The sequence below is a fragment of the Bosea vaviloviae genome, from assembly GCF_001741865.1.
GTDB lineage: Bacteria > Pseudomonadota > Alphaproteobacteria > Rhizobiales > Beijerinckiaceae > Allobosea > Allobosea vaviloviae.
In genome coordinates this window covers 3,689,313-3,744,694 of the sequence record NZ_CP017147.1, presented here as the reverse complement: position 1 = coordinate 3,744,694, position 55,382 = coordinate 3,689,313, and the positions used below count along the sequence as shown (strand labels likewise).

General features: G+C 65.0%; 56 protein-coding genes, 1 tRNA gene and 1 pseudogene (1 of these 58 only partly in view). 22 read left to right on the top strand and 36 right to left on the bottom strand.

Annotation, left to right across the window (positions count from 1 at the left end; translation table 11 throughout):
- The 6 genes from glpX to BHK69_RS17270 all read right to left on the bottom strand — a co-directional run.
- A protein-coding gene (gene glpX / locus BHK69_RS17295) for a class II fructose-bisphosphatase (RefSeq protein ID WP_069691179.1) crosses the window boundary here: on the bottom strand, window positions 1–942 show its 5' portion. It extends 57 nt beyond the left edge of the window; only the first 942 of its 999 coding nucleotides appear in the window; it begins with the start codon at window positions 940–942; its stop codon lies off the left edge, out of view.
- 71 nt (window positions 943–1,013) lie between these two features.
- Entirely contained in the window at window positions 1,014–2,360 is a 1,347-nt protein-coding gene (locus BHK69_RS17290) for a homoserine dehydrogenase (RefSeq protein ID WP_069691178.1), read from the bottom strand.
- Between the two features lie 61 nt (window positions 2,361–2,421).
- Window positions 2,422–2,877, bottom strand: coding sequence for a GNAT family N-acetyltransferase (locus BHK69_RS17285; RefSeq protein ID WP_244548532.1), 456 nt, complete (start codon window positions 2,875–2,877; stop codon window positions 2,422–2,424).
- 152 nt (window positions 2,878–3,029) lie between these two features.
- Complete coding sequence (locus tag BHK69_RS17280) at window positions 3,030–3,461, bottom strand: hypothetical protein (protein ID WP_069691176.1); 432 nt, start codon at window positions 3,459–3,461, stop codon at window positions 3,030–3,032.
- Window positions 3,462–3,810: 349 nt separating this feature from the next.
- Entirely contained in the window at window positions 3,811–5,031 is a 1,221-nt protein-coding gene (locus BHK69_RS17275) for an LL-diaminopimelate aminotransferase (RefSeq protein WP_069693744.1), read from the bottom strand.
- Between the two features lie 161 nt (window positions 5,032–5,192).
- Entirely contained in the window at window positions 5,193–5,672 is a 480-nt protein-coding gene (locus BHK69_RS17270; protein ID WP_069691175.1) for a hypothetical protein, read from the bottom strand.
- A 120-nt stretch (window positions 5,673–5,792) separates the two neighbouring features.
- On the opposite strand from BHK69_RS17270, the gene BHK69_RS17265 reads away from it, so the two are divergent.
- On the top strand, window positions 5,793–7,628 hold the full coding sequence (locus tag BHK69_RS17265) for a PHA/PHB synthase family protein (RefSeq protein ID WP_083269502.1): 1,836 nt from the start codon (window positions 5,793–5,795) through the stop codon (window positions 7,626–7,628).
- 80 nt (window positions 7,629–7,708) lie between these two features.
- Here BHK69_RS17265 and BHK69_RS17260 read toward each other — a convergent pair whose 3' ends face one another.
- Entirely contained in the window at window positions 7,709–8,560 is an 852-nt protein-coding gene (locus tag BHK69_RS17260) for an arsenate reductase/protein-tyrosine-phosphatase family protein (protein ID WP_244548228.1), read from the bottom strand.
- A 41-nt stretch (window positions 8,561–8,601) separates the two neighbouring features.
- Window positions 8,602–9,120 carry an arsenate reductase ArsC gene (locus tag BHK69_RS17255; RefSeq protein ID WP_069691173.1) on the bottom strand — a complete coding sequence of 173 codons (519 nt, stop codon included), beginning with the start codon at window positions 9,118–9,120 and terminating at the stop codon, window positions 8,602–8,604.
- A gap of 134 nt (window positions 9,121–9,254) precedes the next feature.
- On the opposite strand from BHK69_RS17255, the gene BHK69_RS17250 reads away from it, so the two are divergent.
- From BHK69_RS17250 to BHK69_RS17240, 3 genes are all read left to right on the top strand, one after another.
- Window positions 9,255–10,298, top strand: a complete 1,044-nt coding sequence (locus tag BHK69_RS17250) for an ArsJ-associated glyceraldehyde-3-phosphate dehydrogenase (protein ID WP_069691172.1) — start codon at window positions 9,255–9,257, stop codon at window positions 10,296–10,298.
- Window positions 10,299–10,302: 4 nt separating this feature from the next.
- Window positions 10,303–11,562 carry an organoarsenical effux MFS transporter ArsJ gene (gene arsJ / locus BHK69_RS17245; protein WP_069693742.1) on the top strand — a complete coding sequence of 420 codons (1,260 nt, stop codon included), beginning with the start codon at window positions 10,303–10,305 and terminating at the stop codon, window positions 11,560–11,562.
- Between the two features lie 374 nt (window positions 11,563–11,936).
- The gene (locus BHK69_RS17240) at window positions 11,937–12,725 is read left to right on the top strand and encodes a transporter substrate-binding domain-containing protein (RefSeq protein WP_158516232.1); all 789 of its coding nucleotides are present in this window, start codon (window positions 11,937–11,939) and stop codon (window positions 12,723–12,725) included.
- Between the two features lie 142 nt (window positions 12,726–12,867).
- Here the strand turns inward: BHK69_RS17240 and BHK69_RS17235 are convergent, their stop codons facing one another.
- The gene (locus BHK69_RS17235) at window positions 12,868–14,187 is read right to left on the bottom strand and encodes an OmpP1/FadL family transporter (RefSeq protein ID WP_069691170.1); all 1,320 of its coding nucleotides are present in this window, start codon (window positions 14,185–14,187) and stop codon (window positions 12,868–12,870) included.
- Window positions 14,188–14,619: 432 nt separating this feature from the next.
- On the opposite strand from BHK69_RS17235, the gene BHK69_RS17230 reads away from it, so the two are divergent.
- A complete protein-coding gene (locus BHK69_RS17230) occupies window positions 14,620–15,471 on the top strand; it encodes a fumarylacetoacetate hydrolase family protein (protein WP_069691169.1) in 852 nt (283 codons plus the stop codon).
- Window positions 15,472–15,693: 222 nt separating this feature from the next.
- On the opposite strand, the gene BHK69_RS17225 is transcribed toward BHK69_RS17230, so the two are convergent.
- The 4 genes from BHK69_RS17225 to BHK69_RS17210 all read right to left on the bottom strand — a co-directional run bounded on the left by BHK69_RS17225 (window position 15,694) and on the right by BHK69_RS17210 (window position 19,507).
- Window positions 15,694–16,815, bottom strand: a complete 1,122-nt coding sequence (locus tag BHK69_RS17225; protein ID WP_244548227.1) for a helix-turn-helix transcriptional regulator — start codon at window positions 16,813–16,815, stop codon at window positions 15,694–15,696.
- 117 nt (window positions 16,816–16,932) lie between these two features.
- Window positions 16,933–17,868: an N-acetyl-gamma-glutamyl-phosphate reductase gene (gene argC, locus BHK69_RS17220; RefSeq protein WP_069691167.1), complete on the bottom strand. Its 936-nt coding sequence runs from the start codon at window positions 17,866–17,868 to the stop codon at window positions 16,933–16,935.
- 380 nt (window positions 17,869–18,248) lie between these two features.
- Window positions 18,249–19,205: an agmatinase gene (gene speB / locus BHK69_RS17215; RefSeq protein WP_069691166.1), complete on the bottom strand. Its 957-nt coding sequence runs from the start codon at window positions 19,203–19,205 to the stop codon at window positions 18,249–18,251.
- Window positions 19,206–19,225: 20 nt separating this feature from the next.
- Complete coding sequence (locus BHK69_RS17210; RefSeq protein WP_069691165.1) at window positions 19,226–19,507, bottom strand: hypothetical protein; 282 nt, start codon at window positions 19,505–19,507, stop codon at window positions 19,226–19,228.
- A 195-nt stretch (window positions 19,508–19,702) separates the two neighbouring features.
- On the opposite strand from BHK69_RS17210, the gene BHK69_RS17205 reads away from it, so the two are divergent.
- Window positions 19,703–20,233: a CoA-binding protein gene (locus BHK69_RS17205; protein WP_069693741.1), complete on the top strand. Its 531-nt coding sequence runs from the start codon at window positions 19,703–19,705 to the stop codon at window positions 20,231–20,233.
- Between the two features lie 28 nt (window positions 20,234–20,261).
- On the opposite strand, the gene BHK69_RS17200 is transcribed toward BHK69_RS17205, so the two are convergent.
- Complete coding sequence (locus tag BHK69_RS17200; RefSeq protein WP_069691164.1) at window positions 20,262–20,756, bottom strand: COG3904 family protein; 495 nt, start codon at window positions 20,754–20,756, stop codon at window positions 20,262–20,264.
- Between the two features lie 666 nt (window positions 20,757–21,422).
- Between BHK69_RS17200 and BHK69_RS17195 the strand changes: the two genes are divergently transcribed.
- Window positions 21,423–22,700, top strand: coding sequence for an O-acetylhomoserine aminocarboxypropyltransferase (locus BHK69_RS17195; protein ID WP_069691163.1), 1,278 nt, complete (start codon window positions 21,423–21,425; stop codon window positions 22,698–22,700).
- Between the two features lie 64 nt (window positions 22,701–22,764).
- Here the strand turns inward: BHK69_RS17195 and BHK69_RS17190 are convergent, their stop codons facing one another.
- Complete coding sequence (locus tag BHK69_RS17190) at window positions 22,765–23,865, bottom strand: COX15/CtaA family protein (protein WP_425285520.1); 1,101 nt, start codon at window positions 23,863–23,865, stop codon at window positions 22,765–22,767.
- A gap of 106 nt (window positions 23,866–23,971) precedes the next feature.
- Between BHK69_RS17190 and BHK69_RS17185 the strand changes: the two genes are divergently transcribed.
- Window positions 23,972–24,181: a DUF2842 domain-containing protein gene (locus BHK69_RS17185; protein WP_069691162.1), complete on the top strand. Its 210-nt coding sequence runs from the start codon at window positions 23,972–23,974 to the stop codon at window positions 24,179–24,181.
- 291 nt (window positions 24,182–24,472) lie between these two features.
- Here BHK69_RS17185 and BHK69_RS17180 read toward each other — a convergent pair whose 3' ends face one another.
- The gene (locus tag BHK69_RS17180; protein ID WP_069691161.1) at window positions 24,473–25,525 is read right to left on the bottom strand and encodes a polysaccharide deacetylase family protein; all 1,053 of its coding nucleotides are present in this window, start codon (window positions 25,523–25,525) and stop codon (window positions 24,473–24,475) included.
- A gap of 292 nt (window positions 25,526–25,817) precedes the next feature.
- Here BHK69_RS17180 and BHK69_RS17175 point away from each other — a divergent pair, with 292 nt between their 5' ends.
- Window positions 25,818–27,047, top strand: a complete 1,230-nt coding sequence (locus BHK69_RS17175) for a GNAT family N-acetyltransferase (protein ID WP_069691160.1) — start codon at window positions 25,818–25,820, stop codon at window positions 27,045–27,047.
- Window positions 27,048–27,202: 155 nt separating this feature from the next.
- Here the strand turns inward: BHK69_RS17175 and BHK69_RS17170 are convergent, their stop codons facing one another.
- Complete coding sequence (locus BHK69_RS17170; protein WP_069691159.1) at window positions 27,203–29,368, bottom strand: GumC family protein; 2,166 nt, start codon at window positions 29,366–29,368, stop codon at window positions 27,203–27,205.
- A 180-nt stretch (window positions 29,369–29,548) separates the two neighbouring features.
- On the opposite strand from BHK69_RS17170, the gene BHK69_RS17165 reads away from it, so the two are divergent.
- Window positions 29,549–30,109 (top strand): polysaccharide biosynthesis/export family protein, encoded by a 561-nt coding sequence (locus BHK69_RS17165; RefSeq protein ID WP_069691158.1) that lies wholly within the window; start codon window positions 29,549–29,551, stop codon window positions 30,107–30,109.
- A gap of 19 nt (window positions 30,110–30,128) precedes the next feature.
- Entirely contained in the window at window positions 30,129–31,298 is a 1,170-nt protein-coding gene (locus BHK69_RS17160; RefSeq protein ID WP_069691157.1) for a glycosyltransferase, read from the top strand.
- Here the strand turns inward: BHK69_RS17160 and mdtI are convergent.
- Together mdtI and BHK69_RS17150 are read right to left on the bottom strand one after the other, a co-directional pair.
- Entirely contained in the window at window positions 31,285–31,623 is a 339-nt protein-coding gene (gene mdtI, locus BHK69_RS17155; RefSeq protein ID WP_069691156.1) for a multidrug/spermidine efflux SMR transporter subunit MdtI, read from the bottom strand. The genes BHK69_RS17160 and mdtI overlap by 14 nt on opposite strands.
- Window positions 31,620–31,973 carry a DMT family transporter gene (locus BHK69_RS17150; protein WP_069691155.1) on the bottom strand — a complete coding sequence of 118 codons (354 nt, stop codon included), beginning with the start codon at window positions 31,971–31,973 and terminating at the stop codon, window positions 31,620–31,622. The genes mdtI and BHK69_RS17150 overlap by 4 nt, the downstream gene beginning before the upstream one ends.
- A gap of 518 nt (window positions 31,974–32,491) precedes the next feature.
- On the opposite strand from BHK69_RS17150, the gene BHK69_RS17145 reads away from it, so the two are divergent.
- A complete protein-coding gene (locus tag BHK69_RS17145; protein WP_069691154.1) occupies window positions 32,492–34,045 on the top strand; it encodes an undecaprenyl-phosphate glucose phosphotransferase in 1,554 nt (517 codons plus the stop codon).
- Window positions 34,042–35,283, top strand: a complete 1,242-nt coding sequence (locus BHK69_RS17140; RefSeq protein ID WP_083269500.1) for an O-antigen ligase family protein — start codon at window positions 34,042–34,044, stop codon at window positions 35,281–35,283. The genes BHK69_RS17145 and BHK69_RS17140 overlap by 4 nt, the downstream gene beginning before the upstream one ends.
- Before the next feature lie 5 nt (window positions 35,284–35,288).
- On the opposite strand, the gene BHK69_RS17135 is transcribed toward BHK69_RS17140, so the two are convergent.
- Complete coding sequence (locus BHK69_RS17135; protein WP_069691153.1) at window positions 35,289–36,107, bottom strand: class I SAM-dependent methyltransferase; 819 nt, start codon at window positions 36,105–36,107, stop codon at window positions 35,289–35,291.
- Window positions 36,108–36,313: 206 nt separating this feature from the next.
- On the opposite strand from BHK69_RS17135, the gene BHK69_RS17130 reads away from it, so the two are divergent.
- Window positions 36,314–36,391 (top strand) — tRNA-Pro (locus BHK69_RS17130).
- Between the two features lie 134 nt (window positions 36,392–36,525).
- Here BHK69_RS17130 and BHK69_RS17125 read toward each other — a convergent pair.
- From BHK69_RS17125 to BHK69_RS17100, 6 genes and pseudogenes are all read right to left on the bottom strand, one after another.
- A pseudogene (locus BHK69_RS17125) lies at window positions 36,526–36,834 on the bottom strand (transposase); the annotation flags it as partial.
- Window positions 36,777–37,124, bottom strand: coding sequence for an NAD-dependent epimerase/dehydratase family protein (locus BHK69_RS33160; RefSeq protein WP_244548578.1), 348 nt, complete (start codon window positions 37,122–37,124; stop codon window positions 36,777–36,779). The gene BHK69_RS33160 and the pseudogene BHK69_RS17125, both read right to left, overlap by 58 nt.
- 27 nt (window positions 37,125–37,151) lie before the next feature.
- Window positions 37,152–37,808 (bottom strand): SDR family oxidoreductase, encoded by a 657-nt coding sequence (locus BHK69_RS17115; RefSeq protein ID WP_069691151.1) that lies wholly within the window; start codon window positions 37,806–37,808, stop codon window positions 37,152–37,154.
- A gap of 54 nt (window positions 37,809–37,862) precedes the next feature.
- Window positions 37,863–38,399, bottom strand: coding sequence for a nuclear transport factor 2 family protein (locus tag BHK69_RS17110; RefSeq protein WP_199578918.1), 537 nt, complete (start codon window positions 38,397–38,399; stop codon window positions 37,863–37,865).
- 145 nt (window positions 38,400–38,544) lie between these two features.
- On the bottom strand, window positions 38,545–38,925 hold the full coding sequence (locus BHK69_RS17105; RefSeq protein WP_069691150.1) for a nuclear transport factor 2 family protein: 381 nt from the start codon (window positions 38,923–38,925) through the stop codon (window positions 38,545–38,547).
- Between the two features lie 58 nt (window positions 38,926–38,983).
- Window positions 38,984–40,135, bottom strand: coding sequence for an NADH:flavin oxidoreductase/NADH oxidase (locus BHK69_RS17100; protein ID WP_069691149.1), 1,152 nt, complete (start codon window positions 40,133–40,135; stop codon window positions 38,984–38,986).
- 145 nt (window positions 40,136–40,280) lie between these two features.
- Here BHK69_RS17100 and BHK69_RS17095 point away from each other — a divergent pair, with 145 nt between their 5' ends.
- Window positions 40,281–40,913: a TetR/AcrR family transcriptional regulator gene (locus BHK69_RS17095; RefSeq protein WP_069691148.1), complete on the top strand. Its 633-nt coding sequence runs from the start codon at window positions 40,281–40,283 to the stop codon at window positions 40,911–40,913.
- A 66-nt stretch (window positions 40,914–40,979) separates the two neighbouring features.
- A complete protein-coding gene (locus BHK69_RS17090) occupies window positions 40,980–41,324 on the top strand; it encodes a cupin domain-containing protein (RefSeq protein WP_069691147.1) in 345 nt (114 codons plus the stop codon).
- A 45-nt stretch (window positions 41,325–41,369) separates the two neighbouring features.
- Here BHK69_RS17090 and BHK69_RS17085 read toward each other — a convergent pair whose 3' ends face one another.
- The 5 genes from BHK69_RS17085 to BHK69_RS17065 all read right to left on the bottom strand — a co-directional run bounded on the left by BHK69_RS17085 (window position 41,370) and on the right by BHK69_RS17065 (window position 45,951).
- Complete coding sequence (locus BHK69_RS17085) at window positions 41,370–42,074, bottom strand: ribonuclease activity regulator RraA (protein ID WP_069691146.1); 705 nt, start codon at window positions 42,072–42,074, stop codon at window positions 41,370–41,372.
- Between the two features lie 36 nt (window positions 42,075–42,110).
- On the bottom strand, window positions 42,111–42,896 hold the full coding sequence (locus tag BHK69_RS17080) for an SDR family oxidoreductase (protein ID WP_069691145.1): 786 nt from the start codon (window positions 42,894–42,896) through the stop codon (window positions 42,111–42,113).
- 28 nt (window positions 42,897–42,924) lie between these two features.
- Window positions 42,925–44,169 carry a pyridoxal phosphate-dependent aminotransferase gene (locus BHK69_RS17075; RefSeq protein WP_083269863.1) on the bottom strand — a complete coding sequence of 415 codons (1,245 nt, stop codon included), beginning with the start codon at window positions 44,167–44,169 and terminating at the stop codon, window positions 42,925–42,927.
- Window positions 44,170–44,352: 183 nt separating this feature from the next.
- Window positions 44,353–45,132 carry a 2-amino-5-chloromuconate deaminase CnbZ gene (gene cnbZ / locus BHK69_RS17070; protein ID WP_069691144.1) on the bottom strand — a complete coding sequence of 260 codons (780 nt, stop codon included), beginning with the start codon at window positions 45,130–45,132 and terminating at the stop codon, window positions 44,353–44,355.
- A 30-nt stretch (window positions 45,133–45,162) separates the two neighbouring features.
- A complete protein-coding gene (locus tag BHK69_RS17065) occupies window positions 45,163–45,951 on the bottom strand; it encodes an SDR family NAD(P)-dependent oxidoreductase (RefSeq protein ID WP_069691143.1) in 789 nt (262 codons plus the stop codon).
- Window positions 45,952–46,096: 145 nt separating this feature from the next.
- Here BHK69_RS17065 and BHK69_RS17060 point away from each other — a divergent pair, with 145 nt between their 5' ends.
- Window positions 46,097–47,023 carry a LysR family transcriptional regulator gene (locus BHK69_RS17060; protein WP_069691142.1) on the top strand — a complete coding sequence of 309 codons (927 nt, stop codon included), beginning with the start codon at window positions 46,097–46,099 and terminating at the stop codon, window positions 47,021–47,023.
- 900 nt (window positions 47,024–47,923) lie between these two features.
- Here the strand turns inward: BHK69_RS17060 and BHK69_RS17055 are convergent.
- On the bottom strand, window positions 47,924–48,421 hold the full coding sequence (locus tag BHK69_RS17055; RefSeq protein WP_148663465.1) for a hypothetical protein: 498 nt from the start codon (window positions 48,419–48,421) through the stop codon (window positions 47,924–47,926).
- 701 nt (window positions 48,422–49,122) lie between these two features.
- On the opposite strand from BHK69_RS17055, the gene BHK69_RS17050 reads away from it, so the two are divergent.
- Complete coding sequence (locus tag BHK69_RS17050) at window positions 49,123–49,371, top strand: hypothetical protein (RefSeq protein ID WP_069691140.1); 249 nt, start codon at window positions 49,123–49,125, stop codon at window positions 49,369–49,371.
- Window positions 49,372–49,398: 27 nt separating this feature from the next.
- Here the strand turns inward: BHK69_RS17050 and BHK69_RS17045 are convergent, their stop codons facing one another.
- Window positions 49,399–50,019: an alpha/beta hydrolase gene (locus BHK69_RS17045; RefSeq protein ID WP_148663464.1), complete on the bottom strand. Its 621-nt coding sequence runs from the start codon at window positions 50,017–50,019 to the stop codon at window positions 49,399–49,401.
- A 100-nt stretch (window positions 50,020–50,119) separates the two neighbouring features.
- Window positions 50,120–51,067, bottom strand: a complete 948-nt coding sequence (locus BHK69_RS17040) for a ring-cleaving dioxygenase (RefSeq protein ID WP_069691138.1) — start codon at window positions 51,065–51,067, stop codon at window positions 50,120–50,122.
- A gap of 199 nt (window positions 51,068–51,266) precedes the next feature.
- Here BHK69_RS17040 and BHK69_RS17035 point away from each other — a divergent pair, with 199 nt between their 5' ends.
- Window positions 51,267–51,692, top strand: a complete 426-nt coding sequence (locus tag BHK69_RS17035; RefSeq protein ID WP_069691137.1) for a DoxX family protein — start codon at window positions 51,267–51,269, stop codon at window positions 51,690–51,692.
- 355 nt (window positions 51,693–52,047) lie between these two features.
- Window positions 52,048–52,995, top strand: coding sequence for a LysR family transcriptional regulator (locus BHK69_RS17030; protein ID WP_069691136.1), 948 nt, complete (start codon window positions 52,048–52,050; stop codon window positions 52,993–52,995).
- Window positions 52,996–53,118: 123 nt separating this feature from the next.
- Here the strand turns inward: BHK69_RS17030 and BHK69_RS17025 are convergent, their stop codons facing one another.
- Window positions 53,119–53,625: a YciE/YciF ferroxidase family protein gene (locus BHK69_RS17025; protein WP_069691135.1), complete on the bottom strand. Its 507-nt coding sequence runs from the start codon at window positions 53,623–53,625 to the stop codon at window positions 53,119–53,121.
- A 452-nt stretch (window positions 53,626–54,077) separates the two neighbouring features.
- Here BHK69_RS17025 and BHK69_RS17020 point away from each other — a divergent pair, with 452 nt between their 5' ends.
- A complete protein-coding gene (locus tag BHK69_RS17020; protein ID WP_148663463.1) occupies window positions 54,078–54,287 on the top strand; it encodes a hypothetical protein in 210 nt (69 codons plus the stop codon).
- 64 nt (window positions 54,288–54,351) lie between these two features.
- Here the strand turns inward: BHK69_RS17020 and sugE are convergent, their stop codons facing one another.
- The gene (gene sugE, locus BHK69_RS17015) at window positions 54,352–54,666 is read right to left on the bottom strand and encodes a quaternary ammonium compound efflux SMR transporter SugE (RefSeq protein ID WP_069693736.1); all 315 of its coding nucleotides are present in this window, start codon (window positions 54,664–54,666) and stop codon (window positions 54,352–54,354) included.
- Between the two features lie 245 nt (window positions 54,667–54,911).
- Here sugE and BHK69_RS17010 point away from each other — a divergent pair, with 245 nt between their 5' ends.
- A complete protein-coding gene (locus BHK69_RS17010) occupies window positions 54,912–55,376 on the top strand; it encodes a translation initiation factor 2 (protein WP_199578916.1) in 465 nt (154 codons plus the stop codon).
- Window positions 55,377–55,382: the final 6 nt, after the last annotated feature.

Here is a 55,382-nt window from a genome sequence, read left to right as displayed (position 1 = left end):
GCCGGTGATCGAGCGATAGACGATCGTCTCGGTCTCGATGACGTCCTTGCCGAACCTGACGCCCTTCAGCATGCCGCCATTGGTGACGCCGGTGGCGCAAACGATGGTATCGCCCGAGGCCATCTCCTCCATGCTGTATTTCCGGTTCGGATCGGTGATGCCCATGGTGAGGGCACGGGCGCGCTTCTCCTCGGTGTCGAGGATGAGGCGGCCCTGCATCTGGCCGCCGACGCAGCGCAGCGCGGCTGCCGCCAGCACGCCCTCGGGCGCGCCACCGATGCCGAGATAGAGGTCGATACCGGTCTTCTCCGGCTCGGTGCAGTAGATCACGCCGGCGACGTCGCCATCGGTGATCAGGCGGATCGAGCAGCCGGTCTTGCGAACCTCCTCGATCAGCTTGGCATGGCGCGGGCGGTCCATGATCAGGGTCGAGATCTCGCTCGGCTTGACGCCCTTGGCCTTGGCCAGCGCATAGATGTTGTCGGTCGCGGAAGCGTCGAGATCGACCACGCCGCGGGCATAGCCCGGGCCGATCGCGATCTTGTCCATGTAGACGTCAGGCGCGTTGAGCAGCTTGCCGGCCTCGGCCATCGCCATCACGGCGATGGAATCGGGCATGTCCTTGGCGCAGAGCGTCGTGCCCTCGAGCGGATCGACGGCGATGTGGACCTTGGGGCCCTGCCTGGTGCCGACCTTCTCGCCGATGAAGAGCATCGGCGCCTCGTCGCGCTCGCCCTCGCCGATGACGATCTCACCGTCGATCGGCAGGCGGTTGAGCTCGCGGCGCATGGCGTCGACCGCCGCCTGGTCCGCCGCCTTCTCGTTGCCGTGACCGCGCAGGCGCGCGGCCGAGACGGCGGCGCGCTCGGTGACGCGGACCAGCTCCATCGAGAGATAGCGCTCGATGATCTGGTTCGGGGAAATACGGAGATCTTCGGACATGGATGGCTCCCTTGGGGGCGAATGGCGAATAGCGAGTGGCGAATGGAACTCTACTCGCCACTCACCATTCGCTACTCGCGCTCTATACGGATGACTTGCGGCGGTTCCGCGATATGGCCGTCGGCAGAAACCTTTTCCAACGCCGCCCGGATCGCGGATTCGCTGGTGGCGTAAGTGATGAGCACGACCGGGACCGGCGCGCCGGAACGCCCGGAGGGATCGCGCGCGGCGGCGCTCTCCGAACGGCGCTGGACGATGCTTTCGAGCGAGATGTCGGCTTCCGCCATGCGGGTCGCGATCGCAGCCGCCGCTCCGGGATGGTCGAGCACGGCCAGCCGGACGTAATAGCCGCCCTCATGCCGCTGCATCGGCGCGCGGGTTGGCGTTTCCAACCGCGCCACGGGCAGGCCGAAAGGCAGGCCCGCCGTGCCGCGCGCGACGTCGGCGATATCGGCGACGACGGCCGAGGCTGTCGGGTCGCCGCCGGCGCCGGGACCGACCAGGGTGATCTCGCGGACCGCATCGGCGTCGATGGTGACGGCGTTGGTCACGCCCATCACCTGCGCGATGGCCGAGGATTTCGGCACCATGGTCGGGTGCACGCGCTGTTCGATGCCGGTCTTGGTGCGCTCGGCGACGCCGAGCAGCTTGATCCGGTAGCCGAGCTCGTCGGCCATCTTCAGGTCGAGCGGGGCGATCGAGGAAATGCCTTCGACATGAATCGCTTCGGCGTCGATCTTCGTCCCGAATGCGAGGCTGGTCAGGATGGCGAGCTTATGGGCGGTATCGTAGCCCTCGACATCAAAGGTCGGGTCGGCCTCGGCATAGCCCAGGCGCTGGGCGTCGGCGAGGCAGGCCTCGAAGGTCAGCCCCTCTATCTCCATGCGCGAGAGGATGTAGTTGCAGGTGCCGTTCAGGATGCCATAGAGCCGCGTGACATTGTTGCCCGACAGAGCCTCGCGCAGCGTCTTCACCACCGGGATGCCGCCGGCGGAGGAGGCCTCGAAGGCCAGCGCCACGCCCTGCTCCTCGGCGAGCGTCGCCAGCGCCACGCCATGATGAGCGAGCAGCGCCTTATTGGCCGTGACGACCGATTTGCCGGAGGCGAGCGCGGCCTCGACCGCAGCCTTGGCCGGGCCGTCCGAGCCGCCGACGAGCTCGACCAGGCAATCGATCTCGGAGGATTTCGCCAGCGCGACGGGATCGTCGAACCAGGTCAGGCCGGCAAGATCGACGCCGCGATCCCGGGTCCTGTCGCGCGCCGAGACGGCGGTGACGCGAATGGCGCGGCCGCAGCGGGCGGCGAGCGCATTCTCCTGCCGGCGCAGGATGCGCAGCACGGAGGCGCCGACGGTGCCGAGCCCGGCGAGCCCGATGCGCAATGGCTGGGAAGCGGTCGAGAGGGGCGCATTGATCATAGGCGCGGGGTCGCATGAGGGGAGGCGCGAGTCAACGGCGAGGGTCGGGATCACCGACCATTCACGCCGGCTCGAGCGGTTTGACCATGAAGATGCTCAACGGGTCGTTGGCATAGGAACCGAACGGTCCGCACTGCTTGAAACCGATGCGCCGGTAGAGGCCCAAGGCCTCATGTGACTTGACGCCCGTCTCCAGGAATATCTGCCGGACACCATCCTGCACAGCAGCAGCCTCAATCGCCTGGACGAGCCGGAAACCGACGCCCTGCCCTCTCGAATCGGGATCGACGAACAGGCGCTTCATTTCGGCCGAGCCATCCGGAAGGACGGCATAGCCGCCGCATCCCAACGCCTTGCCATTCGCCCTTGCGACGAAAAAACGAATATTATCCGCCAGCAGCGCGGCCAGGGGCGATCCGACCCGGTTCTGCGATGGATAGAGCGCCGAGGAACGCTCATCCGCCTTCCCGAGGAAATCAACGACGCTCGGCTGATCCGGACTTTCTCGCTGAACCACGATCGTCAAAGGACGTTCTCCTTGGCGTAATTTCCGATCCAACTGGATCGTTCAATGACTCTTGTTTAGACGCGTTTTCTCCGCGCAAACGCTTCGCGTTTGTCGCGAGGGAACCGGTGCCCACTGCGCTTGAAAACGCTCTGGAGAGCCGCTCACTCGAAGCGGCAGACCACCTCGGCTGCAATCCGCTTCACCTTCTTCTCCGCGAAGCTCAGATGGATCCGCAGCAGGTTGTTGCCGAAGGCCGTGGCCTTGATCGTCCGCAGCGCCTCGACCGAAGCTCCGTCCCAGGCCGTCGAGTTCTCGATCATGGGGCGCCAGAACCAGGGCTTCGGCGGCACGATGGTCACGGTTTCCAGAATACGCTCGGCCTGCGCCTGTTCGGTGCCCAGGGGGATATAGCGGGTGACAATCTCGGTGGCGTCCCGGCCGCAATCGCGCGCGATCGTCGCGGCCAGCACATCGGCGACCAGCGGCGAATCCGTCTGGGGCAGTCGCCCGCGCGAATAATCAAAGGTGGCGACGAGGCAGATCAACGCGAACAGGCCGAAGCCGATGCCGATCAGACGGCCTTTGCTGAACATCTCGCGTGCCTCAGTCCAAGTCCGGACGAGAATGTCCGCGACCAAGGGGTTCCCATGTTTGGGCGACGCGGTCCAGTCCTTACGGCCCCTCTGACACCCTCCCCGTCATCCCGGGCGCAGCCACCGGGTCCGGCCTTTGGCCGGCCCAAGGTTAAACCCTGCACAGACCCGGAACTCGAAGCGCGTCATTCTCGGGCTTGCCCCGAGAATCTCGTGACTAGCCAGCTGAAATCAGAGATGGGCGGGTCAAGCCCGACTATGACGCGCTTCGATGGATTCCGGAGCAGCGCCGCTGACGCGGCTTGTCCGGAATGACGGCGCGGGTGGAAGCAGCCGTGAGCTTACGCCCTCACCCCGCCTTCGGCATCTGGATGACGTTGTGCAGGGTCTGGTCCGCCGTCTTGAGGAAACGGCCGACATTGCGGGCCGCCTGGCGGATGCGCTGTTCGTTCTCGACAATGGCGATGCGGACGAAATCGTCGCCATGCTCGCCGAAGCCGATACCCGGCGCGACCGCAACCTCGGCCTTCTCGATCAAGAGCTTCGAGAACTCCAGCGAGCCGAGATGGCGGAACTTCTCCGGAATCGGCACCCAGGCGAACATCGAGGCCTGCGGCACGGGCACATCCCAGCCAGCCTTACTGAAACTCTCGACCAGCGCGTCGCGGCGCTTGCGGTAGATCTCGCGCATCTCGCGGATGCAATCGTCGGGGCCGTTCAGGGCGGCCGCCGCCGCGACCTGGATCGGCGTATAGGCGCCATAGTCGAGATAGGATTTTACGCGTGCGAGCGCAGCCAGCAGCCGCTCATTGCCGACGGCGAAGCCCATGCGCCAGCCCGCCATCGAGAAGGTCTTGGACATCGAGGTGAACTCGACCGTCACATCCATCGCACCCGGCACCTGCAGCATCGAGGGCGGCGGGTTGTTGTCGTCGAAATAGACCTCGGCATAGGCGAGGTCGGAGAGCAGGATCAGCTCGTGCTTCTTCGCGAAGGCGACGAGATCGCGATAGAAATCGAGCGAGGCGGTGAAGGCCGTCGGATTCGCTGGATAGCAGGTGACGAGCGCGATCGGCTTCGGCACCGAGTGGATGATCGCCCGCTCCAGCGCCGGGAAGAACGCCGGCGTCGGCTCGGCCGGCACCGAGCGGATGACGCCGCCCGCCATCAGGAAGCCGAAGGCGTGGATCGGATAGCTCGGATTCGGCACCAGCACGACGTCACCCGGGCCGGTGATGGCCTGCGCCATATTGGCGAAGCCTTCCTTGGAGCCGAGCGTCGCGACGACTTGCGTGTCCGGGTTCAGCTTCACGCCGAAGCGCCGCTCGTAATAATGCGCCTGGGCACGACGCAGGCCGCCGATGCCCTTGGAGGCCGAATAACGGTCGGTGCGCGGCTTGCCGGCGGTCTCGACCAGCTTCTCGATGACGTGCCTTGGGGCCGGCAGGTCGGGATTGCCCATGCCGAGATCGACGATATCGACGCCCTTGGCGCGCTCGGCTGCCTTGATCTTGTTGACCTGTTCGAAAACGTAAGGCGGCAAGCGCTTGATGCGATGAAAATCGGCCATATCGAACAGATCCCTCGCCAGGACGGCGGACTTATGATGCGCGCAAGTCATCATCCTTGCGCCAAGGGTGCTTAGCACCGCATCTTCGGTCAGGGCAGCCCTAAAAACGCAAGAATCAATCGAACGCTCCGGAAAAGCCGGTTTTCCCGGCCGATGCCGACTCAGTTCGTTGGCTGCGCCGCAGCGGGAGCCGGTGCCGGCAAGGCCTTGCCGAGCGAGACGGCCTGGGAACCTGCCGCATCATTGGCCATTCGCCTGGCCTCGAGCTGGCTCTCGATCTGCTTGAACTCGGCGCGCCGCTTGCAAGGGTCGGTCGGCTTCAGATCAGGTACTGGAGCCGTGAAACGGGCGGCCTGCCCCGTCGGCGTATAGGCCGGCGGCGGAGTCGGGCTTGCACATAAAGGATTGACGGCGATCGTCTTGTTGATCGGGATATATGCCGGATCGACAGGGCGGCTCTGCTGCACGAAGCTCTTGGCCTCCTGCGGGGTCGTGGCCATTCCGGCGACTTCGGCGACCGTCTTGACCGCTCCCTCGCCCGCGCAGCCTGCCAGCGACAGGGCAAGCATGGCCGGCCCCAGCAGCATGATCATCGATTTCGTCATGGGCGCAGCGAAGAGCTTGGGCGGATCGAGCAGCATGAGCGGTTCCGGCGCGTTGTCGATTTTTGTTTGTCAATCATATCGGCTACGTCCTTAATGGGACCAAAATGGGGAGTGTTAAGCTGCCCCGCAGAATAAAGCGACGGGAGAAGAAGCGCCATGAATCGGCCGAAGGACGACAAGCCGAGACTGGACGCCGGTTCGCCCGATGCCGCGCCGGAGACCCTAGCGCCCGACTTCGACCAATTCACGCAGAATATGGGCCGCCTGGTCGAGGAATACGGCAAGGTCACCGCCGCCTATCTGAAGCCGATCGAGCGTGGCGAGGCCAATACCGGCCCGACGGAAGAGGTCAGCGAGATGGTCAAGACGCTTGGCCGAGTCGCCGAGCGCTGGGTCAGCGATCCGCGCAAGATCATGGAGGCACAGGCCTCGATCACCGCCGACTTCCTCAACCTGTGGAGCGCCACGCTGAAGCGCGTCAGCGGCGAGGCGGCGGAGCCCGTGGCGCAGCCCGACAAGCGCGACGCGCGCTTCAACGACCCCGACTGGTCGGCGCATCCGATGTTCGATTTCGTCAAGCAGGCCTATCTCATCGGCTCGCGCTGGGCCGAGGACATGGTCGAGCGCACCGAGGACATCGACCCGCATACGCGCGAGAAGGCGCGTTTCTACGTCAAGCAGATCGCCGGCGCGCTCTCGCCCTCGAACTTCGTGGCGACCAATCCGGAATTGCTGCGCGAGACGCTGCGGCAGAACGGCGACAATCTCGTGCGCGGCATGAAGATGCTGGCCGAGGACATCGAGGCCGGCAAGGGCGAGCTCAAGATCCGCCAGTCGGACGCGCATGCCTTCGAGGTCGGCGTCAACATCGCCACCACGCCGGGCAAGGTGATCTTCCGCAACGAGATCATGGAGCTGATCCAGTACGCGCCCGCAACCGAGCAGGTGCTGAAGCGCCCGCTCCTGATCGTGCCGCCCTGGATCAACAAGTTCTACATCCTCGACCTCAACGCCGAGAAGAGCTTCATCCGCTGGTGCGTATCGCAGGGGCTCACCGTTTTCTGCATCTCCTGGGTCAACCCCGACGAGCGCCACGCCAGCAAGGATTTCGAGAGCTATATGCGCGAGGGCGTGTTCGCGGCGCTCGACGCCATCGAACAGGCGACGGGCGAGAAGCGCGTCACCACGATCGGCTATTGCGTCGGCGGCACGCTGCTCGGCGTCTCCTTGGCCTATATGGCGGCAGCAAAAGACAAGCGCATCGACAGCGCCACCTTCTTCACGACGCAGGTGGATTTCTCCAAGGCCGGCGAATTATCCGTCTTCGTCGACGAGGACCAGATTCGCGCGGTCGAGGAGAAGATGGCCAAGAGCGGCTATCTCGACGGCTCGCGCATGGCCGGCGCCTTCAACATGCTGCGGCCCAACGACCTGATCTGGTCCTATGCGATCAACAACTATCTCAAGGGCAAGGCCCCGACCGCCTTCGACCTGCTCTACTGGAACGCCGATTCGACCCGGATGCCGGCCGCCAACCACTCCTTCTACCTGCGCAACTGCTATCTTGAGAACAAGCTCTCAAAGGGCGAGATGCGCATCGGCGGCACGACGCTCGACCTGAAGAAGGTGACGATCCCGATCTATAATCTGGCCGCGCGCGAGGACCATATCGCCCCGGCGCCGTCGGTCTTCCTCGGCTCGCAATGCTTCGGCGGCCCTGTCGATTATGTCGTGGCGGGTTCGGGTCATATCGCCGGCGTGGTCAACCCGCCCGCCAAGGTCAAATATCAGTACTGGACCGGCGGCGCGGCTCTGGGGCGCTACGAGGACTGGATCGCGGCGGCGGCCGAGCATCCCGGCTCCTGGTGGCCGCACTGGTTCGCCTGGATCGAGGCGCAGGCGCCAAAGCGCGTGCCCGCGCGCCAGCCCGGCGACGGCAAGCTCGAGGCGCTCGGCGAGGCCCCGGGAACCTATGTGAAGATGAAGGCTTAGACGGGAATTTGGGGCGGGACGGACGGCTTGCGACCCTCAGCTGAAGTTCAAGATGTCCGCTGCAAAGGCACCTGTCGATATCACGCGGCCTGCTCAAGCGACTTGTCGGTCGCGCCGTCCATTCGGCCGATGGCGGTCAGAACAGGCTCCAGCTCGCGCAGCGGCATCTCCTCGAATGGCAAGTTCACGAAGGCCGTGACGCGAGCGGCCAGGTCGCGATAGCTCTGCAGGAAGGCGGCACGTTTGGCCGCTTGCGGGCCCGCGACCGACGCAGGATCGTCCAGTCCCCAATGCACCCGCATCGGCACGCCAGGGAAGGCTGGGCAGGTCTCTTCGGCCGCGTCATCGCAGACCGTGATGACGAGATCGAGTTCAGGGGCGGCAGGACCAAAGAACTCGTCCCAAGACTTCGAGCGCATCGCCGAGACCTCATAACCGAGGTCGTCAAGCAGGCCGAGAGCCAGCGGATGAGGCATCTCCTGCGGACGGCTACCGGCGGAATAGGCCTGGATCCGCCCGAGCCCTTCTCGGTTCAGCACCGCCTCAGCCATGATCGAGCGGGCCGAATTACCCGTGCAGACCACGAGCACGCGCAAGGGGCGTTCGCTGGCAACAAACTCGCGGCGAGCCGGGACGGATAGCGAAACGGGCGCACATCCCACTGGCCTCTCGCTGCAGCAGGCGTCGGAGAGGAAGGCGAGCAGCGCGTCAGCGCGCGGGGCCTGAGCGGCGAAAATGATGTGGCGGCCTTCCCGCCGCGACGCCAGCAGTCCGACCTGTTCGAGCGCACCCAGATGGGCCGACAGGGTGTTGTGCGCCACGGCCAGCAGCCGACCGATGTCTCCGGCGGCAAGCCCATGCGGGCTGTACCGCATGAGCAGGCGGAAGATCTCCAGCCGCGTCGGCTGCGCCAGCGCGCCGAGCAGCGCCACTGCGTCGGGAGAATCCAGCCTCGATGCGTCAAGTCCTGGCGTCACGCCGCGTCGTCCCTTCTGCCCATGTCCTTCCCGATTGCGTCGAGACGGTGCTGCAGCGCCATGCCTTGCAGCGTTGACAGCGGCAAGCTGGAAAAGATCGAGATCCGATTACTGAGCATGCGGTAGGCGTCCGCGAAGGCAAGCGCCTTCTGCACATCATCTCCTTGGAAGGCAGCAGGATCGGGCAGCGTCCAGAGCGCAGCCAACGGGTTGCCGGGCCAAGCGGGCGGCACCGCGTTGGCTGCGGTCTCGGACAAGGTGAAGACGAAGTCGAGCTCTGGCGAGCCAGCTTGGGCGAACTCGTTCCAGCTCTTGGGATGCAGGCCCGCCATATCGTGATTCAAAGATTTCAGCAGCCGAGCGGCAAATGGGCTGACCTCCGGCTGCGGTTGGCTTCCGGCGCTAAAGACCATGAACTTGTCGCCGGCGAGCCGCCGCATGATGGATTCCGCCATGATCGAGCGGGCGTGGTTGCCCTTGCAGATGAAGAGGACCTTCAGGGGAGCCGTTTCCATGGGGAAATCTCGTTATGTCGGTTACGATCGACATAAATGCTGCCCGAGCGATATGTCGGAGTCAACCGACATATTGACATATAGTCTTCATTCAGGCGATGGACCGTTCAGGATCATCGTAGGGAGCATGGATCATGCGGGTCGGCATCAACGGCATGGGGCGCATCGGGCGCCTGGCCCTGAGGGCAGCTCTCGGCGCCGCCGAGCGCCAGGGCGACGATCCGCGTGCCGGCAATCGACTCGACGTCGTGCATCTCAACGAGATCAAGGGCGGAGCGTTGGCGACGGCCCATTTGCTGGAATTCGACAGCATGCAGGGCCGTTGGCGCGCCGACATAGGCCCAGAGAGCGAGGGCGGAATCCGCATCGGCGAGCGCCGGATGGGTTTCTCGGCTCACGCTGCGCCCGGAGATATCCCTTGGGGCGACCTCGGCGTCGATGTCGTGCTCGAATGTACTGGCAAATTTTTAATGCCTGCTACGATCGAGGGCCATCTGAAGCGCGGTGCCAAGCGCGTCATCGTGGCGGCACCAGTGAAGGACGCGTCGGTCCTCAACGTAGTCATCGGCATCAACGAGCATCTCTACAAGCCCGATTTGCATCCGATCGTGACTGCCGCTTCCTGCACCACCAACTGCCTCGCCCCGGTGGTGAAGGTCGTTCATGAGAACCTGCGTATCCGCCACGGCCAGATCACCACGATCCACGACCCGACGAACACGAACGTTGTCGTCGATGCACCGCACAAGGATCTGCGCCGCGCCCGCTCCGCCATGCTCTCGCTCCAGCCGACGACGACCGGCAGCGCCACCGCGATCGCGCTGATCTATCCTGAGCTCAAGGGAAAGCTCGACGGCCACGCCGTTCGTGCGCCGGTGCTCAACGCCTCACTGACCGATTGCGTCTTCGAACTGGAGCGCCCGACGACGGCCGCTGAGGTCAACGAGCTGTTCAAGGCTGCTGCGAAGGGGCCGCTCGCCGGCATCCTGGGCTTCGAGGCGCGGCCGCTGGTCTCGATCGACTATCAGCGCGACACGCGCTCCTCGATCATCGACGGTCTGTCGACGCTCGTCACCGACGGGACGATGTTGAAGGTGTATGCCTGGTACGACAACGAGATGGGCTATGCCTGCCGCATGGTCGATCTCGCCTGCCACCTCGAACAGGTCGGGATCTGAGGTCGTGCAGAATCCGAGCGCGGGCCAAGGCTCGCGCAACTACACCATCGTCACAGCGGCCTATTGGGGCTTTACCCTGACCGACGGCGCGTTGCGGATGCTCGTGCTGCTGCACTTCTTCCGGCTTGGCTATTCGCCGTTCATGCTGGCCTTCCTGTTCCTTCTCTACGAGGCGGCCGGTATCGCCGCCAACCTGATCGGCGGCTGGCTTGCTGCGCGGTATGGCATCACCCGCATGCTGACGGTCGGGCTGACGACACAAATATTCGGCTTCCTGCTGCTTTCGGCGCTATCGCCGGACTGGACAGCTGCAGCCTCCGTGGCCTGGGTCGTCCTCGCACAAGGCATCTGTGGCGTTGCCAAGGACTTGACCAAGACAGCCTCGAAATCGGCGATCAAGATCGCGGAAGCGGCAGCGAAGGCCGAGGACGCAGAGGGCCGGCTGTTTCGCTGGGTGGCCTGGTTCACCGGCTCGAAGAACGCAATGAAGGGCATCGGCTTCTTCCTCGGCGGGTTACTTCTGGAGGCGCTGGGGTTCAGGGGTGCGCTATGGGCGATGGCCGCCATGCTCGCGCTGATCCTGCTGGGCGTGGTCACGTCGTTGCCGGCGATGATGGGCAAGGCCAAGGCCAGCAGGAGCGCCCGCGAGCTGTTCGCCAAGAACCGAGGCGTCAACCTGCTGGCGATCGCGCGCGTCGCATTGTTCGGAGCGCGGGACGTCTGGTTCGTCGTGGGTGTGCCGGTCTTCCTCTACGCCTCGGGCTGGACCTTCACCATGGTCGGCACCTTTCTGGCGATCTGGACCATTGGCTATGGACTGGTTCAGGCGGCCGCGCCCGCCTTAGTCCGGCGCAGCGCCGACGGACTGTCCTCCGAGGTCCTCGCCGCACGGCTCTGGTCGCTGGCGCTGGCGGCCGTCCCCTTCGCTATCGCCGGGCTCCTCGCAAGCGACTCGGGCTTGCGGCCCGACCTAGTCCTGGTCGTGGGCCTCAGCCTGTTCGGATTCGCCTTCGCGGTGAACTCGTCGGTCCACTCCTACCTGATCCTGGCCTATGCCGGATCGGAGAAATCGGCCGAGGATGTCGGTTTCTACTATGCGGCCAACGCGCTCGGGCGTTTCACAGGCACATTGCTGTCGGGGCTGCTCTATCAGGCAGGAGGGCTATACGCCTGCCTCATCGGATCCAGCTTGATGCTGGCGGCCTGCTTCGCCGCGACGCTAGCACTGCCTCTCCACCCCGAACGCATCGAGCGGGAAGGCTGAACCATACTCCAAGGCGCCAAAGCGCGCGCCCGCACGCCAGCCCGGCGACGGCAAGCTCAAGGCGCTGGCGGATGCGTTGCGGACATCTGGGCTCGCGCCAGCCTGCTCTCGAACTGGCCCGGAATACGCGCCGTGTTTCGCGGGCTGGCTAGAGCAATGTCCGATCCAATTGGATCGTTCAATTGCTCCATGTCATTGTTTTAATGCGTCTTCTTCACGCGAACCGGTATCCGCTTCGTTCGAAAACGCTTGAGGTGTTTTCGCCGGCGCATTTCGCTTTTCGCCGGAGCGGATAAGGTTGTGACCACGATACCCTAACGCTTAACAATGGGCCGAGGTTTTACATGCCGGGGTTTCTCATGCCGAGGTTTCCTATGCGCTATGCCCTGCTGACGCTCATTGCGGTCTTGCTCGCCTGTCCGGTGCAGGCTGCCGACCCAGTGCTGGCGCCGAGCGGTACGCTGCGCGTTGGATATATCGGTACGAACGTCGCGCAGGCTCGCCTCGACCCGGCAACCGGCACAATTTCGGGTGTGATCGCCGACATCACGCGCGAACTGGGCCGCCGGGCGGACGTGCCGGTCAGCATCGCGCCCCTCCCGACGGCCGCCGCCGTGCTTGAGGCGGTCAGAAGCGGCCAGGTCGACATCGGATTTGTCGCTCCGAACCCGGCGCGCACTGGCATTGTGCTCTACTCCCGGACATACATGCTGGTGCAGCAAAGCGCGCTTGTGAGTGCAGATTCCCCGCTCCGGTCCGTGAAGGAGCTTGACCGCCCCACTCAGGTGATCGGGGTGAACACCGATGACAGTGTCGGCGTGTGGCTGAAAGGGCGGCTGATCGCAGCGAAGGTGCGAGAGACGCCCGACTATACCTTGCGAGACGCTGTCCAGTGGCTTCGGAACGGGGAGGTGATTGCCTTCGCGGGTGGGCGACAGCGGCTCTCCAGCGCGACGCAGGGCGTTCCCGGCCTACGAATGCTCGACGACAATTTTTACGGTGTGCCGCAAGCCGTAGCCGTACCGATCGATCATCAGGATCGGCTTCAGTTGGTCAACGCGGCCCTCAGTGAGATGCGCTCAAGCGGTTTTCTGGCGGGCTCCGTCGCGCGCAGCGGCATCGACGGTCTTGCGGTTGCTCCAGCCGATCCGCAGGAACCGTGACCATAGGTGGCCGCCGCTATGACCGCGGCCAATCCGCGAAGAGCCTTCACAGCCCCGCGCTCGCCCCAGGCTCACAAACAAAAAGCTCACAAACAAAAAAGCCGGCCCGAAGGCCGGCTTTTCCTTTGTGCGGAAGCTCCGCTCAGTTCTTGCGAACGACCGGGCGCACCGGGACCGTCTCGGCCGGGTTATCCCAGCGATAGGTCAGGCCGACCGAGGCGATGTGGATCGAGGGCTTGGCCTCGGCGGTGTAGAACACGGCGGCCTGCTGCGGATGGCTGCCGTTGTAGTTCACGCTCGCCTTCTTCACATCGATATAGGTGTAGCCGAGATCGAGCTTGAGCTTGTCGTTGAACTGATAGCTCAAGCCGGCGGAGAGCCAGAGGCGATCATTATCGGCGATGAAGATCGTGCGGTTGCGGTCGTTCACGGCCGAGAGCTCGTAGCCGACACCGGCGCGCAGCGTCAGCGCGCTGCTGTACTTGTATTCCGCGCCCAGCGAGAAATACCAGGCATCGTCATATTGGAAGTTCAGGCTGGTGACCGGCGCGCCGTTCAGCTGGCTCACGATCGGAATGTTGCGGAAGCGGCTCCAATTCGTCCATTCCACGCCGGCATGGACCTGCCACTGATCATTGATCACCTGCGACACGCCCAACACGACCGAATCGGGCAGGTTGAGATTCGCCTTGACCGGAATGACCGCGAGCGGCGTGCGGAACGTGCCTTCAAGCGTCTGGCGCACCTCGGAGCGATAGGCCAGGCCGATCGCGGTCCCTTGGAACGGCGTCAAGGTGATACCGAAGCGATAGCCGAAATCGATCGTATCGCCCTCGATGATCACCGGCGCCGCCGTCGGCCCGACGCCCGAGGCCTGCTTCAGCGCGGCGTTGAAATACTGGACCTGCACCGCGGCGCCAACCGAGATCCAGTCGTTCACCTGATAGCCGATGGTCGGCGAGACGTTGATCGTCTGCACCTTGGCCGAGCGGCCATAGACCTGTCCGGCATTGACCTGCTGGTCGGGCTTGGAGCGCAGGCCATAGGGCGCGCCGGTGGTCACGCCGAGCCAGAAGCGGTCGGTGAGCTGCCAGGCGCTGTAAGAGGCGGGGATGAAGGCGCCGTCGCCGCCGAGATTGCCGGTGCCGTTCTGGATCGGGTTCAGCGGGCCGAGCGGCGAACCCAGGCGCGTGGCCGCGGTCGGCTGATAGTCGGCATTCGCGTTGAGATAGGTGAAGTTCCAGTTGCTGTTGCGGCCGGGGAACATGGTGATCGTGGCCGGGTTCCAGGCCATCGACCCCATGCCGATGCCGCCCGAGGCGGCGCCGGCATAGGCCATGCCGAGCCCTTCGGCGCTCTGGCCGCTGCGGATGGCGAAGGAGCTGGCGGAGGCGGAGCCGGCCGCGAGAAGAGCAGCTGCCGAAACGGTTGCCGCGGCGATGAGGCGAACGGTGCTCTTCATCCTAATCCATCCCTTTGATTGCATTCTTTCGAGGTCGAAGCGCCTCGCTGACACCACCATGACGCGAGGCCGGTTTCGCCGCAATCCCGCCGCAAGCGCCCTGAAAACGCCGCAACTTCGCTTGTTTCCGAAGCGGCAGGCCGAAAAATCGCTAAAAACCTGCCGATTTCTCGCATCGTCGCGAAACGGCACGGGCAAAACGATCGTTTACATGCGAACTATCGTCGATTTCGACGCACCCGGCTAAAATCCATGCAAGGCAGCCCGATTGCCGGGCATGTTGCTTTCGCGGGATACGTTGCATCGGCGCAACAATCTCATGGCTATCCAGACGCAGCCGCGTCATGCGCGGGAACTCACTTGTCATTGCGCGCCCCATCCGCTCAGGTGCGCGCCACCCGAATTAGATCGATTGAAACAGGGGGAAACACCATGAAACTGCTGCGATACGGCGCTTTTGGCCAGGAAAAGCCGGCTCTTCTCGACGCCAAGGGAGGCTTGCGCGACCTCTCCAGCGTCATTCCGGATCTCGCCGGCAAGACGCTCGGCTCGGCCTCACTCGCCAAGCTCAAGGCGCTCGATCCCGAATCGCTGCCGCTCGTCCAGGGTTCGCCGCGAATCGGCGCCTGCGTCGGCGACGTGCATAATTTCATCGCCGTCGGCCTCAACTTCGCCGATCACGCCGCCGAGACCGGCGCCGCGATCCCCAAGGAGCCGATCCTGTTCAACAAGGCGCCGAACTGCATCGTCGGCCCCTATGACGACGTGATGATCCCGAAGGCCTCGGTGAAGACCGATTGGGAGGTCGAGCTCGCCATCGTCATCGGCGACGGCGGCTCCTATATCGACGAAAAGGACGCCATGGCCGCGATCGCCGGCTTCTGCGTCTGCAACGACGTCTCGGAGCGCGAGTTCCAGGCCGAGCGCGGCGGGCAATGGGCCAAGGGCAAGGGCTGCCCGACCTTCGGACCGCTCGGCCCCTGGCTGGTGACGCCAGACGAGATCACTGAGGTGCAAAATCTCGGCATGTGGCTCGAGGTCGATGGCGAGCGCGTCCAGAACGGTTCGACCAAGACGATGATCTTCGGCGCCGCCTATCTGGTGCATTACATCAGCCAGTTCATGCGCCTGGATGCCGGCGACGTCATCACCACCGGTACGCCTCCCGGCGTCGGCCTCGGCTTCAAGCCGCCGCGCTTCCTGAAGGGCGGCGAGGTCGTCACGCTCGGCATCGACGGGCTGGGTACGCAGAAGCAGAACTTCGTGCCGTTCAAGGCTGCCTGAGAGCTTTAAAAAAAAGCGCCACCATGACCGCTTGACCCGGTCATGGTGGCGTAAGCTTCAACCGGCGAACGGCCCTCATTCTGCCATGAGCGCTCACCGGAAGCGGTCCGCCGGAGTGACGGCGCCCCGAACTGCAGCCAACCGGCCGCATATGTTTCCAGAGATTTCACGCCGCCGCGATCCGCGCACCCCCCAAATGGGGGCATCCTGCCACATCGGCAGTCAGCCGAGCTTCGCCGCGCCCTGAAGCATGCCGACGAGATCCGACTGGCGGTGAACCCCGGTCTTGGCGAGGACGCGCTTGAGCGTCGTACGCGCGGTGCCCTCCGTCACGCCCAGTCGCTGCGCCGCCTGCCGGGGCGCATGCCCGGCGGCGATCATCGCCGCGAGCTTCGCCTCCGCCGGCGTCAGGTCGAACAGCCCCTCGATGAGATCAGCGCCCGGAACGCGATGGGGCAGCACCGGCGTCGCGACCAGGATCGCGCTCGCCAGGGTGAACACGTCGCGCGCCCGGCCTGTCACAGGCGAGAGATGCACGACGATGGGCGGGTGCCCCTGCCCCGCCGGGATCGCGATCGAACGCACCGCCGCGTCATGAGCCTGATAGGCGAGCGCCGCCATGGCCGTCTCCAGCATGCGGTCGGCGGCGGCATCGACGATCCCGAGCCGCGCCGGCCGGTCGCGGAAGACCGTCGGCATCAGCGCGGTCAGCAGGCTGTTGGCGCTGAGAATGCGCCCGCCCGGTCCCAGCACGGCGCCAGGCAAACCCATCATTTCGAGCGCCTGGGCGGCAGCCCTCGCCCGCTCCAGCCCGAGACGCCGCGCCAGCAGGCCGGCGCGGGCGAAATGCGGCCGCAACCGGTTGAGCGAGGCGACCGCCTCGGGCTCCACCGTGCCTTCGTCGAAGCCGCGCTCGCAATGGACGACGATCACATCACCCGAGGGACAGGCGATCGCCGTCGCCACGGCCGAGCCATAGCCCGAAGGGATCAGCATCTCCTGATAGAGCGGCTCGGTGGCGATCTCCTCAGTCGTGAACACATCCGTGTCGGTGATGAAGCCCGCATGCCGGTTGGCGAGAAGCCGCAAACTGCGCTGGTTCACCGGCACGGGCAGGCGCAGCATGATGTCGTTATAGGTATTCTCGAAGGCCGCGCTCGACGCCGTCAGGCGCGCCTCTGCGTTCAGTATCGTGCCGAACAGCGCCTCGCGACAGCCGGCGAGTTCGGCCGTCGCCCGCAAGACCTCCGGCCATCCCTCCGAGACGATGGCCGCCTCATAGATACGGTCGATCAGTTGGTTTTCGTCGATGAGTTGGCTTTCCTGGGACGCGACCGTCGGCAAGAGCTCATCCTTTCGCCGCGCCTTCGCGGCGCGCATCTGCCCTTATGCTACGACGCGCCGCGAAAACTGCCTTGTGCTGGAACAAGCGCCCCTTCACGTTTCCGTGAAGGCCGGATGTCAGCCCTCAGCGAGCCCCAGCATCAGCCGGATGTTCTGCACCGCCGCACCCGACGCGCCCTTGCCCAGATTGTCGAGGTTGGCAACCAGCACCGCCTGCCCCAGTGCGTCATCGCCGAAGACGCGCAGTTCGAGCCGGTTGGTGTCGTTGAGCGATTCCGGCTCCAGCTTGCCACCGGCCTGAGCGCTCGGCACGACGCTGACATAGGTCGAGCCGGCATAGTGCGCGGTCAGCGCGGCCTCGAGCGCGGCGGTCGTCGGCTTGCCCGGCAGCATGTCGAGATGCAGCGGGATCGAGACTAGCATGCCCTGCCGGAAATTCCCGACCGAGGGCACGAAGATCGGCCGCCGCGTCAGGCGCGAATAGAGCTGCAATTCCGGCAGATGCTTGTGATGCAGGCCAAGCCCGTAGAGCTCGAAGGCCGGAGCGGCGCCGGCTTCATGGGCCTCGATCATGCTCTTGCCGCCGCCGGAATAGCCCGACACCGCATTGACCGTAATGGGGTGATCCTGCGCCAGCAGGCCGGCATCGACCAGCGGCCGCAACAGCGCGATCGCACCGGTCGGATAGCAGCCGGGATTGGAGACGCGGTTGGCGTTGGCGATCTTCTCGGCATGGCCGGGCGCCATCTCGGCGAAGCCATAGACCCAGTCCGGCGCGACGCGATGGGCCGTCGCCGCATCGACGATCTTGGGCGCGTCGCTGCCGAGTTCGTCAGCGAGCGCGACCGATTCCCTGGCCGCATCATCGGGCAGGCAGAGCACGACGAGATCGACGCCCGCCATCATCTCCTTGCGCGCGGCGGGATCCTTGCGCTTGTCGGCAGCGATGCTCTTGACCACGACCTCGGGCAGGGCCGCGAGCCTGTCGCGGATGCCGAGCCCCGTGGTGCCGGCCTCGCCGTCGATGAAGATGGATTTCAGGTTCTGGCTCATCTGGACCCCCGATGGGTGCGAAAGCAGGTTGCTTCGTCGGCTTCAGACATAAAAAAACCGCGCTCATGGCGCGGTCACGGACAATCGGACTAGCAGCCGAGCGTCATCGCGGTCGCGCAGGGGCGGCCATGGTCGGGCGACGTCGGATCAGGTTCGTGATCATACGGAGGGATATGATGGAGGGAGGCTGCGGTGTCAATCACGACGCAGGCCAACGCTCCATCGTCATGGTCGGGCTTGTCCCGACCATCCACGCCTTCCTTTGTCGATCTCGACGTCCAAGACGTGGATGCTCGGCACAAGGCCGAGCATGACGAGAGGGCCTATCTCAATGATTTGAATCGGTTGCACTGCCGCGCTGCCAAACCGATTCAACCACCTCACCCCATCTTCTTCAGCGCCAGCGCTTGGATGTAATGCTGCGCCACGGCCGCGCCGGCGATCGCGGTCGCGTCGGCATGGTCATAGGGAGGCGAGACCTCGACCACGTCCATGCCGCGGAAATCGAGGTCGCGGATGCCCCAGACCATGCCCAGCCCCTGCGCCGAGGAGAGCCCGCCCGCCACCGGCGTGCCGGTGCCCGGCGCGAAGGCGGGGTCGAGCCCGTCAATGTCGAAGGTGAGATAGGCCGGGCCGTGCCCCACCCGCTGCCTGATGCGCGCAACGACGCCGTCCACGCCGAGCGCCTGCGCGGCATAGCCGTCGATGACCGCGATGCCGCAATCGCGCGGCGCGACCGTGCGGATGCCGATCTGGATCGAGCGCTCGACATCGATCAGCCCCTCGCGCACCGCCTCCAGCACGAAGGTGCCGTGGCTGATCGCGCCGATGCCGTCATCCCAGGTGTCCTGATGCGCATCGAACTGCACCAGAGCGAGCTTGCCATGGCGGGCGACATGGGCGCGCAGCAGCGGCAAGGTGATGAAATGGTCGCCGCCGAGCGTGACGAGATGGGCGCCGCTGGCGATGATCTTGGCGGCCCCCTCCTCGATCGCCTTGGCGCAGCCCTGGAGATCGCTGCGCGGCAGCAGGCAATCGCCGTAATCGACAGCTGAAAGATGCTCGAACGGGTCGATGCGCGAGGGATATTGCGCATCACCGTCAAAGATCGCGCTGACGCGGCGCAGGGCTTGCGGGCCGAAGCGCGTGCCCGGCCGGTTCGAGACGGCAAGGTCGAAAGGCACGCCCCAGATCACCAGGTCGCAGCCGGTGAAATCCTTGCTGTAGCGGCGGCGCATGAAGGAGAGCGCCCCGGCATAGGTCGGGTCATGCGCGGCCCCGCGCCTGTCGCCCGTGAAGGCGTGGTCGATCGTCGGGGTGTCGGCGGGTTCGGTCATGTCAGCGATCTCGAAAGGGCTCAGCGGCGCGGGCCGGCAAGCCAGACATAGAGGCACCAGGGCAGGATCAGCGCGAGCGCGGACAGCACCAGCCGCAGCGTCGTCCAGGCGATGGGATAGTCCAGCGCCCGGCCATTGAGCTCCGGCACGCCATGGATCATCCCAAGCGCGATGGCCGGCGCCAGAACAATCACCAGCGCGCTGCCAATGCGCCGGCCACGCGATGCGTCCTCGCGCGACAGCGCCAGCAGAGCGGGCACAGCGATCATGCCGAAAGCGATCAGGACGAGCAGGACGCGCATGGAGTTCCGGAGCGGCGGGTCGAGTTCTGGAATCTAGCACGGCGGACCCGCGGCTCCAGCCGCTGCGGCAGTGCTGCACAGCCGAATCTGTCGTTTCCAAGGGATTTTCTCGTGGAAGAGCCGCTCGCGCTTCGAGATCGACGCTCCGCCAGCGCAGGTGTAGAACCGCGCTTGCCCACCTGCTGGATCCTCTTCATGACTCACGACGCCTACCCCGACAGCCTGATCCGCGACATCCTCAAGAGCGTAAAGCGCATCGCGCTGGTCGGAGCCTCCGGCAACGAGGCGCGGCCGAGCTGGATCGTGACGAAATACCTGCTCGATCGCGATTATGACGTCATCCCCGTCAATCCCGGCCTCGCCGGACAGACGCTGCTCGGCAAGACCGTCTATGGCTCGCTGAAAGACATCCCCGGCGCGATCGACATGGTCGAGATCTTCCGCAATTCGGAAGCCGCCGGACCGATCACCGACGAGGCTCTGACGCTCGATCCTCTGCCCAAGGTCATCTGGATGCAGCTTTCGGTGCGCAATGACGAGGCCGCCGCGCGGGCCGAGGCGAAGGGCGTCACCGTGATCATGAATCGCTGCCCCAAGATCGAATATGGCCGGCTCTCCGGCGAGATCGGCTGGCAGGGCATCAATTCGCGGATACTCTCCTCGAAGAAGCCGGTGCTCGCCGGCAAGGGTTTTCAGAAGCTGACGATCCACCGGCCGGGGACGTGACGGGATCGAGCGGGTCGAGCGTCGGCGCTCAGGGCGCTGACAAGCTCGTCGCGATACGCAGCGTCAGCGCCGTCTGCCCGTTCGGGCGGTAGAAGGTGTCGAGCGCCGCCTTGTCCATCAGCTCGGCGGCGCGCGGCGTGCCCATCTGCGCATAATAGGCGCGCACGCGCTCGCTACCTTTGTCACTGAACGTCTTGCCCCCGATGCGCCCACCGTCGCGGTGGACAGGATGGAAGCCCAACCCGTTGCGGGCGGTCATGCCCTCGGTCACATTGCCGCCATTGACGTAATGGCGGCGCACGCCAGCGACGAAGACATAGGTGCAGGCGCTGGCGCAGTTGGCACTGTCGGCGTCGACCACCGTCGCAATGCCGGCCTTGCGTACCATCCGGCCGATCGCCATGGCAGGATCGATCTTGCCGCCGCCGCTCGACAGATAGAGCACGCGGATCGGCTGGGAGCGCGGCTTGTCGAGAAAAGCCTTGAAGATCGTCTCGTCGCCGACCACGAACGGACCGCTCAACGTGGCAACCGAGCCGCTCTCCGAAAGCCAGATCGCCCGAGCGGGGCTTGTGAGAACGAAAAAACTGGCGAGGAGACCCGCTGCCGCGATTGCACACCGACCAGCCATCGCCATCACCCCATAACCTTGCGCTGCACAAATTCGGCCGGCTCGTCCGGACTGTCAACGCCGTGCCCGAGGCGGAATCAGGAGGCTTGGCCTGTGTGCGAACATGCGCGCTTTTATCCCAGCCACTATGATTGCGAACAAGCCGATCGCGGGCGGCCTTCTTGACCAGAGCGTTTTCGAGCGAAGTGGACACCGGCTCGCGTGAAGAAAACGCGTTAAAACAAGGATCTAGAGCATTTCCTCGTTTCGGAGAAGCGCGAAAATTCTCTCGACGGAGCGGTCGTCTGCCAGGCAGCCACGACACGCCACCGGAGGAGCTCGTGTTGAACGAACGAACCACCACCTGCTGCATCGGCGGCGGCGGCCCGGCCGGGATGATGCTCGGCTTCCTGCTGGTGCGGGAGGGCGCGCATCGTCCGCCTCGGCATCAGGCCGGAGCGTATCGGGCCACAGCTCGCAGCCCGCCCTTGAGCACCCGGCCTCTGAATTGACGCCGTCGAGGCCGTTCTTTAAAACGAACGCGCCGTCTCGAATTCAGAAGTCTTCAGGGAGCACGCCATGACCGACCGCGCACCGGGTTTCCACACGCTTGCCATCCATGCGGGCGCGGCCCCTGACGCAGCCACCGGCGCGCGCGCCACGCCGATCTACCAGACCACCAGCTTCGTCTTCGACGATGTCGATCACGCTGCCTCGCTCTTCGGCTTGCAGGCCTTCGGCAATATCTACAGCCGCATCGGCAACCCGACCAATGCGGTGCTGGAGGAGCGCGTGGCCGCGCTCGAAGGCGGCACGGCGGCACTCGCCGTTGCCTCGGGCCACGCCGCCGAGTTCCTGACCTTCCACGCGCTGCTGCAGCCGGGCGACGAGTTCGTCGCCGCCAAGAAGCTCTATGGCGGCTCGATCAACCAGTTCAACCACTCCTACAAGAACTTCGGCTGGGGCGTGATCTGGGCCGATTCCGACGATCTTGAGAGCTTTGCCGCCGCAGTGACACCCAAGACCAAGGCGATCTTCATCGAATCGATAGCCAATCCCGGCGGCGTCGTGGTCGACATCGCCGGCATCGCGGCCATCGCCAAAAAGCACAACATCCCGCTCATCGTCGACAACACGATGGCGAGCCCCTATCTGATCCGCCCCTTCGAGCATGGCGCCGACATCGTCGTGCACTCCGCCACCAAGTTCCTGGGCGGGCACGGTAATTCCGTCGGCGGCATCATCGTCGATGGCGGCTCGTTCAACTGGGTCGGCGACGACCGCTACCCGATGCTGTCCAAGCCCAGACCTGAATATAACGGCATGGTGCTGGGCGAGACCTTCGGCAATTTCGCCTTCGCCATCGCGACCCGCGTGCTCGGCCTGCGCGACATGGGTCCGGCGCTCTCGCCGTTCAACGCCTTCCTGATCCTGACCGGCATCGAGACCCTGCCGCTGCGCATGCAGCGCCATTGCGAGAACGCTCTGGCCGTCGCCAAACATCTGTCGAGCCATCCGGCGGTGGAATGGGTCAGCTATGCCAGCCTGCCCGGCAATCAATATTACGAGCTCGCCCAGCGCTATTCGCCCAAGGGCGGCGGCGCGGTCATGACCATCGGCCTCAAGGGCGGCTACGAGGCCGGCGTCAAGCTGGTCACGGACCTCAAGCTGTTCTCGCATCTCGCCAATATCGGCGACACCCGCTCGCTGGTGATCCACCCGGCCTCGACCACCCATCGCCAGCTCACCGACGCGCAGAAGACGGCCTCGGGCGCCGGACCGGAGGTGGTGCGGCTCTCGATCGGACTGGAGGATGTCGTCGATCTGATCGACGATCTCGATCAGGCGCTGGGCTGAGTCTCGGCAGTCGGGAATAGGCAGTCGGCAGTCGGTTTCCAGCCCCTTCCCCACTGCCCACTGCCTACTGCCTACTGCCTACTGCCGCCCCCTCCGTCCGCGTCAGATGCACCACGCCCATGGCGAGCACGGTGAAGCCGAGCGCCTGATGCGCGAGCCCCGCCCATAACGGCACGACCAGCAGCAAGGTCACGATGCCGAGCGCCGACTGCGCCAGGACGAGGCCCGAGATCGCGGTCGCGCGCTTGGCCGCGCCCGAGCCCGGCATGACGCGGCGCAGCCAGAGCATGTGCCAGAGCGCGACCGCGAGCAGGAGATAGGCGCCGAGGCGGTGGTTGAACTGCACCAGAGCGACATTGTCGACGAAGTTTTCCCAGAACGGGTTCTGCGCGAACAGCATCGAGGCCGGCGGCACGAGCGCGCCGTCCATCAATGGCCAGGTGTTGAGGGTGAAGCCCGCGCGCGCGCCCGCCACAAGCCCGCCGAGCGCGATCTGCAGGAAGAGCAGCGCCAGGAGTAGCCAGGCGACGGCCCGTCCCCGCCTCGGCTCGATGCGCCGCGGCGGTGTCAGTGAGGTCGCGAAGGCGATGACCGAGGCGAAGAACAGCCCGGCGAAAGTGAGATGAAGCGTCAGTTTCACCGGCGCGACGGCGACCATGCCGGGCTCTAACCCCGAGGCCACCATGATCCAGCCGATCGCGCCCTGCAGGCCCAGCAGCAGGCCCATGCCGAAGAGGGTCAGCGTCCGCCGCCAGGGCAGCAGGCGGCGCAGCGCCACGACCAGGAAACCGGCGAGATAGACCAGGCCGATGAAGCGGCCGAGCTGGCGATGGCCCCATTCCCACCAATAGATGAACTTGAACTCAGCCAGCGCCATGCCGGCATTGAGAAGCTGGTATTGCGGGCTGGCGCGATATTTCTCGAACTCGGCCGCCCAGGCGGCCTCCGAGAGCGGCGGCAGCGCGCCGGTGATCGGCTTCCATTCGGTGATCGAGAGGCCCGAGCCCGTCAACCGCGTCGCGCCGCCGACGATGACCATGACGAAGACGAGCGCGGCCACGATCCAGAGCCAGCGGCGGATGCCGGCATGGCTTGTGCTGCTGCGGGTCTGCGAAACGGGCTGGTCCAGGGCGATCGTCACGGAAGCTGCGCCTTCGCTCGTCAATGCCGCGCTTCACAATCCGGCGCGCGGGTGACAGATAGACCCGCAAGATAGACCCGACAACGCCCGCATTGCCGCAGCCGACGGCTTGCAGGGCCGGAGACGAAGCATGACCCAGAGCCACCGCAAACTGATCGGCACCGTCGCGATCCTCGCCTTCGTCTGCATCTACGCGCTCGTCGCCATGGCGCTGGCGCAGGGCCGCATCACCGAGGCGCCGAAGCTGGTGCAGACGATCGCCTATATCGCGCTCGGCCTCGCCTGGGTCCTGCCGCTGCTGCCGCTGATCCGCTGGATGGAGCGCAAGGACGAGAGGTGAAGGGCGCAGAGAACCCCTCTCCTGTAAGGAGGGCGGCAGGGGTGAGGGTGTGCCGCTGATTGTTGGAGCGAGGCTGTGCCGCAGCGCGTTTTCCCTTCTCCCCTCGGGGGAGAAGGTGGCAGCGCGTAGCACTGACGGATGAGGGAAGTCTTGTTCCGGCTCGCTTCCTTCCCTCATCCGACCCGGCTTCGCCGGCCCACCTTCTCCCACCCATCTCGGGCTTGCCCGAGATGGGCAGCCTAAGTGTCAAAGTCGGCAACAGCCGACTTTGATGGGGAGAAGGGAAGCGAGCTACCCCACATTCACCCGCCGCCCCCGGTTCCACAGCAGGAAGGGCAACCCCGAGAGCAGCGCCCGCACCGCCTCCTCGCTCTGGTGATGACCGTTGAGCGAGACGCGGGGCAAGGCGTGGAGATGGCGCGCATGCGCATCGAAGAGATGGCCCGGCCGCGTCGTCACGGCGCTGGCGAACCCCGCCTTCGCCGTCATCTTGAACTCGCGGGGTCCTGCCGAGGTCGGGTCTCCCACGGGATAGGCGAAGTGATGGATCGGAATGCCGAGCTCCGCCTCCAGCCGCGCCTTGCTCTCGACGATCTCGCTAAGGGCGATCCCGGTCTCGTGTTTCGCCAGCATCGGGTGACTGAGCGTATGGGCGCCGATCGTCACGCCGGGCGCGCCCGAGACGGCGCGCAGCGTCTCCCAGGGCAGGCATTCGCGCTCGACAAGTGCTGCCGGGTCGATGCCGGCCTGTTGCGTCAGGGCGGAAATCACAGCGAGCAGAATCGATTCCGGCTGTTTGCGCAGCCGCCAATAGAGCGCGGTGAAGGCCTGCAGCTTCTCGGTATCGGTTTCGGTGCGGGCAGCAAAGCCGCCATCGGGCAGCTCCACCGCGACGCGCGGCAGGGCGCGGATCGCCTCCTCCAGCTCGAGCCACCAGAGCCGCGCGCTGCGGTCGGCGAAGCCCGGCGTCACGAACAATGTCCAGGGCGCCTCATGCTTCGCCAGCACCGGCCAGGCATGGTCGAGATTGTCGCGATAGCCGTCATCGAAGGTCAGCGCGACGAAGAAGCGGCTCTGCCTGTTGCTGGTCAGGCGCGCCACCGCCTCGTCGAGCGAGACGAGGTCATAGCCTTCGGCCCTGATCAGCGTCAGGGTCAGGTCGAGAAACGCCGGCGTGATCTCCAGCAGGCGGTTGGGCTGGAATCCCGCCGTGGAAGCCGGCCGGACATGGTGCAAGGTCAGGATCACGCCCGCGCCTTGCGCAAGGCCCCTGCCCCAGCGGTCGGCACGGGTCAGCGCGATCGCCTTGAACACGGCCGAGAAGGCTTTGTGGCGCAGAGTCATCGCTTATCCCTAGAGCTTTTCCGCGTTTCTCCTCGCGGAAATGCCCTACCTCCTTGTTTTATCGCATTGTCTTTACGCGAACCGGTGTCCACTTGGCTCGAAAATGCTCTCATCTAAGAGTGAGAGCAGGATCGATTGCGAAAAACCGGTACCCACTTTTTCGCATCCTGCTCTAGCAACCGCTCGGTAACGCTGTTCACCGATCTCGCGGCCGGCTCACGCGAGCTTGACCGGTCTGTTCACAATAGCGGGTTAAAAGGGCGCATCATTTGCCCGCAGAGGCCGCCTGAGCATGTCCGCACTCGCCGAACGCCCTTCGGCCTTGTCCCTCACCGAGAACCGCAGCGCGCTCAGTGCCCGGCCCTGGCGCTCGCTCGCGATTGCCTCCGACATCGTCGCGATCGAAGCCGATTGGCGCGCGCTGGAGATGCATGCGCTGGTGACGCCCTATCAGGCCTATGGCTGGGTGCAGCCCTTCACCGAGACGGTCGGCGCGGCCCATGGCATGGATTTCCGCTATGCCGTGCTGCGCGATGCGCTCGCCCAGGCCATCGCGATCCTGCCGCTGGTCATCACGCGCCGCAACGGCATCCGCTTCGCCGAATTCATCGGCGGCAAGCACGCCAACTATCATATGGGCCTCTACGCGCCCGATTTCGCCGCAGCCCTCGATGCCGGGACGACGCATCGGATGCTCGACGAGATCGGGGCGGCGATAGGCGGGCTCGACGCTTTCGTCTTCGTCAACCAGCCGACCCTGTGGCAGGGCATAGCGAACCCGACGGCCCTGCTCGCGGCCGGGCCGAGCCCGAGCGGCGCCTATAAGCTCGCGCTCACGCCGGGCGATTCCGACGGTGCGCTGCGGCGCGCCATGAGCAGCCACGCGCATAAGAAGCTCAAGAACAAGCGCAACCGCTTCGCCAGCTTCGGCGCGTCGCGACTGGTCAAGGCGCAAAGCGAGGCCGAGATCAACAGCGTCATCCACGCCTTCCTGATCCAGAAGGCCGCGCGCTTCAGGGCCATGGGCGTGCCCGATCCTTTTGCCGATCCGGCGATGCGCTCCTTCCTGCAGCGCGCCGCCGCAACGGGAGGCGCGGTCGCGCCGGCGCTCGAACTCTACTCGCTCGATGTCGAGGGCCATTCGGTCGCGACCTATGTCGGCGCGGTGCAGGGCCAGCGCTTCTCCGGGATGGCGACCTCTTTCGACATGGACAGCGAGATCGCCAAGACCAGCCCCGGCGAGATCCTGCTGGTCGATCTGATCAAGCTGAAAGGCAATGCCGGCATCAGCGTCTTCGATCTCGGTGTCGGCGAGGCGCGCTACAAAACGACGATCTGCGATGATCGCGACGAGCTGGTCGACACCTTCCTGCCGCTCACAGTGAAGGGACGCGCCTTCGCCGGCGTGGCTCGGGCCAAGCGCGCGCTCAAGCGCCGGGTCAAGAGTTCGCCTGTGCTGCTGAAACTGGCGCAACGCGCCTCCGGCTGGCTGAACCGAGGTCGCAGCGCGAGCGAGGAATAGGCCCTCGGAGATTGTCGTCGAGGTTCGAAACCACGCCGTCATGGTCGGGCTTGACCCGATCATCTCTTGAACCAGCACAATCTGGTCATGCGTTTCTCGGGGCAAGCCCGAGAATGACTCTCTACGATGGATCCCTGATCCGAGATGCGTAAACCTCAGGCCGGCTCCTCGTCGTGCTGGCGCGTCATCGCCATCGCGCCGGCGAAGTTCACGGGCGCATCGAGCACGAGCGCGACCGGCGCCTTCGTCAGATCCGAGAGGCGATAGGCCGCCTCGACCGCGTGGCCGTTGCCGACCTGGCCGGCCATGACGAGCCCGCCCTGGGCGCGCCCGGCGATCGGCGCCAGAACGGCGCTGTCGTCGCTTGAGGCTGCCGCCACCAGCACCCAGTCATAGGTCTCGCAGAGCGCATCCAGCGCGACCTCGACAAGGTCGGGCGCCGCCAGAACCGCGTCACGGCCGGCATGGCCGGGTCCGATGCGGTGCAGCCGCGAGCCCTCGGCGCGCGTGATGATATCGGAGAACAATGCCTCGCCGGCGAGCAGTTCCGAGAAGCCGGGCCGGCTGAGATCCTCGTCGACGACAAGATCGATGATGATGCAGCGGCAGCGCTGGGACAAAAGCTCGGCCAGGTCGCGCGCCGTCGTCGCGCCGTCGCCGCCGCCATCCAGCACCACGACCATGGGAGCCATGCCGCGCGGCGGCTCGTCGATCCGCTCGGCGAGATCGGCCAGCGTCTCTTCCGGTCGCTCAAGGTCGAGCGTGATCTGGCCGAGCCGGCCGGTATGAGTGAGCAGCCCCGCGACGCGCTCGCGGCGCGGGTCGGTGCGAGCGGTCGCGCCGCCGCCCACCCAACCCGGAGCGCGCTGCGGCTTGCCGGACGGCGCACCGGCCTGCCCGTTGAGCAATTCGCGCGAGGCGACTGCGGCCAGCGCGATCATGAAGGTCGCCAGCGTCGCCACGACCATGGTCGGGATCTTCTTGGGGAAGGACGGCTCGGTCGGCTCGACGGCGCGCGAGATGATGCGGGCATCGGCCGGGGCGGCGTTCTGGGTGTCGCGCGCCATCGCCTCGCGGTAGCGCTGCATATACTGCTCGAGCTGGTCGCGCAGCGTGCGGGCCTCGCGCTCCAGGGCGCGCAACTGCACCTCGCTGTCATTGGCGCTTGAGACGTTCTTCTTCTGGCCATCGAGGGCGGCGGTGAAGCTCTCGACACGCTGGCCGGCGATCTTGGCCTCGTTCTCCAGGGTGCGCACCGCGCGCTCCGAGGCAGCACGGAGCTGGCCCTCGAGATCGGCGAGCTGAGCGTTCAACTCCTTGATCCGCGGATGCTCGGAGAGAAGGTTGCGCGATTCGAGCGCGATCTGGGCACGCAGGTTGACGCGCTGCTCGATCAGGCGGCGCACCAGTTCGTTATTGGCGACATCGGGGATTTCGAAGGTGCGGCCCTGCTTGATCGCGTCGCGGATCAGGCCGGCCTTGGCCTGCGCCTCGGCCTGCTGGCTGCGGGCGGCAGAAAGCTGAGCCGAGAGGTCGGTGAGCTGCTGGGAGGTGATCGTGGTGTTGTTGGCGCCGACCAGCAGGCCATTTCGCGAGCGGTATTCCTCGACCTTGGCCTCGGCCTCGGCGAGGCGCTTGCGCAAGGGATCGATCGTGGTCGAGAGCCAGGAGGAGGCGCTGCGCGCCGTGTCCTGCTTCGCCGCCTCCTGCGTCTCCAGATAAGTGCTGGCGATGGTGTTGGCGCCCTTGGCCGCGAGCTCGGGATCACGCGAGGTGAACTCGACCGAGACGATGCGCGAGCGACCGACGGGATAGACCAGCAAGCGGTCATAATATTTCTCGAGGACACGCTCCTCCGGCGAACGATCGGCCGGATGGCCGCCGATTCCGATCATCACGCCGATCTTCTTCAGCGCGCTCAGCGCGCCTGCGCCCGCATCGAACTCGGAATTGCCGACGAGGCCGATGCGCTTGATCGCCTCACGCGCCAAGTCACGCGACATGATGACCTGGACCTGGCTCTGCACGCCTTCGCTGTCGAATTGCTGGCCCGAGCTTTCGCCGGCGCTCTGCCCCGGCCGCGTATAGAAGCTGTCGCGGTTCTCCAGAAGGATGCGCGCCTCGCCGGTGTAGCGTGCGGGGACGAGATTGACCGCAACGAAGGACAGGCCGAGCGCCGCCACCGTCGGAGCGATGACCCAGAATTTGCGACGCTTGATCGCCGTCCACAGCGCCGCCAGATCGAGCATGTCGCCGCGCGCCTCGCCGGCATCACGTCCATAGCTCTCGGTTCGCGCTTGGCTCTCGGTCTGAGCTGTCATGACGCTTCCCTTCACGGATACTTCGCGGCGCTCCGGAGAGAACGCGACCACCATCAAAGCCCAGTAAGGTTAGTGTCGAGTTAAAGCCCGGAACGGACAGCCAAACCTTGTTCATCATCAGGCTTTCTTAACCATATCGGCCTAGTCCTGATTTCAGTTTCCGCATGGGTATCGCTCGTGATGAGTCGCCATCTCGCCCCTCTCGCTCTGGCTATCGCAATGACCGCGACCGCTTGCGCACCGCGCTATGTCGATGCCGATTACGCCGTCGCCCAGCCGAGCGGCCCCTATCGGCTGGCCAGCGGCGACCGCCTGCGCATCATCGTCTTCGGGCAGGACAATCTCTCGAACATCTACGCAGTCGACGGCGCAGGCCGCATCTCGATGCCGCTGATCGACACGATCGACGCGCAAGGGCACACCACCCAGCAGTTGGAAAAGGCGATCGAGGGCCGGCTGCGACGCGGCTATCTGCGTGAGCCCAAGGTTTCGGTCGAGGTCGACACCTACCGCCCGTTCTTTGTCCTGGGCGAAGTCACCAGTTCCGGCCAATTTCCTTACGTCAACGGCATGACGGTGCAGACGGCGGTCGCAATCGCCGGCGGCTTCACGCCGCGCGGTCAGCGCTCCTCGGCCGAGGTGACGCGACAGGTCGACGGCCAATTGGTGACCGCGACGGTGCCGATCACCTACGCCGTGCAGCCGGGCGATACGATCGTCATCAAGGAACGCTGGTTCTGATCCGTCCGAGGCGCTTCCGATGACGGACAACACGCTGGCGCAGCCGCTGCGCATTCTCCATGTCTTCCGCGCGCCGCTCGGCGGCCTGTTCCGGCATGTGCTCGATCTTGCTCGCGGCCAGGTCGAGCGCGGCCACCATGTCGGCATCTTCTGCGACGCCACCACGGGCGGCACCCGCGCCGACGAGGTCTTCCGCGAGCTTTCGCCCCAGCTTTCGCTCGGCGTGACCCGCGTGCCGATGTCGCGCTATCCGAGCCTGACCGACGCGAAGGCGCAGATGAGCGAGGTCTCGGTCCGCAAGGCGTTGAGGCCCGATATCGTCCATTGCCACGGCTCGAAGGGCGGGGTGTATGGGCGCATTCCCGCCCTGTTCAGCCCGGGCCGGAGCTATGCCACGGCCTATACGCCCCATGGCGGCAGCTTCAACTACAAGCCTGGCGGGACCGAGCATAAGATCTACATGGCCGTCGAGCGCTTGCTCGAAGGCGCGACCGACATGTTCCTGTTCGAGAGCCGCTTCATCGCCGGGCGCTTCGAGGCTTATGTCGGGCACATGCCGCGAACCGACCACCGCATCGTGCTGAACGGCATCTCCGAGGCCGAGTTCGAGCCGATCGACCATTCCCAGGCGACGTTCGACCTGCTCTATCTCGGCGAGTTGCGCTCGGCCAAGGGCGTCGACACGCTGATCGACGCGCTCACTTTGCTGAAGAGCCGGGACGCGCTGACGCCGCGTATCCTGATCGTCGGCTCGGGGCCAGACGAGGCCGAGCTGCGCAAGATGACGATCGATCGAGGCATCGCGGAACAATGCGTCTTCGAGCCGCCGGGACCGATCCGCAGGGCGCTCTCGAAGGCCCGCGTGATGGTGATCCCGTCGCGGGCGGAATCGCTGCCCTATGTCATCCTGGAGGCGGCGGCTGCGGCCCAGCCCTTGATCTCGACCGATGTCGGCGGCATCAACGAAATCTACGGCCCGCGCCACAGGCATCGGTTGATCAAGACCAACGATCCCGTGATCCTCACGGAGGCCATTCGTTCGATCCTGGCGACACCCGACGCCGAGCGCCAGGCACAAGCCGCCGACCTCGCCGAGCATGTCCGCCAGAATTTCCGCCTCGACGCCATGACCGACGGCGTGATCGCCGCCTATCGCGACGCGATTGCCGCCCGCGTCACAGCAGCTTGAGCGCCACGACGCCGGCGATGACGAGCGCGATCCCGGCCCAACCTGAAGGCCGGATGCGCTGGCCAAAGGCGAGCATGCCGACGATCGCGGTGATCACCAGCCCCGCCCCACCCCAGACGGCATAGGCGACGGACAGATCCATGCCCTTTATCGCCTGAGCCAAGGCAGCGAAGGCCCCGACCACGAGCAGGATGCCGACGCCGCCGGTGAGCCAGCGTTTCATACCGTCGGAGAGCTTGAGCAGATACGTGCCGGAGACTTCGAGCAGGACCGCCAGCACCAGCCAGGCGATGGCCAGGCCTTGCGGCAGAAGGGGCGTGGTCATGCCAGCCTCCCCTCACGCTCCTCCGCCTCGCCGCCGACGCCGCGCTCGAGCAGCACGATGCCGGCGATGATGGCGCAAAGCGCCACGATCCGCGTCGGCGTGAGATGCTCGCCGAAGAGCAGATGGCCGGCAGCCGCGATGCCGACGATGCCGAGCCCCTCCCAGACCGCATAGGCGACGGCCAACGGAATGACGCGCAGCGCCACGCTGAGCAGGGTGAAGGACAGGCCGATCAGGATGAGCGGCAGGAGGGTGACCATGAACGGCGCCGAGACGACCGACTTCAACGCGGCCGTCGCGACGATCTCGACGGCGATCGCCGCGAGCAGAACCAACCAATGAAAAGACATGTTGCACACGGGCGAAGCCGGCGCTGGACGTCGCGGGGGCGACGCAAGGCAGCTAGGCAAAAGTTCGAGTTTTGAAAGACGGCATCAGGATTGAAAGCCTTCAGCGGGAACACCGCGAAAGCAGCACAGCGGCATCTCGAAAACAGCCAAAAGCCATTTTCATAACCCGCCCAGAAATGTGCTTCTCAGACACTCATCGCAGTCAGATATGCCCGCAACGTTGCTTTTTGTCAACTTGAAACAACTTTTATGCAGCAAAACGCATCAAAAACGACAGCCAAGAAGCTGGATTAATACCTTGATCGGCCAAGCGAAAATCAGCCTTTTCGATTTCGCGTTTTTGCGAGGCTCAGAACCGCCGGAACGGAGTTCACCGACGCGGCGTTTCCCGCCAATTTCCTTGCGAATCCTCCGCAAGAACGACGGGTCCGATTAAGCCTTCCGTGAACATTTTCCGTTAGATGCAGGGTAAGAAGACCGGAAGCCTTGGCTTGCCGGCCGGATCGGGATGGCATGTCATGGGCGCTTTCGATGTTCGCGATCTGATCAAGGTCGACGCGGCCGCGGCTGCGACATCCGAGGCGTTCGGCCCGTCCAAGAGCGGCGCGACGCGCGCCTTCCACCCGCTGGCCGAGCGCATCGCCGCGATGCCGGTCAAGCCGACGCTCTCACCCGTGATGATCGAGGGCTTCGTCCGGCTCTTCGACGTGCTGGCCGTCGTCGGCGTGGGTGGGCTGGTCTACTGGCTCTATGTGGCGGGGAATATCGACAACACCCTGCCCTATCAGGTCACGATTCCGGCGCTGGCGATCGGAGCGCTCGCCTCCTTTCAGGCGCTGCAGCTCTACCATGTCGGCGCGCTCAGAAATTTCGTCGCCATGGCGGTCAGGCTGGTGACCGGTTGGACGACCTTGTTCATGATCGCGCTGGCAACCTTCTTCTTCCTCAAGATCGGCGACCAGGTCTCACGCATCTGGCTGGTCGGGTTCTATGCGGGCGGCCTTGCCGCGCTGCTCGGCGAGCGGCTGGTCGTGACGCTGAGCGTGCGCCAGCTCACGCGCTCGGGCCGGCTGGAGCGGCGCACGGCGATCGTCGGCGGCGGCGAGGCGGGCGAGGCCTTGATCCACGCGCTGGAAGCGCAGCGCGACACCGGCTTGCGCGTCTGCGGCGTCTTCGACGACCGCAATGACGACCGTTCGCCTGATCTCGTCGCCGGCTACCCCAAGCTCGGCACGATCGACGATCTCGTCGAGTTCGCGCGCCGCACCAAGCTCGACCTGGTGATCTTCACCCTGCCGATCTCGGCCGAGGCGCGGCTGCTCACCATGCTGCGCAAGCTCTGGGTGCTGCCGATCGACATCCGCCTCTCCGCGCATATGTCCAAGCTCCGGTTCCGGCCACGCTCCTATTCCTATATCGGCGCCGTGCCCGTGCTCGACGTGTTCGACCGGCCGATCGCCGACTGGGACATCGTCGTCAAATTCGTCTTCGACAAGATCGTCGGCACGCTCGCCTTGATCGCGCTCGCGCCGCTGATGCTCGCGACCGCAATCGCGATCAAGCTCGATTCGAAGGGGCCGATCCTGTTCAAGCAGAAGCGCTACGGCTTCAACAACGAGTTGATCGAAGTCCTCAAATTCCGCTCGCTCTACCATGAGATGAGCGATTTTGCCGCCGCCAAGCAGGTCACCAAGGACGATCCGCGCGTCACCCGCGTCGGCCGTTTCATCCGCAAGACCTCGATCGACGAGTTGCCGCAGCTCCTCAACGTCGTCCTGAAGGGCGATCTCTCGCTGGTGGGGCCGCGCCCGCATGCGATCCACGCCACCGCCTCGAACCGCGCCTATGAGCAGGTCGTCGACGGCTACTTCGCCCGCCACAAGGTCAAGCCCGGCATCACCGGCTGGGCCCAGGTCAATGGCTGGCGCGGCGAGACCGACACCGAAGACAAGATCCAGCGCCGCGTCGAGCACGATCTCTATTACATCGAGAACTGGTCGGTGCTGCTCGACCTCTACATCCTGGTGAAGACGCCGCTCTCGCTGCTGACCAAGAACGAGAACGCCTATTGAGCGCGCTCGCGGAAAGGGACGGGCCTGATGCCGGCCGTCGCGGCGGCCTGAGGATCTCCTATGCCGCGATCAAGCGCGGCGTGCTCTGGCTCCTGACGGCGTCGAGCGGATTCGCGCTGATCGAGCCATCGCCCTACGAATTGATCTTCCTGCTGGCGGTGTTCGTCTTCGTACTGACCGGAATCCGCTTCTCGCAAAAGCTGGTCCCGCTTTTGTGCCTGCTGTTGCTCTACAATATCGGCGGCGCCTTCTCCCTCATTCCCTGGATGGACGAGCCGGCCTCGGTCCGCTTCACGGCGGTCTCGGTTTATCTGATGATCACCGCGATCTTCCTGGCCGCGATCATGGCCGACGATACCATCGCCCGGCTGGAGACGCTGCGGCGCGGCTACGTCTTCGCCGCCTGGTGCGCCGGGCTTGCGGGGACTCTCGGCTACTTCAACATAGCAGGGCTGGGCGACGCCTTCACGCTTTATGGCCGCGCCTCGGGCACGTTCAAGGACCCAAACGTGCTCGGCCCCTTCCTCGTGGTGCCGATCATCTTTGCCCTGCAGCATATCCTGATAGGCCGGCTCGGGCTGATGCGCGGCCTGGTCGTGATGAGCCTGCCGCTGGCGGCGCTGTTTCTGACATTTTCGCGCGGCGCCTGGGGCAACCTCGTGGCGTCTGCCCTGCTGATGGTGCTTTTGACCTTCTTGACCTCGCCCAGCGCTTCGCGGCGCATGCGCATCGTCTTCTTGACGGCGGCCGCGCTCGTCCTGGTGGTGATGGCGTTGCTGATCGCGCTCTCGTTCGAGAACATTCGCAGCGTCTTCGAGGTCCGCGCCAGCCTGGACCAGAGCTATGACCAGGGCGTCACCGGACGTTTCGGCAACCAGCTGCGTTCGATCCCGCTCCTGCTCGGCGAGCCCAACGGCTTCGGGCCGCTGCGCTTCCGCTGGTTCTTCCCGGAGGACCCGCACAACGTCTACATCAACGCCTTCGCCTCCTATGGCTGGCTCGGTGGCTGCGCCTGGCTCGCCCTGATGGCCGCGACTTGCCATGTCGGCTGGGCGCTCGTCTTCAAGCGCACCCCCTGGCAGAACCACGCTATCGTGCTCTGGTCCGTGCTGTTCATCACGATCCTGCAGGGCGTGCAGATCGACACAGACCACTGGCGTCACGTCTATCTGATGCTCGGGCTGATCTGGGGGCTGGCCGCGCTGCCGACGCCGAGCACGAGCGTAGCGCGAGCGTAGCGAGGCTAAACCCGGTCCTTGCGCACCACGACATAGGCGTAGGTCGTCACGAAATCCCAGCCGGTCTTCGCCGCCAGCGCGTTGAAGACATGGTCGGCCTGCTTCAGCCCGGGCATGCGGTCGAAATAGCCGTGCCCCCAGAAGCGCTGGATATGGACGTCGCTGAAGCCGGCGCGATTCAGCATCGGCCCGAGCTGGCGCCTGCTGCCGCGGCACCAGTCGTAGAAGGCCGGAAATTTCGGATCGCCGCCGCCATCACGCCGCGCCGGATAGAGCGCATGCACTATCGCGCGTGAGAGCTTCTCGGGCAGGATGTGGTTGATCGCGAAGACCGGCGCCCACAGCGTCGGGAAGAAGGCGAGCGCGACGCCGCCCGGCGCCAGCAGGTCATGGATGTTGGTCCAGGCGCGCTCGACGTCATCAACATGCTCGAAGACCATGCGCGAGACCATGAGGTCATAGCCGCCGCGCGTGACGTCCGGTTCGGAGAGATCGCCGGCGATGTCGAATCGCGCCGTCCTGAGACCGGCCGGCGTCAGCGCCAACTCGCCCGCATCGATGTCGTTGACGATGAGGTCGATGCCGTGGCGCGCCGCCTGGGCGGTCGAGAACAGCGGATCACGCCCGCCGCCGATCTCGCAGACCCGGCGCAGGCCGAACTGGCTGGAGAGATCGAGAATCGTCGATTCGTAATGGTCCCAGGCCCATTGCGAATGCCAGTCCGGGGCGAGATCGCGGAAGAAGGTCTCGATCGAGCCCAGTGGCTTCGCAAGAGCCGGCACGGAGACCTTGCTCCGCTCCACTATGGCAGTCGCCAGTGACATGGTCATCTCCGCCTGCGGGACCCCCGTCCCACGGATACGATGCGGAAACAGGCCCCGGCCCGCAACCGAAGCCTTAATCGAAGGTTAACGACACGCGGCCGGCCATGTGCCGCTTCGGGGCGCTCGAACGCTCCTTTCACGGAGTCACCGACAATGTGTCGAAGCGCATTGCATCCGCGAGAACCCGCTACTATAAGCCGAGCCGTCGGAGCGTAGCGCAGCCCGGTTAGCGCACTTGTCTGGGGGACAAGGGGTCGGAGGTTCGAATCCTCTCGCTCCGACCATTTTTCTTTATTGTCGATGATGGCTCGACCGGGCACCGCCTTGCGCGGCCGGCCAGTTCGCCTCCCCGGCGAGCAATCCCCGAGCTTAGCGGCAGAGAGACCGGCAGGATTGCGCTAGTGTCGCGTCCCAGTGATTATGACTCGTTGAGCGAGGGTGTTGGATAGGATTTAGCCATCTTCAGGCGGGCCTGATCTGTAGAGAACATCCAGCGGATTCGCTCGCCGCTTGCGGTTCGGCGGCGTTGCCAAGCCCGCACCTCGGTTTCGAGCTTGGTGCGGCTTTCGATGCGGCGGTCGATGCATTGGCGCCGCATGATGCCGATCTCGATCTCGACCATGTTGAGCCAACTGGCGTGCCTGGGGGTGTAGTGGAACTCCAGACGTGTCAGGATCCGACGTGCTTCGGCGGCCGGGAAGGTAAGGTCGGCGTGCCACGCGCCCGGGCGAGTCGGGCGGCGGCCAGCGGATAGTCGTGATCGACGCGGTAGAAAGCCTCGCGCGAACCAGCCGCCCGCAAGGTCGTACCGAGCGCGCAGACGACAGCATCCGCAGTCCACCAGAGCGCCTCTTCGGGCAAGACCTCGAAATCGACAACCGGCGCGAGCAGCTTAGAATGCTCGGGCAACGCACGCCGAACCGGGGCGATCACCTGATCGATCCGGTCATCGGCCAACGCCAGTCGCAAGACATGGCTGCCAACCAGGCCGCTTGCGCCCACCACGAGCAGTCTCATGCCGGTCCACCTTCCATCCAATCTGCCTTATCGGCGCGCGAGCCGCTCGATCGCCTTGCCGATCGGGGTCTCGCCGGCCGTCAGCTCGATGATGATCCGACTAACCGTCGGCTGCTCGATGATCTGGACGAGCGTTGCGGCGACATCATCGCGGGGGACATCGCCATAGGGAATAGCCAAATCGGCGCTGACCTTGCCGGTGCCGGGACCATCGGACAGCGTTCCCGGCCGCACGATCACCCAATCGAGATCCGTCGCGACCAGATGCGCGTCGGCGAGCCTCTTGACGCGGATATAGTTCTCGAAACCCTCCGAGCGCTTCTCGTCGCGCAAGGCGTCGGGGAACGCTGAAACAAGCAGGAACCTCGTAATGCCGGCGATCTGCGCCGCCGCGACCGCGAGTTCCAGCCCGCGACCATCGATCGCGTTGGTCACGTCCATGCCGACGCCGCCGGCGCCGGCCGAGAAGACGACGACGTCATTGCCCTTCATCAACCCCGCGAGTTCGTCCGCTATCAGCTTCGTCAGGTCACCGGCGACGGGTGTCGCGCCGAGCCCGGCGAGCTCGCTCGCCTGTTCGGGCTTGCGATGCAGGGCGACCGGGTGGTGGCCGCGCTGCGCCAATTGGCGGGATAGGCGACGCGCAACCTTACCGGCCGCTCCGATGATGAAGACCTTGGCCATGGCTCTCTCCTTGGTTTTCTCAGCCCGATGCCGGGCCGGCTTCTTCGGGCTCGCTCAGGCGTTTGGATGAGTGTGGTAGATCTTACTGACCACGGTCCATTTGCCGTCGACCTTCAGCATGTTGAAGAAGTCGGTGAAGCGGTAGCCGGAGATGTTGTCGGTATCGATGCGGGCGCTGGCGGCCGTGCCGACGATGTCGATGCGGACGACGGCCGCTTTGGCCTCGGGCGATGGCCGGAAGGCGCTGTCGATCGTATCGAACAATCCCTGTATCGGGCCACCGGCAAGCTTGCCGTCCTCGATACCGAAGATCGTCGCCTTGTCACTGAAAGCCGGCTTCATCACGGCGCTGTCGGCCTTCTTGCCGCCGTCGTTGTACTGGCTCAGCACCGCGACGATGGCGTTGTACTCGTCGACATAGGTCGGATCGGCAATGTCATGGTTCCGTTCGTGTGCTGTTTTCTCGGATGCTCCCGGGTGGGGAAGTTGTTGGCCGACCGAAGTTGTCGATGATGCAGTTGCGACTCCGGTCATCAGTGCACCGACAGACACAATGATCCTGCGGCGGTTCATCTCGGTGAAGGCGTCCATGGCAGGCTCCAAGGTAGACACGGCGGAGCGCAGCGCTCGGTTGCGTCTGCACCAGGCTCCGGAGGGCGGAAATGGACGGCCGAAATTGGCCGCAACTGCGGTGACGGACTATGGCCGCCACCGGCAGTTTCTAAGTTTACTTGGCTTAAGGGCGTTGGTGGGTGTGGTAGATCTTGCTGACGATGGTCCAGTCGCCATCGACTTTCAGCAGGTGGAAGAAGTCCGTGAAGCAGAAGCCCGAGGCGTCGTTGGTATCGACGCGCGCGCTGGCGGCCGTTCCGATGATGTCGACGCGGGCGATCACGGCGCGAGCTTCGGGCGAAGCCTTGAAGGCGGTGTCGATGCCGTCAAAGAGGCTCGAGATCGGGCCGCCCGAGAGCTTGCCGTTCTCGACGCCGAACATGGTGGCCACCTCAGCGAAGGCGGGCTTCATGATGGCGCTGGAGGCTTGGGCCACGCCGTCATTGTATTTGTTCAGGGCAGCGGTGATGAGGGCGTAGTCGTCTACATAGGTAGGTTTCGACATGATTTATGTCCTTTTCTGGGATGACCCCGGCTCTGCGCCGGTGGTGGAGTAAGAAGATTCAGGCGGCGGTTTGCGCCGGAGCCCAGGGGCCAAGCGCAGCAAGGCGCTTGGCTCGGTGATCGAGCCACCAGCCCAGTTGCGGGGGCCAACCTGCGAAGGGCTCCTCGGGTTTGGCAGCGCCAAGCGCCTGCTCGGCGCGGAAGGCGAAACCCGGATCGTTGAGCGCGGCATGGCCCAGGGCCACGATGTCGGCGTGGCCGTTGGCGATCACCGCCTCGGCCTGGCGGGGATCGACGATCAGGCCTACCGCCATGGTCTTGATGTCCGCGCCCTGGCGCACGCGTGCGGCGAAGGGCGTCTGGAACCCATAGCCATTCGGATAGTCGAAGACCCCGAACCCGCCCGAGGAGTTGTCGATCACGTCGACGCCGGCCTTGGCCAGTTCGCGGGAGAAGACGACGGAATCCTCAACGGTCCAGCCGTCGCGGCTGCCGTCCACCGCCGAGATACGGACGAAAAGAGGACGGTTCTGCGGCCAGATCGCGCGTAGCTCGCGGGCGATCTCGAGTGGCAGACGCATCCGGTTTTCAAGGCTGCCGCCATAGGCGTCCCTACGCTTATTGGTCAGGGGCGACAGGAAGGCGTTCAGCAGGAAGCCGTGTGCACAATGAAGCTCCAGGACCTCGAAGCCGGCCTGCAGGGCGCGTTCGGCCGCGTTGGCGAAGTCACGCTTCACCTTGGCGATGCCGTCGTCATCCAGTGCGACTGGCGTCGGCCACCCTTCGGCCGCTGGGCGTGCAGTCGGGGAAACGGTCTGCCACCTTTTCTCGCCCGCGATCAGCGGGGTGTCGAGAACAGGCGTGTTGCCGTGCCAGGGACGCAGCAGCGAGGCCTTGGGTCCGGCATGGCCGATCTGGATGCCGGGAACCGCACCCTTGGCCTTGAGAAAGGCTGCGATGCGCGACAGTCCGGGAATGTGGGCGTCGTCCCACAGGCCGAGATCGCCATGGGTAATGCGGGCCTCGGGCGAGACCCCAGTGGCCTCGACCATCACGAGGCCGAACCCGCCCAGTGCGAACCGGCCATAGTGGACGACGTGGTAGTCGTCGGCGAAGCCGTCGGTCGCCTGGTACTGGCACATGGGAGAGACCGCGACGCGGTTGCGCAGGGTCGTACCCCGCAGTGTCAGAAGATCGAACAAATGGGTCATTGTGGCTCTCATACCCGGACGCCTTGCCATGTCGGCTTCGGCAATCCATGTTTGTAGTGAACATTACAGAGCGCAGTATCTGTAGCGGTTACTACAGACTGTCAACCCCCCTTGCGCCCGATCAGGGAGACAAAACGGACCGCCAATGCCGCAACACACGACGATCACGCCCCATCGGAGCAAAGGAAAACCGCGCACGTTCGACCGGGACGCGGCGCTTAACCGTGCCTTGGGAGTGTTCTGGCGACGGGGCTATGAGCCCGCGACGATCGCCGAACTCTGCGCGGCCATGGAGATCAATCCGCCCAGCCTCTATGCGGCCTTCGGCAACAAGGCCCAGTTGTTCATGGAGGCCGTCCAGCATTACGAGCGCGTCTACTGGGACGCCACATGGCAACGCATGGAGGACGGGCCGGACGTGTACGTGGCGATGGCTGGCTTCTTCCGAGAGGCCGCCGGAATCCTGACCTCGCAGGAGGCGCCTTGCGGATGCCTCGTCATCCTGGCCGCGACAAACGTCTCGGCTGAGGGGCAGGAAGTGAACGATGCGCTTCGGACTCTGCGTAGGGAAGGCAGGGACTGCTTTCTTACCCGCGTCAGGCGGGCCGTTGCCGATGGACAATTGCCCACCGATACGGATGTGGAAGGCCTGGCGGCAGCGCTCAACACGATGCTGGAAGGCATGTCGCTCCAGGCGCGCGATGGCGCCAACCACAAAGAGCTCGACCGCGTCGCTGAAATCGCCATGGCGATGCTGCCCGGCCGGAACCAGCCATAACGGACAGCGCAACGGCGCCGACGACGAAAAGCGGCTTTTCCTGATGGAACCGACAAGGATAAGGACATGGCGAAATTCCTCGCACTGGGCATCGAGGGCGTCGAGCCGGAGGAGTACGGCCCCGATGAGGGCAGCGTGGTCTCCGGCGCTCCCCGTTTCAGATCATGGACACGGGACGAGGCCGACGGGGGCCTCTCTTGCGGGATCTGGGAGGCGACACCTGGCAAGTGGCGCTTCGAGAACCCGCATTGGGAGTATTGCCGCATCCTGTCCGGCGTCTCGGTCGTGACCGAGGACGGGGGTGAACCCCATATCGTCCGGACCGGCGACAGCTTCGTCTTGCGCGCCGGCTTCAAGGGGGCCTGGGACGTCATCGAAACGACCCGCAAGGACTATGTGATCCGGACTTGAGGCAGCATGGCGGGCGGCGACCGGCGCCACCCCTCGTGCGACGTCTCAGCTCTTGGCCTTGCTGGCCTCGTAGCGGGCCTTGTTCTCGGCGTTGGGCGGATAGAGCCCCGGCAGAGCGGCGCCGGCCTCAATCTCCTGCATGATCCAGGCTTCCAGACGCTCCTGTTCGGGGGCGGCTTCGAGCACGGCGTCGATCAGAGCGGCGGGGATCAGGACCGCGCCATCGTCATCGACAACGATGATGTCGTCGGGATAGACGGCGACGCCGCCACAGGCGATCGGCTCCTGCCAGTTGACGAAGGTCAGCCCCGCGACCGACGGCGGCGCGGCTGCGCCCTGGCACCAGACCGGCAGGCCGGTGCCGAGCACGCCGGCGACATCGCGCACGACGCCGTCGGTGATCAGCGCGGCCACGCCCTTCTTGGCCATGCGCGCGCAGAGGATGTCGCCGAAGATGCCTGCATCGGTGACGCCCATGGCGTCGACCACGGCGATGCAGCCATCCGGCATCGCCTCGATCGCGGCGCGGGTCGATCTCGGCGAAGACCAGGATTCGGGCGTGGCGAGATCCTCGCGGGCCGGCACGAAGCGCAAGGTGAAGGCACGCCCGACGAGGCGCGGCTGGCCTGGCTTCAGCGGCTTCGTTCCGCGCAGCCAGACATTGCGCAAGCCCTTCTTGAGCAGGATCGTCGTCAGGGTTGCCGTCGTCACCTTGGACAGGATTTCGACGATGTTCGCATCGGTGGTCATCGGAAGTTCTCGCTGCTGAAGGATGGGAAGGAAGGATCAGATGCTGGCGATTAGGCCGCCGTCGACGCGGATGACGCTGCCGGTCAGGTAGGCGGCGCGTTCGCTGGCCAGGAAAGCGACGACATCGCCATACTCCTCCGGCCGGCCATAGCGGCCGAGCGCAATCGCGCCGGTGCTCTCCGCAGCGACGGCTTCGACGCTGCGGTTCTCGCGCTTGGCCTTCTGCTCATCGAGGAAGCTGATGCGCGACGTCGCGATCCGGCCGGGCAGCACGATATTGGCGGTGACGCCGTCGGCGCCGACCTCCCGCGCCAGCGTCTTCGACCAGCCGACAAGCGACAGCCGCAAGGCGTTCGAGATACCGAGATTGGGGATGGGCGCCACAACGCCCGAGGAGGTCGAAGTGATGATCCGGCCCCAGTTGCGCTCGCGCATGCTGGGCAGGACCCGGTCGGTCAGCGCGATCACCGAAAGCACCATCGCCTGGAAATGCTTGGCCCAGAGTTCGCTCGGTTGGCCGGAGGCGGGGGTCGGCGGCGGGCCGCCGGTGTTGTTGACGAGGATGTCGACAGGGCCGAGTTCGGCCTCGATGGTAGCGATACGGTCCTCAATGATTGAGAGATCGGCCAGATCCCAGGCCAGCGTCAGGGCCGTGCCACCCTCAGCCTCGATCGCAGTGGCCGTGCGCTCGAGCGCCGCCGGGTCGATGTCGCCGAGCGCGACACGCACGCCCTCCCGCGCCAGCGCCGTCGCGATCGCGCCGCCGAGTCCGCCGCCAGCGCCCAGCACCAGCGCTGTCTTCCCCTTGATGCCGAGATCCATCGGTCTTCTCCTGTATTTGCGATCAGCTTCAGCCGAGCCGGCTGCAGGCATCGGCGATGCGCTCGCAGGCGGAGCTCAGGCGCTCGGTGGCCGTGGCGAAGGAGATTCGAAAGAACGGGGCGAGCCCGAAAGCCGAGCCTGGCACGACAGCGACATTGGCCTCCTCGAGCAGGAAGGTGGCAAAGTCGACATCCGTCTCGATCTTTCGCCCATCCGGTCGCATGCGGCCGATCAGGCCAGCGCAGGACGGAAACAGGTAGAATGCACCGTCCGGTGCGCGGCAGCTCAGGCCCGGGATACCGTTGAAGGCCGCGAGGCAAAGGTCGCGCCGCTGCTGGAACACCGCATTGCGCTCGGCCAGGAAGTCGAGCGGGCCGCTGAGGGCCGCGACGGCGGCGGCCTGCGACACCGAGCTCGGATTGGTCGTGCTCTGCGACTGGATCGTCGCCATGGCCTTGATCAGCCTGGTCGGACCACCGGCATAGCCGATGCGCCAGCCGGTCATCGCATAGGCCTTCGAGACGCCGTTGCAGGTCAGCACGCGGTCGAACAGGGCCAGCTCGACGGCGGCGATGGTGGCGAATTCCCAGCCGTCATAGCGGAGGTGCTCGTACATATCGTCGGTGAGCACCATCACCTGCGGATGGTCGAGCAGGACGTCGGCGAGCGCGCGCAGCTCGGCGGCGGAATAGCCAGAACCGGTCGGGTTGCTCGGCGAATTCAGCACCAGCCATTTCGTGCGTGGGGTGATCGCCGAACGCAGCGCCTCGGAGGTCAGCTTGAAACCGTCGGCCTCGCCGCAAGCCACCGTGACAGGCTTGCCGCCGGCAAGCCGGACCATGTCGGGATAGGAGACCCAGTACGGCGCCGGGATGATGACCTCGTCGCCCTCGTCTAGCGTGGCGCAGAGCGCGTTGTAGAGGACCTGCTTGCCGCCGGTGCCGACGCTGATTTGCGACGGCTCGTAGCGCAGGCCGTTCTCGCGCTCGAATTTGGCGACGATCGCGCGCTTCAGCTCGGGCGTCCCGTCGACATCGGTGTATTTGGTCTGCCCGGCGTCAATCGCGGCCTTGGCCGCCTCCTTGACGTGGGCGGGCGTGTCGAAATCCGGCTCGCCCTGCGAAAGGCCGATCACGTCCTTGCCCTGGCGTCGCAGTTCGTTGGCGAGTTGCGTGATCGCGATGGTGGGAGACGGCTGGACCGCCGACATGCGCCGCGCGAGCCGAACGCCCAGCCCTGGTGCGGTTGGGAATGTTGCAGTGGCGCCGTGCATCGTACCGCCCTCCATCAGCGTGCGCGCCATACCGTCAGCCAGATCGGCTCGGCGCCACATGTCTCATTTGCTGACAGCATGCGCCCTTTCGGGCGAAAGGGAATACGGGTTTCAGTGCTTTCGAAAGATAGAAAAACTATCAGCTTTGGCATAGCGCAGCGCAGCCCGCCGCTCTCACCGCCCCTAGCGATTGGGCAGGCTGAGCTCCTGCCGGATCGCGCGCGCCTCAAGCTCGACCTCGCCACCGGCGATCGGGGGGCGCGCTCGATAGACCAGTACGCCACGGCGGATCGGCTCGCCGAGTGCACCGAGCAGGGCAGCCCCCCACAGCTCAGGGATCTCGTGCGCATGGAAGAGCGCGATGCGCGTGGTCTCGCTCCACGAGTGCCCGAGCTTTGCCAGCGTCGCTCCGACCGTGTCGATGGTGAAGCGGGTGCGCCGCTGCATCGCTGCGGGACTTGTATCGCCCTCGGCGATGATCTTGCCGTCCGCCCCGATATCGGCCTGGCCGGACAACAGGAAGGTGGCCGCCTTCGCGGTTGTGGGCACCGTGTAGCTGAAGGCGCACATCGCCGTCGCCCCAGGCGGATGCAAATCCAGCGCGATGTTCGAGCGGCAGACGCAGCTATAGTCGCCAAAGAGCAGGCCCCATTCGTGCAGCTTCGCGAGGTAGGGCACGTTGAAGCTCGACCAGTTGTCGAAGGTCAGCGGTTCTGGCACCCGCAGCTCGATCCCGCCGAAGGCCTGGACCGGCCGGCCGACACTCTTCAGATGGCTTGCGATGAAATCATAGGCCTGCTCGAGCGGCACCCAGTTCTGGAGCTCCGCGCGTACCACCTCATATCCCTGATCGGGAAGGATGCCGGAGCAATAGGCCACGCCGCTCGGCAGAATGGCGTAGTTGCCGGCGCTGTTGGCGAGCAGCCCGTCGGAACGGGTGGTGATCTGTGGCGAGTCGGCCATGGCGACCTCCTTGATGATGTCCTGGGCGGCCTAGAACTCGTCGAGCGCTGGCGGGTCGAACCAGTTGGTCAGCGACAGGCCGCCATCGACGACGAAAGCCGAGCCGGTGACATAGGCGGACAGGCGGTTCGACAGGACTGCGAGCGCCATCGGCGCGAGATCCTCGCTGCGTCCGAGCCGCCCAAGCGGAATATGCCGGGTCAGCGAGGGATCGGCCACGAATCCTCCAGCTGCGATTGCACCCGGCACCAGTGCGTTGACCCTGATGCCGAAGCGGCCCAGCGTCTTGGCAAGTTCCTTGACCAACATGGCCAGCGCCGCCTTCGACGTACTGTAGTGGGGCAGATTGCGCGGCGTCGCGGCATGCAGCGAGGTCAGCAGCAGGAACGAGCCCGGCTTGCGCTCCGCGATCAACGAGCGCGCGATCTCGCGGGCAAGGTGAAAGCCTGCGTCCACGTTCACGGCGCGCATGTATTCCCAGGTATCATCCGACACAGCCAGCGCGTGATCCGTCTCGCGCCGCGGCGGCGCGGCGCTATGGACGAAATGGCTGACGGTTCCGAGCGTACTGCGGGCACGGGCGAGCAGCGCATCGCAGCCCTCGCGGACGGCGAGGTCACCAACCCACGGCACGGCGAGCTCCGGCCGGATCGAGCCCGCGATCGCAGCCTCGACTTTATCCTCACTCAGATCGGCGAACACGGTGCGTACGCCTTCCGCGACCAAGGCCTGCGCGATGGCGCGGCCAATGCCGTTACCGGCGCCGGTCACGAGCGCCGTGTCCTGCTTAGGATCGAAAGGGCGATCGAAAACGCTCATATTGCTATACCCTGATCGAGGAGCTGCGCCACGACGCCCAATCGACGAAATCGTCACCCGCGGCACTGCAGCACATGATCATTGACGCCGGCGCGGTGCGAGGGAATATGTGTTTTCCTACCTTCGACATTCAGGGAAACTGATAGTGGAGACGCGCTTTCTCCAAACCTTCCTGAGTGTCGTGCAGACCGGTTCGCTCTCCGAGGCGGCAAGGCGGCTCAACATCACGCCATCGGCGGTCATCCAGCGGATCAAAGCGTTGGAAGACGAGATCGGACGGCCGCTCATCCAGCGTTCCGGCCATACGATGCAGCCGACACCGGCTGGAGCTGCCATCCTCGCTGAGGTCGAGCACATGCTCGCTGTTGCCGACGACATCAAGGCTGCCGCCGCTTCCGACCTTGAAACCGGCTTGCTACGCGTCGGCGTGATCAACTCCGCCCTGACCGGCCTGCTCCCCGACCTGCTCGTGCAGTTGCGGCAGAACCGGCCCGGGATCGAACTCTACATCCTGCCGGGGATGTCCGGCGACCTCTATTCCTGCATCATCGACGGTGAGCTCGACGCGGCAATCATGGTGCAGCCTCACTTCGCGCTCCCCAAGGCCCTGGACTGGCTCCTGTTGCGCCAGGAGGAGCTGCTGGTCATCACGCCGCTGAGCGTTACCGAGACCGACTCGCGCGCGATCCTGAAGCACCAGCCCTTCATCCGCTATGATCGCAACCACTGGGGCGGTCGCATCGTCGATCTGCACCTGCGCAAGCTGAAGATCCGGCCGCGCGAGCAATATGAACTCGATTCGCTCGAGGCGATCACGGTCCTGGTCAGCCGCGGCCTCGGCGTTTCGCTCATCCCGGACTGGCTACCACCCTGGCCAGAAGGCGCCAATGTGCGCCGGATCAAGGCGAGCGGAGCACCGACACGCGATGTCGGTATCCTCTGGTCGCGAAGCTCGAAGCGGCTGCCGCTGATCCGCGCCTTTGTCGCCGAAGCGGTCAGTGCCATCCGGCTAAAACAGAGCCTGCACAGGCCTTCCGCGCGGGAAGAGGCGCTACCGGCACGATCATGGTGATTGGGCGAGCCGGTTCTAGGTGCGCAAAAAGGGCTTGATCTTTGAGCTGCGATTAGACGGCCACCTCGGTGGCACGCGGTATTTGGCCTGCTAACGCCAAGAGCTCCAGTCTAGCTTGGAGGCAGTCCTGTCCATTCCTTTGGGATCGCGGAATACGGAGTGTCCTGATGCCTCGGCGGCCGTCCCCTCCGATGCCGATGCGTCCCTCGAAATCCGTCGCTTTCACTCCGCCGCCGACATCATCCATGCGTTGGCACGGCATCACCACGCAATATGGGCTTTCGCAGTCGCATTTCTCTGACTGAGGACGGATGGCGCTACTGCGCCCGGTGCTTACTGGCGGTGGCTTGCCGGAACCCGTCTTTCGGCTGCCCGGCCTTGCAGCGGGCCGCCTTCGACGATCCGGCCACTAATGACCAGCTATTGGACACTGAACGAACGCATCGCATATAAGGTTCGAATCCTCTCGCTCCGACCATTTTTCTTTATTGTCGATGATGGCTCGACCGGGCACCGCCTTGCGCGCCGCCGGCCAGTTCGCCTCCCCGGCGAGCAATCCCCGAGCTTAGCGACAGAGAGACCGGCAGGATTGCGCTAGGCGCTTGTGCTACTCCGGCTCGCTCATCCTAGCTCTGAAACGCACCGTCATTCCGGGGCGCGCCACAGACCTGAGCCTGCCTCATGAACACGAAGCTGCTCCAGTTCGTCATGCTCGCCCTCGTGGCGAGCATCCACATCTTGAACACAGGCCTCGACAAACGAAGACGTGGATGGTCGGGACAAGCCCGACCATGACGGATGACGCGGTGTTCATCGGGGCTGGGCGCTACGCCTCGCGTAGTCCCGGAATGATGCAGTGGTTCAGAAGGCACCGGGAAACGACTAAACGCAGCCGGTCCCCTACGGCATAATGACGTTGACCTTGCGCTCGGCCTGGGCGCTCAGGGAGGCTGGCGTGCTGGCGAACTCGGGCACGATCTTGAATTTCGGCATCGCCCTGCCGGAGAATTCGGTCAGGAGCTTGATGCGTTCGCGATCCCGGCTCGACACCAGCCGCGTTCCCTGCAGATCGTCGAAATCCGCCAATCGCCGCATGCTCCTGCCGCCGGCGTAGACCAGCACCTTGTTCGACAGGACGACGATATCGCCCCGGCGCAAGGTCGGATCGGTGAGGTACCAGTCGGGATTGCTGACGGGGTCGATCGAGACCTGCAGAAACCGCTTGGAATCGCCGTCGTCGTCCATCGAGACACGCGGGATCTTCGGTTTCGATGTCGGCTTCTTCGTCGGCCGGATCGTCATCTCCAGCGGCGCGATCTCTTGCCGCTGCGGAACCGGAGCGCCGAACAGCATTTCGAGCAAGCCGGCCTGTGCCTGCGACGCCGTGAGTGCAGACAAGGCCACAACCATGCCAATCAACTGAGACCGAGCACGCAACTGCATTGAACGGACACCAAGGTTGCTTGAGTATGGGACGCTTCACCTAGCGCCTGCTTGAACAGGCGAGGTAATCACTCATACCGAACTTGCTCAGCCGGCGCCAGCCGTCTCGGCGTGATTGGTTAAACTAAATGCATATTTCACAGTACCTCTTGAGCAAATGCTCGCGGAATAGACAAACGCCGAGCCTTCAACCTCAGATTTCCGGCGCTATCATGCATATTCCGCCTCCCGTGCCCCGAGGCGCGCCAACCGGCTATGGCCCCCTTTCAGCGGCCCCCAGTGGCAAACCTGCTTGCCCGGCGCCCCCGGCCGGCAAGTTATCCACATGCCCGGCTAATCTTCCTTGCAATCGCCCCAGCTCTACCCCAACGTCAGCTTTGTCGCGTTGCCGGTGATGTACTCATGCATGCTTTCTCGCGTTCGGTGGAAAATCAGGTCTCGAGCCAGAGCGCCATCCTGCTGCGGGCGCTTGTCGTGATCGTCTTCGCCACGATCATCATCCTGCCATTGCTCGATTGATCGCCCAGCGGCTTATCGCCCGGTGCCTTATCGCCCAGCGCCTTGGCCGAACAGGCGGATAATCCCGGCTCGTATCCGCCCCATTTCACGCGTAGGCTGCCTTGTGACGGACGTGGCGTGACATAGGGGAAGAAACAATGGCAGGGGAAGATCGCGGACCACGCGAAGATCGCGGACCACGCGCCTGGCACGACGTGCACAGCGTTCAGGAAGCGCCGCGCGAGAAGCAGAAATCGAGCGGGCGGATCGCGGCCGAGGAAGCCGCCTCCCGCAAGAAGATCGAGACGCTGCGCGCGCTCAGGCTGGCGAAGCAGGCGGCCGAGCCGCCCGCTCCTCCCGTCGTGAAGGCCAAGCCCACCAAACGCAAGGCCGTAGCCGAGGCGTAAGCACCCACCCTGGATTAGGTTTGAGATTCAAGCCTGATCCAGCCAACCACGCAGCAGGCCGACATCGCCTTGCGACAGGCCATGGCCTGTCGGCAGGATGCGGTGGTCGACTAGCCCTCCGCCTGCGGACAAGGTTTGCGCCAGACGCTCCGCATCCTGCGCTGGAATGATCGGATCGAGCGCACCCGACAGGATCAGAACGCGCTTGCCGGCGAGATCGGCCTTGGGCGGCAGCCGGAAGGGCGACATCGCGCGCAGCAGCGCAGCTCCGGCCAGAACCTCCGGACGCAGCAGCAACAGGCTGGCGGCGATATTGGCGCCATTGGAGAAGCCGAGCGCGACCGGCGCCGGCAGATCGTAGCGCTTGCGGGATTCCGCGACGAAATCCGCCAGCTCATGCGTGCGCGCGGTAAGGTCGGCCTCGTCGAAGACGCCTTCCGCCAGGCGCCGGAAGAAGCGCGGCATCGCCCCTTCCAAAACCTTGCCGCGCGGCGAGAGCAGGCTCACACCCGGCGCGACCATGCGCCCGAGCGGCAGCAGGTCGCGCTCATTGCCACCTGTGCCATGGAGCAGCAGCAGCGGCGGGCGCGATGCCTCAGCGCCCGGCTCGAAGACGTGAATGAAATCCGTGGTCGCGACAGCGTCCATCATGGTTCTCCTGTTCATAGGCGACATGGCTTGGGCGACATGGCTCGGGCGGCTTGGCACGCCCCTGCCCGGCTCGAAAGCCAGGCAGGGCGGCGCGATCTCAGCCGAGTTCCGGCAGCAGCGCCTCGATGCGCGCCCGCTGCGCCTCGAGCCCGGCAGGGAGCTTCAGTGCCTGGCCGAGCGTCGCCGCCGGCTCGTCGACGGCAAAGCCCGGCGCATCGGTCGCGATCTCGAAGAGAACGCGACCGGGCTCGCGGAAGTAGACGGAGCGGAAATAGTTCCGGTCCCTCTGCTCGGTGGCGCGGATGCCATGGTTCTCCGCGAGACGGCGCACCATGTCCTCCTGCGCTGCATCGTCTGCGGCGCGGAAGGCGACATGGTGGACCGAGCCTGCGCCCTGCCGGGCCGGCAGGAAGCCGCCTGCGACCCGCAGATCGACGATGGTGCCAAGTCCCGCAATACGAAGGGCCGCGCCCTCCGCCCGGTAGCGGATCAGCGTGTCCTCGCGCCCGATCTCCTTGAACCCGAGCACGTCGCCCAGGATCGCAGCGGTGGGCGCAGCGTCTTCGAGCAGCAGGCTGACGCTATGGAAACCGCGGATCGCATTCTCGGCTGGAACATCGCCGCCGTCCCAGGCCGCCTCACGCTCGATACCCGGCAGACCGACCAGCGCCAGCCGCATCCCATCGGGATCGCGGAACGCCAGCACGCTCTCGCCGAAGCGCTTCACCGGCACATCATGGGGCACAGCGTGTTCGATGAAGCGATGCGCCCAATAGCCGATCGCACCTTCGGGAACCCGAAACACCGTCTCCTGCGTCTCACCGACGCCGAGCCGGCCGGGCGCGGCATGCTCCCAGGGGAAGAATGTCAGGATCGTGCCGGGCGCCCCGGCGACATCGCCGTAATAGAGGTGATAGGTGCCGGGATCGTCGAAATTGACGGTCTTCTTGACCAGACGCAGGCCGAGCACCCGACCATAGAAGTCGAGATTGCGGCGCGCCGGACCGGAAATCGCGGTGACGTGGTGGATGCCGTTGATCTGCATGATGACAACTCCTCCCAAACCGGGCTGAAGGAGCAGGTGCTCCGTTGCCTCCAAAGATTGGTCGGGCGAGCTCAAAGCGCCAGAGCGCATACATTGCGTTGGTGCAATGTCGATCTTGGTATCTCACAATTTGCATTGCGTCTCGGTCAGATCAGTCTTTCGGACAGAGGCCAGCCCGGCCCCATCGGAGATTGCCCCCATGATCGACAACCGCTTCGCTCCCTATGGCGCTCTCGGCCTGCGCGTCGCGCTCGGCCTGATGTTCATCGCTCACGCCTATCTCAAGCTCGTGATCTTCACTCCCGCAGGCTTCGCCGGCTTCCTCGGCCAGGTCGGCCTGCCCGCCGTCCTCGCCTGGCCGATCATTCTGGCCGAGCTTCTCGGCGGCCTCGCCATCCTCACCGGCTTCTATGGTCGCTATGTCTCGATCCTGCTGCTGCCGGTCCTGCTCGGCGCCCTGATGGTCCATGCCCCCAATGGCTGGGTCTTCAACGCCCCCAATGGCGGCTGGGAATATCCCGCCTTCCTGGCGCTGGCCGCGCTGGCCCATGGCCTGATCGGCGATGGCGGGCTGGCCCTGAAGCCCGCCCGCCTGAGCTGGAACGGCGCGACCGCCTCGGCCTGAGCGGCGTTCAAGGCTTCTACCCCACACTCCTTCGCCGTCATCCCAGAGGTTGTTATGGACTATGGGGATGATTTGACGCTGGCGCTTTTGCGCGAATGCCAGAAGTTCGAGGACGCAAACCTTCCGGTTTGCTACGAAGAACGACGCCGCAGTCGCGCAAAAGCGCCGCGCCCTGCGGGTGAGGTCAAAACGACGGAGCTGCAGCGTCGCATCGCTTGCCGATACCAACGGTATCGCCTGCGCAATGCTCCTCCCATCTCCGTCGTTTTGACCTCATCAAATCGTCCCCATAGTCCATAACAACCTCTAGCCCCGTCGCCTTGATGGCGGCGAAGCCATGGCGGAGAGTGCGTGCATGAACACGACCGCGAAGACCACAACCGCGAAGACCTTGGCCTGGGACGACTTTCGACTGATCAAGGCGATCGCGGATACGCGCGCGCTACCGGCCGCCGCCACAGTGCTCGGATTGAACCATTCGACGGTGTTCCGCCGGCTCGGGCAGATCGAGGAGGCACTCGGCCTCAAGCTGTTCGAGCGCCATCGCAGCGGCTATGTCGCGACGCCCGCCGGCGACGAGATGACGACGCTCGCCGAGCGCGTCGACGAGGACATCACCGCCTTTGCGCGCCGGCTCGCCGGACAGGAGATCAAGCCCGCCGGCGAATTGCGCGTCACCACCAACGACACGCTGCTGGTCGATCTGCTGACGCCGGTCTTCGCTGCCTTTCTCGGGCAATGCCCCGATATCCGGCTCGACATTCTGCTCGGCAACCAGTCGCTGAACCTGTCCAAGCGCGACGCCGATGTGGCGATCCGCGCGACCGACAACCCGCCCGAGACCCTGGTCGGCCGCCGCGCCGCCCGCATCGCCTGGGCGCTCTATGGCCGCATCGCCGATTTCCCGGAAGCTGCCGATATCGCAATCGAGAGCCTGTGGGCCCACAACTGGATTTCGCTCGGTGACCAGTTCACGGGACTGAAGGCCGTGCGCTATCTGAACCAGCATGTCGCGCCGGAGCGCATCGTCTACAAGGTCAACACAGTGCTGGGCCTGGCGGAGGCGGTCGAGGCGGGCATCGGCATCGGCTTCGTGCCCTGCTTCATCGCCGATACCAGACCGGGGCTGACGCGGCTGGCGGCGCCCGATCCAGGCTTTGCCGCCGATCTCTGGCTCCTGACCCATCCCGACCTCAGGCATTCGCCCAGGGTCAGGCTGTTCATGGACTTCATCGCCGGCGAACTTAGCCGGATGAAACCGCTGATCGAGGGCGACAAGGCGATCTCGCCTCGGCAGGGCTGAGGCCGGACACGGCTGGGGCGGGATGCCGGTCTCGACCGGCTTGCCGCGACATTCCCGCAAAATCACACGCCCGCGGCGGCCTCCCGTCGCGGGCGTCCGAAGAGCTGAGGAATCGGCACGCGATCAGGCCGCAGCCCTGCGATTCACGCCCCCTTCGGCGAGCATGGAGAGTTTGCCGTCGGCAGCGAATTCCTCGTCGAGATTCTGCTGCAGCAAAGCCGCGCAATCCACGCGACCGAGCTGCTTCGCCCATGCCGTCAGCGTGCCGTAGCGGGTGATCTCGTAGTGTTCCACGGCCTGGGCGGCCGCGATGATCGCGGCGTCGAGCACCGGCCCGTTTTGGACATCGCCGGTGAGCTCGTTGGCTTCCTCGATGATGCCATCGATGGCGGGACAGTTGATGGCCTTGGCCTCCGCGCCGTGCTGCTTGAAGACCTGCTCCAGCCGCGCAATATGCCCCTCGGTTTCCCTGCGATGGGTCTCCAGGCTCAGCTTGAGTGCCGGATCAGTCGCCTTTGCGATCAACTTTGGCAGGGATTTGTAGCTCGTCTTTTCAGCATAGTAGATATCCTGAAGCTGATGGATGAAAAGATCATCCATCGTTTTGATATCCTTGGAAAATAAACCCATTGAACTCTCCTGTCGCGGGATGTTGCTGTGACAGGCCGGCATCGCCTAGAGCAGGATGCGAAAAGTGAGAACCGGTTTTCGCATTGATCCTGCTCTAATTCTTAGATGAGAGACGGATTCAGATGTCAGCTGGGATCACTCCGTGATTCCCATCTGACATCATCCGGCTCTAGCGGCGATGCGCTTCCCCAGTCTTGGAACGTGCCTGGACGGCGACTGTTCCAACCGAAGCGGTATTCGCTGAAGGAGAACATGCTTTGTCAGTCGGGCTAACGCCTGATGAACTTAGCGGGAACCACGCCGTCATTCCGGGGCAGGCCGCAGGCCTGAGCCCGGAACCCAGAACCGATGCGCTCGATTGTTGAGGCTCGCCATGCGAGCGCGTTATGGAGAACCCGCATCGGCTCTGGATTCCGGGCTCTTCGCTAACGCGAAGCCCCGGAATGACGGCGGTGGTTCAAAATCAAGTCGTCACGCTCTATGATCCCGCCATGGACATGATCATCCCTCTCCTGATCGGCATGACCTTGATCTGGCTGATCGGCCGCGGCACGCCCTGGAACGCCAAGCTCGTGACCTTGGCCGTAACGCTCCTCGTCATCGTGCTGATCGTCGCGCTGGAGCGTGGCGGCTATTGGCCCGAGGCCTTCCGCAGGCGCTGATCGTTCCACAGGCGCTGATGTGGCCATCAACGCCTGTGCGCTCGCCGGCCCGGGCCGCGCCCGCTCAGGAGACGAGCTTCAGACCGACGATGCCCGTGACGATCAGGCCGATGCAGGCGAGGCGCAGCGCGCCCGCCGGCTCGCCCAGGAGGACGATGCCGAGCACGGCAGTGCCGATCGTGCCGACGCCGGTCCAGATCGCATAGGCTGTGCCGAGCGGCAGGCTTTTCAGCGCAAGTCCGAGCAGGCCCAGGCTCACCACCATGCTGGCGAGCGTCAGCACGCTGGGAACCAGCCGCGTGAAGCCTTGCGTGTATTTGAGACCAATCGCCCAGCCGACTTCGAACAGGCCGGCGACGAAGAGATAGAGCCAAGCCACAACGGCGCTCCTTTGCAGAAGGGCGAGGTCGTCCACGCCTGATGATGGGAGAGGCTTTCTCCGAGGTCGTCCTGGGCACCGATCTATAGCGCGACTTCTGAATATCAAGCCGACGCCGCAACATGGCCTTATGCGCGATAAACACAGCTTCTATACACGGAGAGGTTGCCGCCCGGCAGCAATGACGTTAGGCCAGCCCGCGTTACTGGCTGGGGGCTAAGATATTGAATCTTCGAATTTTCGTGGTGGCCGCAATCGCGGGCGCCCTGGGCGGCTGCGCGACCGTAACACGCGGCACGACAGACCAGATCACCGTCAACAGCATACCGTCCGAAGCCGAGGCTCGGACATCGCTCGGACATGCCTGCCCGGCGACACCATGCACCTGGGAGGTCAGCCGCAAAGCCGAGTTCACCGTCAGTTTCAGCAAGCCCGGCTATGAGGCCATGCAGATCCCGGTTGCGACACGCGTCGCAGGAGCCGGCGTGGCCGGTTTTGCCGGCAACGTCGTGATCGGCGGGCTCATCGGAATGGGCGTCGATGCGGCGACAGGCTCGACGCTGGAACACTATCCCAGCCCGGTCATCGCCACATTGATCCCGTTGCACAAATCCGGCGCTGCGGGGCGCTCCGACAAGCGACGCGGCGTTTCCTCACACCGCCGCGAAGTCGACAGGCCGCGCCCGAAAGAGGAGCCGCCTGTTACCTGATGCTGT

Coding starts and splice junctions, on each gene's coding strand:
- BHK69_RS17030 (WP_069691136.1), top strand. CDS start 52,048: ATGAACACGACCGCGAAGACCACAACCGCGAAGACCTTGGCCTGGGAC.
- BHK69_RS17185 (WP_069691162.1), top strand. CDS start 23,972: ATGACCCAGAGCCACCGCAAACTGATCGGCACCGTCGCGATCCTCGCC.
- argC (WP_069691167.1), bottom strand. CDS start 17,868: ATGAGCCAGAACCTGAAATCCATCTTCATCGACGGCGAGGCCGGCACC.
- BHK69_RS17180 (WP_069691161.1), bottom strand. CDS start 25,525: ATGACTCTGCGCCACAAAGCCTTCTCGGCCGTGTTCAAGGCGATCGCG.
- BHK69_RS17250 (WP_069691172.1), top strand. CDS start 9,255: ATGCGGGTCGGCATCAACGGCATGGGGCGCATCGGGCGCCTGGCCCTG.
- BHK69_RS17065 (WP_069691143.1), bottom strand. CDS start 45,951: ATGAGCGTTTTCGATCGCCCTTTCGATCCTAAGCAGGACACGGCGCTC.
- BHK69_RS17160 (WP_069691157.1), top strand. CDS start 30,129: ATGACGGACAACACGCTGGCGCAGCCGCTGCGCATTCTCCATGTCTTC.
- BHK69_RS17270 (WP_069691175.1), bottom strand. CDS start 5,672: ATGCTGCTCGATCCGCCCAAGCTCTTCGCTGCGCCCATGACGAAATCG.
- BHK69_RS17195 (WP_069691163.1), top strand. CDS start 21,423: ATGACCGACCGCGCACCGGGTTTCCACACGCTTGCCATCCATGCGGGC.
- mdtI (WP_069691156.1), bottom strand. CDS start 31,623: ATGACCACGCCCCTTCTGCCGCAAGGCCTGGCCATCGCCTGGCTGGTG.
- BHK69_RS33160 (WP_244548578.1), bottom strand. CDS start 37,124: ATGAGACTGCTCGTGGTGGGCGCAAGCGGCCTGGTTGGCAGCCATGTC.
- BHK69_RS17205 (WP_069693741.1), top strand. CDS start 19,703: ATGACTCACGACGCCTACCCCGACAGCCTGATCCGCGACATCCTCAAG.
- BHK69_RS17040 (WP_069691138.1), bottom strand. CDS start 51,067: ATGCAGATCAACGGCATCCACCACGTCACCGCGATTTCCGGTCCGGCG.
- BHK69_RS17115 (WP_069691151.1), bottom strand. CDS start 37,808: ATGGCCAAGGTCTTCATCATCGGAGCGGCCGGTAAGGTTGCGCGTCGC.
- BHK69_RS17050 (WP_069691140.1), top strand. CDS start 49,123: ATGGCAGGGGAAGATCGCGGACCACGCGAAGATCGCGGACCACGCGCC.
- cnbZ (WP_069691144.1), bottom strand. CDS start 45,132: ATGGCCGACTCGCCACAGATCACCACCCGTTCCGACGGGCTGCTCGCC.
- BHK69_RS17230 (WP_069691169.1), top strand. CDS start 14,620: ATGAAACTGCTGCGATACGGCGCTTTTGGCCAGGAAAAGCCGGCTCTT.
- BHK69_RS17240 (WP_158516232.1), top strand. CDS start 11,937: ATGCGCTATGCCCTGCTGACGCTCATTGCGGTCTTGCTCGCCTGTCCG.
- BHK69_RS17090 (WP_069691147.1), top strand. CDS start 40,980: ATGGCGAAATTCCTCGCACTGGGCATCGAGGGCGTCGAGCCGGAGGAG.
- BHK69_RS17035 (WP_069691137.1), top strand. CDS start 51,267: ATGATCGACAACCGCTTCGCTCCCTATGGCGCTCTCGGCCTGCGCGTC.
- BHK69_RS17235 (WP_069691170.1), bottom strand. CDS start 14,187: ATGAAGAGCACCGTTCGCCTCATCGCCGCGGCAACCGTTTCGGCAGCT.
- BHK69_RS17280 (WP_069691176.1), bottom strand. CDS start 3,461: ATGTTCAGCAAAGGCCGTCTGATCGGCATCGGCTTCGGCCTGTTCGCG.
- BHK69_RS17075 (WP_083269863.1), bottom strand. CDS start 44,169: ATGCACGGCGCCACTGCAACATTCCCAACCGCACCAGGGCTGGGCGTT.
- BHK69_RS17275 (WP_069693744.1), bottom strand. CDS start 5,031: ATGGCCGATTTTCATCGCATCAAGCGCTTGCCGCCTTACGTTTTCGAA.
- BHK69_RS17135 (WP_069691153.1), bottom strand. CDS start 36,107: ATGTCACTGGCGACTGCCATAGTGGAGCGGAGCAAGGTCTCCGTGCCG.
- BHK69_RS17025 (WP_069691135.1), bottom strand. CDS start 53,625: ATGGGTTTATTTTCCAAGGATATCAAAACGATGGATGATCTTTTCATC.
- BHK69_RS17095 (WP_069691148.1), top strand. CDS start 40,281: ATGCCGCAACACACGACGATCACGCCCCATCGGAGCAAAGGAAAACCG.
- BHK69_RS17045 (WP_148663464.1), bottom strand. CDS start 50,019: ATGGACGCTGTCGCGACCACGGATTTCATTCACGTCTTCGAGCCGGGC.
- BHK69_RS17100 (WP_069691149.1), bottom strand. CDS start 40,135: ATGACCCATTTGTTCGATCTTCTGACACTGCGGGGTACGACCCTGCGC.
- BHK69_RS17105 (WP_069691150.1), bottom strand. CDS start 38,925: ATGTCGAAACCTACCTATGTAGACGACTACGCCCTCATCACCGCTGCC.
- BHK69_RS17170 (WP_069691159.1), bottom strand. CDS start 29,368: ATGACAGCTCAGACCGAGAGCCAAGCGCGAACCGAGAGCTATGGACGT.
- BHK69_RS17145 (WP_069691154.1), top strand. CDS start 32,492: ATGGGCGCTTTCGATGTTCGCGATCTGATCAAGGTCGACGCGGCCGCG.
- BHK69_RS17150 (WP_069691155.1), bottom strand. CDS start 31,973: ATGTCTTTTCATTGGTTGGTTCTGCTCGCGGCGATCGCCGTCGAGATC.
- BHK69_RS17265 (WP_083269502.1), top strand. CDS start 5,793: ATGAATCGGCCGAAGGACGACAAGCCGAGACTGGACGCCGGTTCGCCC.
- BHK69_RS17085 (WP_069691146.1), bottom strand. CDS start 42,074: ATGACCACCGATGCGAACATCGTCGAAATCCTGTCCAAGGTGACGACG.
- BHK69_RS17165 (WP_069691158.1), top strand. CDS start 29,549: ATGAGTCGCCATCTCGCCCCTCTCGCTCTGGCTATCGCAATGACCGCG.
- speB (WP_069691166.1), bottom strand. CDS start 19,205: ATGACCGAACCCGCCGACACCCCGACGATCGACCACGCCTTCACGGGC.
- BHK69_RS17290 (WP_069691178.1), bottom strand. CDS start 2,360: ATGATCAATGCGCCCCTCTCGACCGCTTCCCAGCCATTGCGCATCGGG.
- BHK69_RS17080 (WP_069691145.1), bottom strand. CDS start 42,896: ATGGATCTCGGCATCAAGGGGAAGACAGCGCTGGTGCTGGGCGCTGGC.
- BHK69_RS17175 (WP_069691160.1), top strand. CDS start 25,818: ATGTCCGCACTCGCCGAACGCCCTTCGGCCTTGTCCCTCACCGAGAAC.
- BHK69_RS17110 (WP_199578918.1), bottom strand. CDS start 38,399: ATGGACGCCTTCACCGAGATGAACCGCCGCAGGATCATTGTGTCTGTC.
- BHK69_RS17210 (WP_069691165.1), bottom strand. CDS start 19,507: ATGCGCGTCCTGCTCGTCCTGATCGCTTTCGGCATGATCGCTGTGCCC.
- BHK69_RS17255 (WP_069691173.1), bottom strand. CDS start 9,120: ATGGAAACGGCTCCCCTGAAGGTCCTCTTCATCTGCAAGGGCAACCAC.